The sequence below is a fragment of the Actinotignum timonense genome (genome assembly GCF_900155575.1).
GTDB classification, from domain to species: domain Bacteria; phylum Actinomycetota; class Actinomycetes; order Actinomycetales; family Actinomycetaceae; genus Actinotignum; species Actinotignum timonense.
This window is the reverse complement of the sequence record NZ_LT706966.1, coordinates 1,764,483-1,822,153: the sequence shown is the minus strand read 5'-3', so window position 1 is coordinate 1,822,153 and position 57,671 is coordinate 1,764,483. Positions and strand designations below refer to the sequence as shown.

General features: G+C 61.7%; 44 protein-coding genes, 1 pseudogene and 1 riboswitch (1 of these 46 only partly in view). Of the genes and pseudogenes, 33 read left to right on the top strand and 12 right to left on the bottom strand.

What is annotated here, in order from left to right; genetic code table 11:
- Positions 1 to 3: 3 nt before the first annotated feature.
- Positions 4 to 1,458 (bottom strand): MFS transporter, encoded by a 1,455-nt coding sequence (locus tag CZ322_RS07725; protein ID WP_087070831.1) that lies wholly within the window; start codon positions 1,456 to 1,458, stop codon positions 4 to 6.
- 273 nt (positions 1,459 to 1,731) lie between these two features.
- Between CZ322_RS07725 and aspS the strand changes: the two genes are divergently transcribed.
- On the top strand, positions 1,732 to 3,588 hold the full coding sequence (gene aspS / locus CZ322_RS07720) for an aspartate--tRNA ligase (RefSeq protein WP_087070830.1): 1,857 nt from the start codon (positions 1,732 to 1,734) through the stop codon (positions 3,586 to 3,588).
- A 137-nt stretch (positions 3,589 to 3,725) separates the two neighbouring features.
- On the opposite strand, the gene CZ322_RS07715 is transcribed toward aspS, so the two are convergent.
- Both CZ322_RS07715 and CZ322_RS07710 read right to left on the bottom strand, forming a co-directional pair.
- Positions 3,726 to 4,274 (bottom strand): DUF421 domain-containing protein, encoded by a 549-nt coding sequence (locus CZ322_RS07715; RefSeq protein ID WP_159455016.1) that lies wholly within the window; start codon positions 4,272 to 4,274, stop codon positions 3,726 to 3,728.
- Positions 4,275 to 4,281: 7 nt separating this feature from the next.
- The gene (locus CZ322_RS07710; RefSeq protein WP_234984505.1) at positions 4,282 to 6,912 is read right to left on the bottom strand and encodes an MMPL family transporter; all 2,631 of its coding nucleotides are present in this window, start codon (positions 6,910 to 6,912) and stop codon (positions 4,282 to 4,284) included.
- 191 nt (positions 6,913 to 7,103) lie between these two features.
- Between CZ322_RS07710 and CZ322_RS07705 the strand changes: the two genes are divergently transcribed.
- The 10 genes from CZ322_RS07705 (at position 7,104) to CZ322_RS07660 (ending at position 17,820) form a co-directional block, all read left to right on the top strand.
- Entirely contained in the window at positions 7,104 to 8,447 is a 1,344-nt protein-coding gene (locus tag CZ322_RS07705; protein WP_087070827.1) for a replication-associated recombination protein A, read from the top strand.
- Between the two features lie 111 nt (positions 8,448 to 8,558).
- Positions 8,559 to 9,179, top strand: a complete 621-nt coding sequence (gene rpsD / locus CZ322_RS07700) for a 30S ribosomal protein S4 (protein ID WP_016442833.1) — start codon at positions 8,559 to 8,561, stop codon at positions 9,177 to 9,179.
- 237 nt (positions 9,180 to 9,416) lie between these two features.
- Positions 9,417 to 12,098, top strand: a complete 2,682-nt coding sequence (gene alaS, locus CZ322_RS07695; RefSeq protein ID WP_087070826.1) for an alanine--tRNA ligase — start codon at positions 9,417 to 9,419, stop codon at positions 12,096 to 12,098.
- A complete protein-coding gene (gene ruvX, locus CZ322_RS07690; protein ID WP_087070825.1) occupies positions 12,098 to 12,589 on the top strand; it encodes a Holliday junction resolvase RuvX in 492 nt (163 codons plus the stop codon). Before alaS ends, ruvX begins: the two co-directional genes overlap by 1 nt.
- On the top strand, positions 12,582 to 13,973 hold the full coding sequence (gene mltG / locus CZ322_RS07685) for an endolytic transglycosylase MltG (RefSeq protein ID WP_087070824.1): 1,392 nt from the start codon (positions 12,582 to 12,584) through the stop codon (positions 13,971 to 13,973). Before ruvX ends, mltG begins: the two co-directional genes overlap by 8 nt.
- A 154-nt stretch (positions 13,974 to 14,127) precedes the next feature.
- Positions 14,128 to 14,757 (top strand): prepilin peptidase, encoded by a 630-nt coding sequence (locus CZ322_RS07680; protein WP_087070823.1) that lies wholly within the window; start codon positions 14,128 to 14,130, stop codon positions 14,755 to 14,757.
- A 117-nt stretch (positions 14,758 to 14,874) separates the two neighbouring features.
- Entirely contained in the window at positions 14,875 to 16,086 is a 1,212-nt protein-coding gene (gene aroC / locus CZ322_RS07675) for a chorismate synthase (RefSeq protein ID WP_087070822.1), read from the top strand.
- On the top strand, positions 16,083 to 16,604 hold the full coding sequence (locus CZ322_RS07670; protein WP_087070821.1) for a shikimate kinase: 522 nt from the start codon (positions 16,083 to 16,085) through the stop codon (positions 16,602 to 16,604). Before aroC ends, CZ322_RS07670 begins: the two co-directional genes overlap by 4 nt.
- A gap of 47 nt (positions 16,605 to 16,651) precedes the next feature.
- A complete protein-coding gene (efp, locus tag CZ322_RS07665; RefSeq protein WP_016442826.1) occupies positions 16,652 to 17,215 on the top strand; it encodes an elongation factor P in 564 nt (187 codons plus the stop codon).
- Complete coding sequence (locus tag CZ322_RS07660; protein ID WP_026429390.1) at positions 17,215 to 17,820, top strand: transcription antitermination protein NusB; 606 nt, start codon at positions 17,215 to 17,217, stop codon at positions 17,818 to 17,820. Before efp ends, CZ322_RS07660 begins: the two co-directional genes overlap by 1 nt.
- 144 nt (positions 17,821 to 17,964) lie before the next feature.
- Here the strand turns inward: CZ322_RS07660 and CZ322_RS07655 are convergent, their stop codons facing one another.
- Entirely contained in the window at positions 17,965 to 18,342 is a 378-nt protein-coding gene (locus CZ322_RS07655; RefSeq protein WP_087070820.1) for an RNA-binding S4 domain-containing protein, read from the bottom strand.
- Between the two features lie 239 nt (positions 18,343 to 18,581).
- On the opposite strand from CZ322_RS07655, the gene mihF reads away from it, so the two are divergent.
- The 15 genes and pseudogenes from mihF to CZ322_RS07580 all read left to right on the top strand — a co-directional run bounded on the left by mihF (position 18,582) and on the right by CZ322_RS07580 (position 34,874).
- Positions 18,582 to 18,890, top strand: a complete 309-nt coding sequence (gene mihF, locus CZ322_RS07650; protein WP_026429388.1) for an integration host factor, actinobacterial type — start codon at positions 18,582 to 18,584, stop codon at positions 18,888 to 18,890.
- Between the two features lie 95 nt (positions 18,891 to 18,985).
- On the top strand, positions 18,986 to 19,555 hold the full coding sequence (gene gmk / locus CZ322_RS07645; RefSeq protein ID WP_087070819.1) for a guanylate kinase: 570 nt from the start codon (positions 18,986 to 18,988) through the stop codon (positions 19,553 to 19,555).
- Positions 19,556 to 19,621: 66 nt separating this feature from the next.
- Positions 19,622 to 19,870: pseudogene (gene rpoZ / locus CZ322_RS07640) on the top strand (DNA-directed RNA polymerase subunit omega); the annotation flags it as partial.
- Positions 19,870 to 21,153: a bifunctional phosphopantothenoylcysteine decarboxylase/phosphopantothenate--cysteine ligase CoaBC gene (coaBC, locus tag CZ322_RS07635; RefSeq protein WP_087070818.1), complete on the top strand. Its 1,284-nt coding sequence runs from the start codon at positions 19,870 to 19,872 to the stop codon at positions 21,151 to 21,153. The pseudogene rpoZ and the gene coaBC, both read left to right, overlap by 1 nt.
- 74 nt (positions 21,154 to 21,227) lie before the next feature.
- Positions 21,228 to 22,427: a methionine adenosyltransferase gene (metK, locus tag CZ322_RS07630; RefSeq protein WP_087070817.1), complete on the top strand. Its 1,200-nt coding sequence runs from the start codon at positions 21,228 to 21,230 to the stop codon at positions 22,425 to 22,427.
- A gap of 108 nt (positions 22,428 to 22,535) precedes the next feature.
- Positions 22,536 to 24,773, top strand: coding sequence for a primosomal protein N' family DNA-binding protein (locus CZ322_RS07625; protein ID WP_087070816.1), 2,238 nt, complete (start codon positions 22,536 to 22,538; stop codon positions 24,771 to 24,773).
- 48 nt (positions 24,774 to 24,821) lie between these two features.
- On the top strand, positions 24,822 to 25,805 hold the full coding sequence (gene fmt / locus CZ322_RS07620; protein ID WP_087070815.1) for a methionyl-tRNA formyltransferase: 984 nt from the start codon (positions 24,822 to 24,824) through the stop codon (positions 25,803 to 25,805).
- Entirely contained in the window at positions 25,798 to 27,240 is a 1,443-nt protein-coding gene (locus tag CZ322_RS07615; protein WP_087070814.1) for an RsmB/NOP family class I SAM-dependent RNA methyltransferase, read from the top strand. Before fmt ends, CZ322_RS07615 begins: the two co-directional genes overlap by 8 nt.
- A gap of 10 nt (positions 27,241 to 27,250) precedes the next feature.
- Positions 27,251 to 27,925: a ribulose-phosphate 3-epimerase gene (gene rpe, locus CZ322_RS07610; RefSeq protein WP_087070813.1), complete on the top strand. Its 675-nt coding sequence runs from the start codon at positions 27,251 to 27,253 to the stop codon at positions 27,923 to 27,925.
- A 100-nt stretch (positions 27,926 to 28,025) separates the two neighbouring features.
- A riboswitch (FMN riboswitch) is annotated at positions 28,026 to 28,144 on the top strand.
- Positions 28,145 to 28,247: 103 nt separating this feature from the next.
- The gene (locus CZ322_RS07605) at positions 28,248 to 29,051 is read left to right on the top strand and encodes an ABC transporter permease (RefSeq protein WP_087070812.1); all 804 of its coding nucleotides are present in this window, start codon (positions 28,248 to 28,250) and stop codon (positions 29,049 to 29,051) included.
- Between the two features lie 122 nt (positions 29,052 to 29,173).
- On the top strand, positions 29,174 to 30,208 hold the full coding sequence (locus tag CZ322_RS07600; RefSeq protein ID WP_087070811.1) for an ABC transporter substrate-binding protein: 1,035 nt from the start codon (positions 29,174 to 29,176) through the stop codon (positions 30,206 to 30,208).
- A gap of 194 nt (positions 30,209 to 30,402) precedes the next feature.
- Positions 30,403 to 31,239 carry a hypothetical protein gene (locus CZ322_RS07595; RefSeq protein WP_087070810.1) on the top strand — a complete coding sequence of 279 codons (837 nt, stop codon included), beginning with the start codon at positions 30,403 to 30,405 and terminating at the stop codon, positions 31,237 to 31,239.
- A 158-nt stretch (positions 31,240 to 31,397) separates the two neighbouring features.
- The gene (locus tag CZ322_RS07590) at positions 31,398 to 32,561 is read left to right on the top strand and encodes a hypothetical protein (protein WP_087070809.1); all 1,164 of its coding nucleotides are present in this window, start codon (positions 31,398 to 31,400) and stop codon (positions 32,559 to 32,561) included.
- 83 nt (positions 32,562 to 32,644) lie between these two features.
- On the top strand, positions 32,645 to 33,493 hold the full coding sequence (locus CZ322_RS07585) for a hypothetical protein (RefSeq protein WP_087070808.1): 849 nt from the start codon (positions 32,645 to 32,647) through the stop codon (positions 33,491 to 33,493).
- 139 nt (positions 33,494 to 33,632) lie between these two features.
- Positions 33,633 to 34,874 (top strand): hypothetical protein, encoded by a 1,242-nt coding sequence (locus CZ322_RS07580; protein WP_087070807.1) that lies wholly within the window; start codon positions 33,633 to 33,635, stop codon positions 34,872 to 34,874.
- Between the two features lie 113 nt (positions 34,875 to 34,987).
- On the opposite strand, the gene CZ322_RS07575 is transcribed toward CZ322_RS07580, so the two are convergent.
- Together CZ322_RS07575 and CZ322_RS07570 are read right to left on the bottom strand one after the other, a co-directional pair.
- Positions 34,988 to 35,425 (bottom strand): hypothetical protein, encoded by a 438-nt coding sequence (locus CZ322_RS07575; protein WP_087070806.1) that lies wholly within the window; start codon positions 35,423 to 35,425, stop codon positions 34,988 to 34,990.
- A 275-nt stretch (positions 35,426 to 35,700) separates the two neighbouring features.
- Positions 35,701 to 36,822 (bottom strand): DUF3866 family protein, encoded by a 1,122-nt coding sequence (locus CZ322_RS07570; RefSeq protein ID WP_087070805.1) that lies wholly within the window; start codon positions 36,820 to 36,822, stop codon positions 35,701 to 35,703.
- 36 nt (positions 36,823 to 36,858) lie between these two features.
- On the opposite strand from CZ322_RS07570, the gene CZ322_RS07565 reads away from it, so the two are divergent.
- From CZ322_RS07565 to CZ322_RS07545, 5 genes are read left to right on the top strand one after another with little or no spacing between them, the layout of a single operon-like run.
- The gene (locus tag CZ322_RS07565; protein ID WP_087070804.1) at positions 36,859 to 37,911 is read left to right on the top strand and encodes a helix-turn-helix transcriptional regulator; all 1,053 of its coding nucleotides are present in this window, start codon (positions 36,859 to 36,861) and stop codon (positions 37,909 to 37,911) included.
- On the top strand, positions 37,908 to 39,164 hold the full coding sequence (locus CZ322_RS07560) for a WYL domain-containing protein (RefSeq protein WP_087070803.1): 1,257 nt from the start codon (positions 37,908 to 37,910) through the stop codon (positions 39,162 to 39,164). Before CZ322_RS07565 ends, CZ322_RS07560 begins: the two co-directional genes overlap by 4 nt.
- The gene (locus CZ322_RS07555; protein ID WP_087070802.1) at positions 39,161 to 41,758 is read left to right on the top strand and encodes a DEAD/DEAH box helicase; all 2,598 of its coding nucleotides are present in this window, start codon (positions 39,161 to 39,163) and stop codon (positions 41,756 to 41,758) included. The genes CZ322_RS07560 and CZ322_RS07555 overlap by 4 nt, the downstream gene beginning before the upstream one ends.
- Positions 41,755 to 43,362 (top strand): apolipoprotein N-acyltransferase, encoded by a 1,608-nt coding sequence (gene lnt, locus CZ322_RS07550; protein WP_087070801.1) that lies wholly within the window; start codon positions 41,755 to 41,757, stop codon positions 43,360 to 43,362. Before CZ322_RS07555 ends, lnt begins: the two co-directional genes overlap by 4 nt.
- A gap of 2 nt (positions 43,363 to 43,364) precedes the next feature.
- Positions 43,365 to 44,135, top strand: a complete 771-nt coding sequence (locus tag CZ322_RS07545; protein WP_234984504.1) for a polyprenol monophosphomannose synthase — start codon at positions 43,365 to 43,367, stop codon at positions 44,133 to 44,135.
- Between the two features lie 101 nt (positions 44,136 to 44,236).
- On the opposite strand, the gene CZ322_RS07540 is transcribed toward CZ322_RS07545, so the two are convergent.
- Positions 44,237 to 44,590, bottom strand: coding sequence for an RNA polymerase-binding protein RbpA (locus CZ322_RS07540; protein WP_016442806.1), 354 nt, complete (start codon positions 44,588 to 44,590; stop codon positions 44,237 to 44,239).
- Positions 44,591 to 44,986: 396 nt separating this feature from the next.
- Here CZ322_RS07540 and CZ322_RS07535 point away from each other — a divergent pair, with 396 nt between their 5' ends.
- Both CZ322_RS07535 and CZ322_RS07530 read left to right on the top strand, forming a co-directional pair.
- Positions 44,987 to 48,895 (top strand): S8 family serine peptidase, encoded by a 3,909-nt coding sequence (locus CZ322_RS07535; RefSeq protein ID WP_087070799.1) that lies wholly within the window; start codon positions 44,987 to 44,989, stop codon positions 48,893 to 48,895.
- Between the two features lie 376 nt (positions 48,896 to 49,271).
- Entirely contained in the window at positions 49,272 to 51,590 is a 2,319-nt protein-coding gene (locus tag CZ322_RS07530) for an InlB B-repeat-containing protein (RefSeq protein ID WP_087070798.1), read from the top strand.
- Between the two features lie 230 nt (positions 51,591 to 51,820).
- Here the strand turns inward: CZ322_RS07530 and CZ322_RS07525 are convergent, their stop codons facing one another.
- The 5 genes from CZ322_RS07525 to ftsR form a co-directional block, all read right to left on the bottom strand.
- Complete coding sequence (locus CZ322_RS07525) at positions 51,821 to 52,384, bottom strand: MerR family transcriptional regulator (protein ID WP_016442803.1); 564 nt, start codon at positions 52,382 to 52,384, stop codon at positions 51,821 to 51,823.
- 363 nt (positions 52,385 to 52,747) lie between these two features.
- On the bottom strand, positions 52,748 to 53,755 hold the full coding sequence (gene add / locus CZ322_RS07520; RefSeq protein WP_016442802.1) for an adenosine deaminase: 1,008 nt from the start codon (positions 53,753 to 53,755) through the stop codon (positions 52,748 to 52,750).
- 43 nt (positions 53,756 to 53,798) lie between these two features.
- The gene (locus tag CZ322_RS07515) at positions 53,799 to 55,565 is read right to left on the bottom strand and encodes an adenine deaminase C-terminal domain-containing protein (RefSeq protein ID WP_016442801.1); all 1,767 of its coding nucleotides are present in this window, start codon (positions 55,563 to 55,565) and stop codon (positions 53,799 to 53,801) included.
- Between the two features lie 51 nt (positions 55,566 to 55,616).
- Positions 55,617 to 57,035 carry a purine-cytosine permease family protein gene (locus CZ322_RS07510; protein ID WP_016442800.1) on the bottom strand — a complete coding sequence of 473 codons (1,419 nt, stop codon included), beginning with the start codon at positions 57,033 to 57,035 and terminating at the stop codon, positions 55,617 to 55,619.
- A gap of 226 nt (positions 57,036 to 57,261) precedes the next feature.
- Positions 57,262 to 57,671: the 3' portion of a transcriptional regulator FtsR gene (gene ftsR / locus CZ322_RS07505; protein ID WP_234984503.1), read on the bottom strand. It continues 403 nt past the right edge of the window; only the last 410 of its 813 coding nucleotides appear in the window; the start codon falls outside the window, past its right edge — the gene reads right to left on this strand; the stop codon is at positions 57,262 to 57,264.

The following is a 57,671-nucleotide window of genomic DNA, read 5'->3' as shown; positions in this document are numbered from 1 at the left end:
TGTTCACGCGGCGCTGGAATCTTCGCTGAGCATATCCGAGCCGCTCAGCTGTTCCCCGCCCGGACCCACGCCGCTCAGGCGCTGCGATTCGGCAAGATTTTCCGCGGCCTCGCTGCCCGCCGGTGGCACAATGCGGCTGGCTACCACCGCGCCGGCAATGGTCAGCGCAATGGACACCGCGATGCCGGCCATCAGTGCAATATCCTGCGGCGGGGTGAGCACCGAATAAATAATCCCAATAATTGCGGCTACCAGCGAGGTTCCCATGGAATCGGCAACCTGGAGCGCGGAAGAAGTGCGCCCCTGGCCCTCTTGGGAGGTGCAGGCGAGGGCGTGTACGCTCAGCGCCGGGAACGCGAAGCCGCATCCGATACCCGCGATGGCCCACCCGATAATAACGAGGCTTCCGGGAAGAGCGTGATGCGAGCCGGCCAGCACCAGGCCAAGGCCGATAGCATCGCCAATCGAGCCCCACAGCGGCAGGCGCAGGCGCAGCGCGGCATTGGTGATCCGCCCGGAGAAATACGATCCCACCGCCCAGGTGATCGAACCGACCGACAAAATAAGACCGGCTTCCACCGGGCTCCACCCGTGCACATCCTGGAGCAGGAGCGGCAAAAACATCTCAATTGCCGTGAAGGTACCGAGGAGAACGCGGGTGGCAATAGTTGCGGGCAGCCCGCGCACCCCGCGGAAAGTCCCGCGCGGGAAAAGCGGACGAGCGCAGAAAAGCAAGGCGAATCCACACACCCCGATAATGGCGAAGGTGTGCGCACTATGCTCCGTCGCCCCGCTCATAATTTGCAGGCAAGCGACCAATGCGCCGGTCCCGAAGGCCGGAATGACCATGGTGCGAATATTCATCGGCTTCTTGACGCGATCAATATCCGGGATTTTATTCATCCCAATAAAGAAGAAGGGCCCGATGAGCAGGATGGTGGCCGGCACGAAACCGAAAATCCACCGCCAGGACATTGCCTCAACAATAATTCCGGCGAGCAGGGGGCCGAAAAGCGAGGGGAGGACCCAGGCCGCGGCGAAAGCGGTGAAGAATCCGGGGCGACGACGCGGCTGCACGCTATTGCCCACGATGGTGTAGAAGGGCACAATAATGAGGCCCCCGCCCAGGCCTTGGATGGCGCGGCCGGCCACGAAAATTTCCATGCTGGGGGAGACGGTACAGATCGTGAGCCCCACGGTGAGAAGCACGACGCCGGTGTACAGGCAAGAATGCGGGCCTTTGGAATCGGACCATTCTCCGGCTAGCGCCGTCGTCATTAACTGGGCCGCAAGTACCACGCCGAGCGCGAGGGCATAAAGGTTCTGGCCGTCAAAAGCGCGCGCGACGGTAGGCATGGCCGTGGTGACCGCCATGCTCTCAAAAGCAACGAGCGAAATAAAGCCAACGGAAAAAATACGGAAAAGGCGTTCGCGCTCCGGAGATAGATACCTGCTCATTAGATCCATTAGACCAGCGAAAGGGGGCAGAAAGGAAGAGGCGCAGCCGGGTACATGCGGTGGTGTGTGCCACCGTGGGCCACGGGTGGGGCCGCGTGGGGCCGCCTGGTGCGGTGGCAGAGCGTAATGAGATGTGTTCGGCGGGCGGCCGGAGCGTAACTTTTGCCCGGAGCGTGCCGCGGGTTCTACCATGGAGCCGGTGCTTGCTCGTCTCGCAAGCACCTTAGGACGGCCCGTCTAGCCGTTTCCCACGATAGAAAGAGTGACAAAAGCGTGTTACGTACTCGTTATGCCGGCTCGCTGCGAGCAAGTGATATTGACAGCGAAGTGACGCTGACCGGGTGGGTGGATCGCCGCCGTGACCACGGGGGTATCGCCTTCATTGATCTGCGTGATGCCTCGGGTATCGCCCAGGTGACCGTCCGTGAAGAAATTGCGCACGAGTTGCGTAACGAATTCTGCATTAAGGTGACCGGGATCGTGCGCGAACGCCCGGAAGGCAATGCGAATGCTGCCCTGGCCACCGGCGAGATCGAGGTGGAGGCCACGGACGTTGAGGTCCTCAGCCCCGCCGAAGCTCTGCCTTTCCAGGTCTCCGATCACGCCGAAGGGGCCGGCAAGGTCTCCGAAGATATTCGCCTCAAGTACCGCTACCTGGATTTGCGCCGCTCCTACGAACAGAAGGCCCTGCGGTTGCGCGCCAAGGTGAATCAGGCGGCCCGGCGGGTACTCGACGGCCACGATTTCGTGGAGATTGAAACCCCGACCCTCACCCGTTCCACCCCGGAAGGCGCCCGCGATTTTATTGTTCCGGCGCGCCTCAACCCGGGAACCTGGTACGCCCTGCCGCAGTCCCCGCAGCTCTTTAAGCAGCTGCTCATGGTGGGCGGGATGGAACGCTACTACCAGATCGCTCGCTGCTACCGCGATGAGGATTTCCGCGCGGATCGCCAGCCGGAGTTCACCCAGCTGGACGTGGAAATGAGCTTCGTTGATCAAGATGACGTTATCGCGGTGGCCGAAGAAGTGCTGCGCGAAATCTGGAAGCTTATCGGCTACGACCTGTCCACCCCGATTCCGCGGATGACCTTTAAGGACGCCATGGAAAAGTACGGTTCGGATAAACCGGACCTGCGTTTCGGGCTGGAACTTATCGACCTGACCGAGTACTTCAAGGACACCACCTTCCGGGTCTTCCAGAATCCCTATGTTGGTGCGGTGGTGATGCCCGGTGGGGCTTCCCAGCCGCGGCGCACTTTCGATAAGTGGCAGGAATGGGCGAAGGCGCGCGGTGCGCACGGCCTGGCTTACGTCACCATCGCGGAGGATGGCACCCTGGGTGGCCCGGTGGCCAAGAATATTACCGACGCGGAACGTGCTGGCCTGGCCGAAGCCACCGGCGCGAAGCCCGGGGATTGCATCTTCTTCGCCGCGGGTGAGCCGACCTTCTCCCGCGAACTGCTGGGTGCGGCCCGCTTGGAAATTGGCCAGCGGGTCGGCCTTATTGACGAGGATGCCTGGGCTTTTGTGTGGGTGGTGGATGCCCCCATGTTCAAGCCGGCTTCCCAGGCCGCCGCGGAAGGCGATGTGGCCCTCGGTTCGCGCTGGACCGCCGTCCATCACGCTTTCACCGCTCCCAAGCCCGAACACCTCGATACTTTCGATACCGATCCGGCCGGTGCGCTGACGAACGCTTATGACATCGTCTGCAACGGCAACGAGATCGGAGGCGGTTCCATACGTATCCATCGCCGCGATATCCAGGAACGCGTCTTCAAGGTCATGGGTATCGATAAGGAAGCCGCCGAGGAGAAATTCGGTTTCCTCCTCGAAGCTTTCAAATTCGGTGCGCCCCCGCACGGCGGGATTGCTTTCGGCTGGGATCGCATTGTGTCCCTGCTGGTCAAGGCGCCCTCGATCCGCGACGTTATCGCCTTCCCGAAGATCGGCAACGGCTGGGATCCCCTCACCGATGCTCCCGCGGAAATTACCGCGCAGCAGCGTAAGGAAGCCGGTGTGGATGCCACCCCGAAGGCTCGCTCCGGCGCGGTGGATGCCGCAACCGGGGCACCCCTCGCGGAGGAAGCGCCGGCGGTCGGTGATACTGCCGGGGCAGCTGCCGGAAAGTAGCGGCCCGCGGTTGCCGGGAAGTAGCTGGCAAGTTGCTGGAAAGTAGCCTCTCAGCGGCCTAGCTGCCGCGTAGGCGGTGGCCTGTAGTCGGCAGCCGCGAAGAAGCTAGCGATATGCAGGGAAGACGCCGAGCGTGCTCAGATGCGCTCGGCGTCTTTCACACCCGCGAGCAGGCGCGGATCAAGCGCGGTGGCCGGCCCGGTGAGTACCGATAGCTGCCCGTTGGGTTCGAGGATGACAGCTGCGACGTCGTCCACACACGCAACGCCGCGCAAACGCACGGCCATCATGATTTCTTCCGTGGTGGTCGAGTGCCGCCGTGCCGCGGGCGTGAGTTCCCCGCGCGCCCAAATAACGACGGGCCGCGCGTGCACCCAGGCCTCCCCGCGGTGGGAGAGCGCGATAAAGCGCAGCAGTGCTTGCATGCAGAACAGGGTGAGAAGGGCGACGACGCCGCCGGCCAGGGTGGGAGTATGCCCGAGGGTGACGCGCCCCGCGATCGCCCCAATAACGACGACGGCCGCCATATCCGAGGTGGAGAGCCGGCTCACCACGTTTTGCCCCAGGGCCCGCAAAATCACCACGAGGAAAAGGTAGATGAGGCAGGTGGCCACGGCTATGGCGCCCGCCTGCAACCAGGTGATACCCAGGAGTTCAGGTAGTTTCAGGTGATCGATCTCAGACATGCCTCCATTATGGCGCGGCGTGCCGGCCGCGTGGCGCCGATGCCGCGGTGCTCGCGCTTGCGGTGGCATCGGTGGTGCTGGCGTTTTGCGTTGTAGCGCCCGCGGGAAGCGTTACCGGCGCACTGTCCTTGGTGGCGGTTGCCGGCTCGTGGTGTTCGAGGGTGCGGTGCCCGCCTTCGGACACCCCGAAACGCTGGTAGATACGCGAAAGCCAGCGCGGCGCCCACCAATTCCACTTGCCTAGCACCGTCATGGTGGCCGGAACCAGGAGGATACGGCTGAGGCTGGTATCCGCAATCACGGTGATGGCCAGCAGCACGCCCACTTCCTTGATCGCCAGCATCTGCCCGAAGCAGAAGCCCACGAAAACCGCCACGATAATCGCGGCTGCGGAGGTAATAATCCGCCCGGAACGCTGCAAGCCCAGGGAAACCGCCCGGTCATTCGATTCCCCGGCATCCCAATATTCCTTCATGCGGGCCACCAGGAATACCTCGTAATCCATGGAAAGCCCAAAGCCGAAGGCCAGGCCGCAGGCCACCACCACCGCCGTGAGCCCGTCGGTTTCCGGCAAGCCCAACAGGCCGTTATCGAAGAGGAAAGCGGTGAGCCCAAGGGAGGCCACCAGGGAGAGCGAATTAATAATGATGGCCTTGAGGGGGATCAGCACCGAGCCGGTCATGAGGAAGAGCAAGATGAGCACGGCGAGTAGCACCACCGCGAAAGCAATGGGCGCGCCCTCGCGTAGCACCCGATTGAAATCAATCTGGATGGCCGCGCTGCCGCCCACCAGGATCTCCGTATTCGCGGCGCTTTCCGCGTGGGCGCGAATATCGCGAACGGTGTTACTGGCCTGGGCGGAGGTGGGATCCCCACCGCTGACAAATACCCCGAGGTTATGCCAGCCGTTATCCATCTTCGTGGATTCCCCGACCTTGGATACCGCCGGAAGCCCGGCAATCCACTCCGATTGCTCGCGCAGCGCGGCGGCATCGCCCTTCACCAGGACGGTAATGGCCGGCTGGCTCAAATCTGGGTAATCGCGTTTGAGAATCTCCTGGGTGGTGCCCGGCGAGGAGCTCACCGGAATATATTCGCTGGTATCCGTGCGTAAAGTGGTGTCCTTAATAGGAATAATCATGACCACGAGGATTGCCGTTACCACGGTCATAATCACCCACGGGCGGCGCTGCACCCATCCGGCAATCCGTGAGAACACCCCGTGATCGGTATGGGTATCACCCACCGCGCGCATGAGATGCCCCAGCCCGGGAATTTTCGCGAGCACAGAAGGCTGGGCCAGCCGCGGCCCGGCAATGCGCAAAAGGGCAGGTACCAAACTTACCGCGGAAATAACCGCGAGCAGCACGACGACGAAACCGCCCATGGCGATCACCCGAATAATGCGGGAATTGAAGGCCAGCAGCCCGGCAATGGCAAAAGCAATGGTGACGGCGGAGAAGATCACGGTGCGCCCGGCGGTGCGGACCGTGGTGGCCAGCGCCCCTTCCATAATGACGGCCAGGTCTTTCTTCTCCGGGCGGGCGCCCGGCCCGTAGCGTTTCTCAATACCGCGGGTGATTTCTTCCCGGTAGCGGGAAACTACCAGCAGGCCGTAATCGATGGAGAGCGCCAAGCCGATAATGGAGACCACATTGAGCACGAAGGAATCCACATCCGCCACGAAGGTGAGGAGCCAAATACCGCCTAGGGTAATAATGATGGCAACAATAGCTCCGGCCAGCGGCATGAGAGCGGTGAGGACCCCGCCGAAGACCAGCACCATGAGGATGAGGGCCACGGGCAGGCCAATGGCTTCCCCGCGCACCAGATCGTGGCGGGCCACATCGTTAATAGCGGTCATCGCGGCGTTCGCGGAGGTGGCATCCACCTGGACAGAGTGAGCGGTCGCAAAAGAATCAAGCGCCTGCTGGACTTCGGCCTCGGTGGCTTCGCTCTTCGCATCCGAGGTGAAGGTAATGACGAGGGCGAAACCGTCCGCGGCGCGCAAACCGGCCGTTTCCTCGCTCGCCTGGGTACGGGCTTGCGCTATACCTTCTTCACGCGCGGAAGCGATGACTTCTTCCTCACTGGGTTGGCCCGCCTGGGCCGCGGCCGCCGCGGCGCTTACTTCCTGGGTGGCGCGGGCCTGGGCTGCCTCGCGCGGCATACCGGCGCGCATGAGCTGCGCGGTAGCCGCCTCAATCTGGGCGGTGAGTTGCTGTTGGGCCGCGGCGGCGGCTTTCTGGTATTCCGCGCGCGCTTTCTCCTCCGCCTGGGCTGCGCCTTCCACTTCGGCTTCCCGCACGAGGGAGGGCGAGCTCACCGCGCTGGCAACACCCGGGATTTTCGCGATGTTTTCACTGAGATCAGCAATATCAGCGGTGAGTTGCTGCGGTTCGGTGGCGCCGTGGATCACGGCCACCATGCGGTAATCGCCCTGGGAATCGGTGAGTTCCAGGACGCGAGCGGATTCCGTTCCGGTGGTGAGGCCCTGGGTGGAGGACATGCGGGAGAACAGGCCTCCCTGACCGAAACCTGACAGTGCGGCGATACCGGCAACAACGGCGCACAATATCCAGGTGATGATGACTCTCCACGGGTGGCGAATAGAGGCACGCGCTAACAACTCTGTCATGCCTCTATTATCGCTCATTTTCCCGAAAAATAGCGGTTTTTAAGCCATCTTTGAACGCTTGACCTGGAGCTTTCGCGCGCGCTGCCCGTAGTGCCACCCGTACCCGCCACCAGTATCCGGTGCTCGGCCCGCACGTGAGCCGGCGCCCACCCCGCGCGTGCGCCCAAGCGCCGAGCTCGTAGACTGGGAGGGTGGATCTCTTCGAAAGTAGCCAAGTTGATGCCCGCGGGGTGCCCGATTCCGATACCGGCCCGCTGGCGGTCCGGATGCGCCCGCGCACGGCCGCCGAGGTAGTAGGTCAGGATGAGGTGCTCGCCCGCGGTGCGCCCTTGCGCCGCCTCATTGACGCGGAGGCCGGGTCTGCGCCGTCGTCAGTATTTTTGTGGGGACCACCCGGGGTGGGGAAAACAACTCTCGCGTACCTCATTGCCCGGTCCGGGCAGCGCGATTTTATTGAGCTCTCCGCGGTGAGCGCCGGGGTGAAGGACGTGCGGGCCGCGGTGGAGAGCGCCCGGCGCAAACTGGTGAGCAGCGGCACCGAAACCGTGCTTTTTATTGACGAAGTGCACCGGTTCTCGAAAACGCAGCAGGACGCGCTGCTGCCGGCCGTGGAAAACGGGTGGGTGATCCTGGTGGCCGCGACCACCGAAAATCCGGCCTTTTCCGTGGTGGCGCCGCTACTCTCGCGCTCGCTTCTCGTCACGCTACGCGGTTTGAACGACGACGATATCCGCGCCATCATCAATCGGGCCCTCACCAGTGAGCGCGGGCTGGGCGGGGCATATACCCTGGACGAGGATGCGGAATATAACCTGGTGCGCCTGGCCGGGGCGGACGGGCGGCGCAGCCTGACCCTCCTGGAAGCCGCGGTGGACGGGGCGCGCGCCCGCGGGGAACACCGGGTGAGCGTGGAGGATGTGGCGCGGGCCGCCGATGGTGCCACCGTGCGCTACGACCGCGATGGCGATGAGCACTACCAGGTGATTTCCGCCTTTATCAAGTCGATCCGCGGCTCGGATGTGGATGCAGCAATGCATTATCTGGCGCGCATGCTGGAAGCGGGGGAGGACCCGCGATTTATCGCGCGCCGCCTCATGATTTCCGCGGCCGAAGATGTGGGGATGGCCGATCCTTCCGCATTGCAAACCGCCACCGCGGCGGCCCAGGCCGTGGCGCTGGTGGGGATGCCCGAAGCGCGGATCATCCTGGCGGAAGCCGTGGTTCACCTGGCCACCGCCCCGAAATCCAACCGGGCCTACCGCGCGATTAATGCCGCGATTGCCGATGTGCGGGCCGGGAAAAGCGCCCCGGTGCCCCTGGCGCTACGCAATGCTTCCTTCAAGGGAGCTGCCGAACGCGGCTACGGGGAGGGCTACCGCTACGCCCATGATTACGAGGAAGGTATCGCCCCCATGCAATTTATGCCGGAGGGCCTGGAAGGCACCCGGTATTACGAACCGACCACCCGCGGCTACGAGGCGAATATCACCCCGCGCCTGGCCCGTAACCGCGAGGTGCTGGGCCGGGAGAACTGATACACTAGTTCGGTTGCTTTGCGAGAAGTAACACCTGGGGTCTTAGCCGATTGTGTTGGCCCCGAACCGGCGCCGCTCGGCGCTGGAACGTACATCTACAGGAGATTATTCATGGCAGGAAATCGTTCTCGTAAGGCCGTGCGTCAGTCGCGCGCCCTGGGCATCGCCCTCACCCCGAAGGCTGAGCGCTATATGCAGCGCCGCCCCTACCGTCCCGGTGAGCACGGCCGCGGCCGCACCAAGGATTCCGACTACTCGGTCCGCCTCAAGGAAAAGCAGCGCCTGCGCGCCCAGTACGGCATCCGCGAAGCGCAGATGCGCCGCGTGTGGGAAGAAGCGCGCCGCCAGGATGGTCTGGCCGGTGAAAACCTCGTGGAGCTGCTGGAAATGCGCCTCGATGCCCTGGTGCTGCGCGCCGGCTTCGCGCGTACCATCGCCCAGGCTCGCCAGGTTGTGGGCCACTCCCACGTGATGGTGGACGGCAAGATCGTCAACCTCCCCTCCTACCGCGTAACCCCGGGTCAGGTTGTGCAGGTCAAGCCGAAGTCGCAGGCCTCCCCGCAGTTCCTCGTGGCCGCGCAGGGCGCGCACCGCGATGTGCTCCCCGCGGTTCCCGAATATCTTGATGTTGACCTGGAGAAGCTGAAGTTCACGCTGGTGCGCCGCCCGCGCCGCGTGGAAGTTCCGGTCCAGGCTGATGTCCAGATGATCGTCGAATACTACTCCCGCTAAATCAGTGGGACGTCAGGAAGGGTGCACCCGGAAAGGTGTGCCCTTTCTTTATTTCGTAGCTTGGTAGCTATGTGACAGCGATGCCCGCCGCTGCTTGCAGTGCCCACGCAGGCAGCCGCGGCGTCGTCGTAAAAAATATGCCACTCCCGCCCGTGCCTCGAAAATAGCGGGCGGGAGAGCCTGTACCATAGGTGCGTGGCCGGCTCGGCCACATAAGTCATAAGGAGACAAATACGTATGCGCACCGCTGAGATTCGCCGGCGCTGGCTGGATTACTTCGCGAAGCACGACCATCATATTGAGCCGTCCGTGCCCCTCGTGTCGCCCGATCCGTCCATTTTGTTCACGATTGCCGGCATGGTTCCCTTCATTCCTTATATCGTGGGAACCCAGCGAGCTCCGTGGCCGAGGGTAGCCTCGGTGCAGAAGTGCATTCGTACGAATGATATCGATAACGTGGGCAAAACCACGCGGCACGGTACCTTCTTCCAAATGTGCGGCAATTTCTCCTTCGGGGACTACTTCAAGGAAGGCGCTATCGACCTGGCCTTCGGGCTGCTGTGCGCGCCGCTGGACGAAGGCGGTTACGGCCTGGAAATCGAGCGGATGTGGGTGACCATCTGGGAAGAAGATGAGGTCTCCTTCAACAAGCTCGTTGAGGTGGGCGTCAATCCGGCCCATATCGTCAAACTGACCCGGGAAGAAATTTTCTGGTCCACGGGCCAGCCCGGACCGGCCGGCCCCTGCGCGGAAATCCATTACGACCGCGGCCCCGAATACGGGCCGGACGCCGTGGGCGGAACCGTAGACCCGGGCGGGGACCGCTACCTGGAAGTGTGGAACCTCGTTTTCGACCAGTACCGGCGCGGGGAAGGCTCCGGAAAGGACTACCCGTTGCTCGGGGAGCTGGACCAAACCGCTATCGATACCGGCGCGGGCCTGGAACGTATCGCCTTCCTGCTCCAGGGCAAAAATAATATGTACGAAACCGATGAGGTCTGGCCGGTTATTGCCCGCACCCAGGAACTCACCGGGCGTACCTACGGCGCGAACGAAGAAGACGACGTCCGCATGCGCGTGATCGCCGACCACGTACGTTCGGCCATGATGCTTATTAACGACGGCGTGCGCCCGGGCAATGACGGACGCGGTTACGTGCTGCGCCGGCTCATGCGGCGGGCCATCCGCTCGATCCGCCTGCTCGGGGTGGATGCCGCGGTCCTCGGCGACCTGGTGGAAACCTCGAAGAACGCCATGAAGGAGTCCTACCCCGATCTGGAGGAAAACTTCGGGCAGATTCGCCAGGTGGCGGTGGAAGAAGAAGCCGCCTTCCGGCGCACCCTGGCCACCGGCGAACAGATTTTCGCGGCGGCCGTGGATAGCGCAAAGAGCGCGCCGCATACCGGCAAGGTGATTATTCCCGGCTCGGCGGCTTTCACCCTGCATGACACCTACGGATTCCCCATTGATCTCACCTTGGAAATGGCGGCCGAAAAGGGTGTGGACGTGGACGAAAAGGGCTTCCGGGCCCTCATGACCGAGCAGCGCGAACGCGCGCGGGCCGATGCGCAGGCGAAGAAAACCGGGCACGTGGATGCCCACGTGTACCATGAGATTCTCGATGCGCAGGGCGGGCCCACCTCCTTCCTCGGCTACTTCGAGAAAGCCGCGGAAGCGCGCGTGGTGGCCATCCTCGAAAACGGGGTGCCGGTGCCGGCGGTGAGCGCACCCTCCGACGCCGATGTTATTTTGGACAAGACCCCCTTCTACGCTGAAATGGGCGGGCAGCTGGCCGATCACGGCACCATTAGCGTGGCCGGGGGCGGGATGTTCGACGTCGTTGACGTGCAGGCGCCCGTCAAGGGACTGCATGTGCACCGCGGCTCGCTGACCGAAGGGACCATCGCGGTGGGCGATATTGTGCACGCGCAGATCGATACTCTGCGCCGCCATCGGATTGCCCAGGCGCATACCGCGACCCATATGATCCACAAGGTGCTCCACGAGTTCATCGGTGAGCAGGCCACCCAGGCCGGCTCCGAGGATGCTCCCTCGCGGTTGCGTTTCGACTTCCGGCACGGTTCGCAAATCCCGGTGGATGTGATGACGCAGATCGAAGCACGCGCCAATGAACGCCTCCAGGACAACCTGGAAGTCACGTGGGCCGAATACCCGATTGAAGAAGCCAAGAAACTCGGGGCGCAGATGCTCTTCGGGGAGAAATACGGCGATATCGTGCGGGTGGTCTCCATTGATGATGCCTGGTCGCGGGAATTCTGCGCCGGCACCCATGTGGCGAATACCGGGGAAATCGGGATGATTACCGTGCTGGGTGAATCCTCCATCGGTTCCGGGGTGCGCCGTATTGACGCGCTGGTGGGTGAAAGCGCCTACGCGCAGGGGGCGCGCGAACGCGCCCTGGTTTCCCAGCTCACCGCGATGATGGGGGTGCGCCCGGAGGAACTCCCCGAGCGTATCGACACCATGCTCGGCAAGCTCAAGGCGGCCGAAAAGCAAATCGCGGCGCTGCGCCAGAAGGATATTGTGGGGCAGGTGGACACGGTTATTTCCCAGGGCGTGCACCTGGGCAATCGCACCCTCTACCGCGCTCACCTGGGCGTGGTAGAAAGCGCGGATGACCTGCGGGTGCTCGCCACGGAAGTGCGCGGGCGGCTGGCCCCTTCCGATGATTTCATCGTGATTATTACCGGGATTAGCAATGAGCGGCCCCTCATCGTGGTGGCGGCGTCCGAAGCGGCGCGCAGTGCCGGGATGAAGGCCGGGGCGCTGGTCTCGCGCGCGGCGAAGATCCTGGGCGGGGGCGGCGGCGGTAAGCCGGACCTCGCGCAGGGCGGCGGCTCGGACGTGACGAAGCTGGATGAAGCCCTCGCGGTTCTGGAAGCGGAGCTGCGCGGCTAATGCGGCGAGGCGTACGGATCGGAGTGGATGTAGGGCGGGCACGCACCGGCGTGGCCAGTTGCGATAGCGACGGTATCCTCGCCACTCCGGTCGCCACGCTCCCGGCGAACGGCACGGACGTGAGTGAAGTTGCTCGCGAGGTGCGCGAGCGTGGCGCCATTGAGGTGATCGTGGGCTTGCCGCGCAATATGGATGGGAGCGAAGGGGCCTCCGCGCGGTATTCGCGCAGGTGGGCGCGGCGTTTAGCCCGGCGTATCGCTCCGGTGCCGGTGCGGCTATTCGACGAGCGCCTCTCCACCGTGGCCGCCCACGCACAGCTGCATGAGGCGGGGCGCAGCTCGCGGCGCCACCGCGCCGTTGTTGACCAGGTTGCCGCGACCGTTATTCTTAATAATGCGTTGGAAGCAGAGCGGCTCACCGGCGCACCTGCCGGCGAACTCGTGGCGGCGACAACCGAAGCGCAAAGCGAAGCGAAAGGCGATAATGAGTGACGTTTTTGACCGCTTGAGTGCGGACGACGCCGATACCCCGCGCCGTCGCCAATCGGGTGCGCGGGGGAGGTCTCACGGGGCTGGCTCGCAGCGAGGCGGCAAGTTGCGCGGCGCGGCGTCGCGAAGCGGCGAGTTACGGGGCGGCTCCCAGCGGGGCACGGCGCGCGGAAACCATCCGCACGGGCGCGGCTCGCAGGGGCGGGGAAGCTCCGGGCGGGTACCGGCCGGGCGCAGCTCATCGGGGCGAAATTCAGAAGGCCGCAATGCCGCGGAGGCGAGGCGCCGAGCCGCGGCGCGGCGCAATGAGCGGGCCCGCTTGCGTAGGCGCCGTCGTATCACCACCGGAATTATTACTGTTCTTCTTGTCACCGCGCTCACCGCGGCGGCTGTTATTTTCTTCCCGCGCCTGCTCCACAGCTCCGATACCGTGCGCGATTACAGCGGAGAAGGAACCGGCCAGGTCGTGGTGCGGATTCCGGAAGGAGCCACCGGGCGGCAGATCGCCGCGGTGCTCGCCGAAAAAAATATTGTTGCCACCGAAGGCGCATTTATTGATGTCTTTTCCCGCGACCCGCGCTCCACGGGTATCCAGGCCGGGGCCTATACCTTGCGCGAGCAGATGTCCGCATCGGCCGCGCTATCCGCGCTACTGGACCCGGCCAATGCCGCCACAATTAAGGTGACGATTCCCGAAGGCTTCACAAAATGGCAGGTGCGGGACCGGCTCGGCAACCTCATGGATATCGATGTTGGCGTGGTCGAAGATGCGATGAACGACGCCGCAGCTCTCGGGCTGCCCGCGGAAGCCGGCGGGAATGTGGAAGGCTGGCTGGCGCCCGCCACCTATGATTTCGACCCGAATACCACGGTGACCGAGGCACTCCAGCAGATGGTGGAGGTCCAGGTGGGGCGCCTGGAAGCTAGCGGTGCGGAGCGGAGCCGGTGGCAGGCGGTGCTCACCACGGCCTCTATCGTGGAACGTGAAGGGCACCCGGCTGATTATCCGAAAGTTGCCCGGGTTATCGAGAACCGGCTCGGGGATAACGCCCCGGAGGTCGCCGGGCGGCTCCAGATGGATTCCACCGTGCTTTACGGGGTGGGTAAATCCGGCGGGGTACCCACCCGGGCCGAACTGGACGCGGATAATCCCTATAACACCTACCGGGTGAAGGGCCTACCGCCCACCGCTATCGGGGCACCCGGGGTGGAGGCCATTGAAGCGGCCGTCAATCCGGCCGAGGGCAATTGGCTCTACTTCACCACCGTGAATCTGGAAACCGGGGAAACGAAGTTCACGGCCGATTACGAGGAACAGATGCGTTTCCAGGCCGAATTCCGCGAGTGGTACGCCGCGCATCCGGACGGAGAGAAAAAGGACCATTAGCGCAGCCGCGTATAGGTACGACGGCGCAAGCTGCTTTGGCACGTGCCGATTCGGCGGTGCCGGTACTTATCCCCAGGTTGCCCAAATGGCGGTGCTATCCACAGGGGGCAAGCTGGGGCTGGTTGAGGCGCTGGGTCATCCGTAATCTGAGCGCATGACCTTCTTTTCTCGCGAGCGCATCCTGCGCGGTACCCTCAGCCCACCGGTAGCGGTCGTGCTCCTGCTGGGCCTGAGCCTGTGCTGGGCAGGGCTGGGATGGTCGCGCGCGGTAGGTGCGCTTGCCAGTGGGCGCCCGGTTAGTGATGCTGGTGCTGCTGGCGCTGCTGGCGCGCTCCTGGCGGCCGGAACACTTTTAGGCGCCGGTGCGCTTGCGCTTCTTTGTGAGGGCGTGTGCGGGGCATTCCTGGCGCTTGCCGCGGTGGTGGATGCGCGGGTGCAGCTCCTTCCCGATCCGCTGCTGGCCGCGGCCGGGGGAGCTGCCCTCACGGGGATAGCGCTGCGCGGGCAGTGGGAGGATCTCGCTATCGGAGCCGTGGCCGGCCTGGGCGGCTACGTGGCGCATCGCTTCGCCCAGCTCGGCTGGGGTGATGTCAAAATGCTTATCGTGCTGGGATGGTGGACGGGCCCGCAGCTCGGGCTCACCCTACTCCTCAGTGTGCTGGGCGCGGGTATCTTTGCCGCGGTACGGGTGCTGAGCGCTCGGCTCACCCTGGCTGATGCGGTGCCGCTCGGGCCGTGGCTCATGGGCGGTGGCGCCCTCGCCTGGCTTGCCGGGCTAGGATAGGTAGGCGCCTGCATCCCGGTAGCACTGGGCTACAGCGGGCGGAACGGAACCGCTTACTCATCTGGTATCAGAACGGGTAGCGGGACCTATGAACATAGGAACGGGGAAGGACGGCGCATGATTCGGTGGTCAACAGCGGGGGAATCCCACGGAGCAGCCCTCGTGGCACTCATCGAGGGGATCCCGGCGGGCCTGAGCCTGAGTTCGGATACCATTCGCGATCAATTGGCCCGCCGCCGGCTCGGCTACGGTCGCGGTGCCCGCCAGAAATTCGAACAGGATAAGCTGCACGTTCTTACCGGATTGCGGCACGGAGCCACCCTCGGTTCACCCATTGCCCTCGTTATTGAGAATTCCGAATGGCCCAAATGGGAAGCGGTCATGTCCGTTGATCCGGTCCCACCCGAAGCCCTGCTGCGTAATGCCGGGCGGGGAGATAGCCAAGAACTTGCCCGTAATAAGCGCCTCACCGCGCCCCGGCCCGGGCACGCCGATCTCACCGGCATGAATAAATACGATCACAGCGATGCTCGGAATGTCCTCGAACGCGCCTCGGCCCGGGAAACCGCGGCCCGGGTGGCTCTGGGTGCCATCGCCCGCGAGTACGCGAACCAAAGCGCCGGAATCACCATTCTTTCCCGGGTGGTAGCCATCGGCTCCGTGAGTGACACTTCGGATACCGTTCCGGGGCCGGGCGATGCCGCGGCTCTCGATGCTTCGCCGGTGCGCTGCCTGGATGAGGCCACGGCGCAGGCCATGATGGATGAAGTTGATCGGGCGAAAAGCGCGGGGGATACCCTGGGCGGCGTCGTCGAAATTCTTGCCTACGGCGTGCCGCAAGGCTTGGGCAGTTACGCAACCCCCTACGGGCGTCTTGATGCGGAACTGGCCCGCGCCATGATGTCGATCCAAGCCGTCAAAGGCGTGGAAATCGGGGACGGATTCGCCACCGCCAGCAGGCCCGGCAGCCAGGCCCATGATGAGATTGTCCGCACGGAAGATGGCGTGCACCGCCTGACCAATCGGGCGGGTGGCATCGAAGGCGGCATGTCCAACGGCGAAACGATCCGGGTACGGGTTGCTTTCAAGCCGATTTCTACCGTCCCGCGGGCCCTGCGTACTATCGATACCGAAACCGGGGAAGCCACCACCGCGCTCCACCAGCGCAGCGATGCCACCGCCGTGGTTCCCGGAGCGGTTATCTGCGAAGCGATGATGGCCTTGGTACTCGCGGAAGCACTCCAGGATAAATTCGGAGGGGATACCCTCGGTGATACCCAAGCGGCGGTGCACGCCTACCTGAACCGCATCCCGGAGGAACGCCGATGAGCGTGCGGGCAGTGCTGGTCGGGATGCCCGGAGTGGGCAAATCGACCGTGGGAAAGCTGCTGGCCAAGGATCTAGAGCTTCCTTTCGCCGATTCGGACGCTCTTATCGTCAGCGAAACCGGGCAGAGCATCCCGGAGATTTTCCAGACGGTAGGGGAAGAGGGATTCCGGCGGCTGGAAGCCGATATTATCGCGCGCACTCTCGCGGATTTTGACGGCGTGCTCTCCCTGGGGGGAGGCGCTATTTTGAGTGAGGCCACCCGCCGGGCACTGCGCGGCTATCCCGTGGTTCTTATCGAAGCGCGGATGGATATTTTGGTGCGGCGTATTACCGGATCACGCACCCGCCGCCCGCTCCTCGAGGATAATCCGGCGGCGCGGCTGCGCGAACTGGACCGGGAACGCACTCCGCTCTACCGCGATATCGCCAGCGTGACGGTGACCTCCGACGGGGGCTCCCCGCACCGGGTGGTACGCCGGATCCGCGCGGCTTTGGAGGCGTGTGCGTCGCAAAGATGAAACTCCCCGTGTAAACTTGGGGAGGACTATTTCTGAAAGGATACCTTGTGGCAACAACCAATGATTTGAAGAATGGCATGGTCCTGGTATTCGACAACCAGCTGTGGCAGGTTGTTGAGTTCCAGCACGTCAAGCCGGGCAAGGGCCCCGCTTTCGTGCGGACCAAGCTGAAGAATGTCCTCTCCGGCAAAACTGTGGATCGCACCCTCAACGCGGGCATTAAGGTCGAAACCGCCACCGTGGACCGCCGCGATATGCAGTACCTCTACCATGACGGCACCGATTTCATCTTCATGGATGAGGATACCTACGAACAGGTTCCCGTCACCGCTGAAGTTATGGGCAATCTCGCGAACTTCCTGCTGGAAAACCAGAAGGCCATCGTCGCTTTCCACGAAGGTAATGTGCTGTTCGTGGAACTGCCGGCTTCGGTGATCCTCGAAGTGACGGAAACCGAACCGGGTCTTCAGGGCGACCGCTCGAATGCGGGCACCAAGCCGGCCACGGTGCAGACGGGTTACGAACTCCAGGTGCCGCTCTTCCTCAATATTGGGGACAAGATTAAGGTTGATACGCGCACCGGTGAATACATTTCCCGGGCGAACGACTAATGGCTAAACAGAAGAAACGCCGGTCCACGGGCCGTTCCACCCAGCGCCATCGCGCCTTGGATGTGCTTTTCGAAGCTGATGAAAAGAACATCACCTCGGAAGCGGGTATTCTCGAGCTCCTTGCCGAACGCCAGCGTGTCTCCACGGCCCAGGTTCCCATCGGGGAATTCGGCTCGCAGATCGTGACCGCTTACGCGCAGCAAATCTCGCAGGTGGATACCCTCATTGAGGCCTCCTCGGAAGATTGGTCGCTCGAGCGCATGAACGCGGTGGATCGCAGCGCTTTGCGCGGTGCGGTTGCCGAACTCATGTACCTGGGGACTTTCCGCGGTGCCGTGATCGTGGAGTGGACCAACCTAGTGCGCGAATTCTCCACGGACCGCTCGGTCGGTTTCGTGATGGGCGTGCTCAACAAGGCTGCCGATATCCGCGAACGTGAGGAAAGCGGCAGCACACCCATTCTTCAGAACGACGACGCCGCTAGCGCGGTGGAATCTGGCGAAGAAAGCGAGCCTTCGGAATCCGATGAGGCGGGCCTCATCGCCGCTATCCGCACCGGCCAGTTGGATACTCCCGAAGCCGGCGAAGTTGGCGTAGAAGAATAAGAGTTTCTCTGACAACCAGTACCTCATGGCGAGTTTCCGTGAAAATCTCACGGAAACTCGCCATTTTGTGCATGTGAAATTTCGTTACGCAGCCCCTGGTGTCCTATAGGCCACGATAGTTGTGCATCCCCGGGATCCGCGGGGTTACCGGCGGCCGTAATTGGAATTGCGGCCGAAAAGGCGGTCGAGTTCGCGCCGTTCTTTCTTCGTGGGGCGGCCGCTACCAGGATCGCGGCGCATCACCGGCAGATAAACTTTCTCCCGCACCGGGGTGAGATCCTCGTAATTTTCCCGGGCCAGCGGAGCGCTCGTCCGCTTGGTAATAATTCCGGTAACTTTGAGGATCCGATCAAAACCTTCCACCCGGTAGCGCACCACATCACCGACACGGACTTTCGCGGCGGGCTTGACCGGTTCATCGTTGATGCGCACGTGGCCAGCCTTGCATTCGGAGGTGGCGAGCGAGCGGGTTTTGCACTGGCGCACACTCCATAGCCACACGTCAATCCGGGTCGTTTCCATGGCTGTAGCCTACCCGGACGCCGCTACTGGTCGCGAACTTCGTCACAAGCCGCGGCGCTGACCTGCCGCGATGGTTTTATAAAAAAACAAGGGCGTGGCTTCTTATATTATTTAGCGCTATTTCGCTCTACGCTACTAACAAGACGAAGAAGTTTCGTAGCGTCAGCGTCGCCGTGACTGATGTTGACGGAATTGTTATGAGCACCAGGGTATATCTGATGCGCTAGAAAGGGGACACTGTGGAGGTACCACCACTTACTCCGGAGCAGCGTCTCGCCGCTTTGGATAAGGCCGCCGAAACACGGCGGCGCCGCGCGGAACTTTTGCAGCAACTGAAATCCGGACAGCTGCACCTTTCGGAGGTTTTGGCTCAGCGTGATGACCCGGTCGTTGCGCGCACCCGCGCCAGTGTGCTGCTGCGGGCACTTCCCGGTATCGGTGAAGCCAAGGCCGCGCGGGCCATGGCCGATATTGGGATCGCTCCTTCCCGGCGCGTGCGCGGGTTGGGTGTACATCAAACCGCGGCCCTCATCGCGCTTTTCGGTTAAAGGCTGAGCCCGGGCAGGACTCAACTACTCCCGGCGGCCGGCACAGAAAAACGCGAGCGAAAATTGTGTCGTAGGGCTGTGGCAGAATAAATGTCATGACACCTGAGGATCATCGCCGTATCTGCGTGCTTGCCGGCCCTTCCGGGGTAGGGAAAGGAACCGTGGTTGCGCAGCTCCTTGAGCGGGAGCCGCGCATCTGGCTCTCCATTTCTGCCACCACGCGCGCCCCTCGCCCGGGGGAACGCGAAGGGGAATCCTACTTCTTCGTGGATGATGAACACTTCGATCACCTCGTGGAAAGCGGGGAGATGCTCGAATGGGCCGTTGTCCACGGGAAGCACCGTTACGGAACCCCGCGCCAACCCGTGCTGGAAGCATACGCAGCGGGAAAAATTCCGCTTCTCGAAATCGATCTGGCAGGGGCGCGCCAGGTTCGCCAGTCGCTGCCCGAAGCTTTCCAGATTTTTCTAGCCCCGCCGTCGTTCCAAGAACTTGAGGCGCGGCTTCGGGGGCGCGGTACCGAAACCGAGGAGGCCATCGACCGCCGCCTGGAAACCGCCCGTGGCGAATTAGCTGCGCAGGAGGAGTTTGACGCCGTCGTCGTAAATGACACCGTGGCACGTGCCACCGGCGAAATCCTCGACCTCATCGCCCCAAAGCGTTAGAATAAAAGGCCGAAGCTTCACGGTGGTACCCGCACGCGGTGCCACGTTTATCCAGAAGGGAACTACATGTTCGGAACTGTTCCGGAACCCGAAGGTATTACCAACCCGCCCATTGATGATCTTCTCGCAAAGATTGACTCGAAGTACGCGCTGTGCGTGCTTTCAGCGGATCGTGCGCGTCAGATCAACTCCTACAAGCAGGAAATGGCGCGCGGGGACGGCAATATCGAGCATTACGGTGCGCTTGTCTCGGCGGAACCGGAAGAAAAGCCCCTGTCCATCGCGCTGCGTGAAATCGCCGAGGACAAGCTCGAATGGCAGCTGGACGAAAAGTAGAGCACACGCCGCGCGTCGTTATCGGCGTGACCGGAGGTATCGCCGCCTATAAAGCGGCCTACCTCGTCCGGCTTTTTGTGAAAGCCGGTGCGGATGTGCATGTTATTCCCACCCCGGCCGCCCTGGAGATGGTCGGGGCCACCACGTGGGAAGCTCTCACCCACCATCCCGTTCTGGTGCGCACCAGCGAACACGCTGATGAAGTCGCGCATGTTCGGCTCGGAAAAGAAGCCGATCTCATTGTGATTGCCCCGGCAACTGCGAATACCGTCGCGAAAGCCCGGGCAGGCATAGCCGATAACCTCCTCCTCAACACCTTGCTGGGGGCGCAATGCCCGGTCGTCATGGCACCGGCGATGCATACCCAAATGTGGGAACATCCGGCCACTCAAGAAAATATTGCGGTGCTCCAGGCACGCGGGGTGCATATTATTCCACCCGCCACCGGGCGCCTCACCGGGGCGGATTCAGGGCCCGGGCGGCTGCCCGAACCGGAAGAGATCTTCGCGCACGCCTGGGCTATCCTCACCGGCGACAACCCGGAAACGCGCGCCATGCAGGATACTGCTGAGCACGTGTCGCTGCGCGGGCGGCATATTCTCGTTACCGCGGGCGGTACTCACGAGGCTCTCGACCCGGTTCGTTTTATCGGCAACCGCTCCTCGGGGCGCTTCGGCTTGGAAATTGCGCGCGCCTTGTTAGAGCGCGGCGCGCAGGTCACCGTGCTAGCGGCCCATGTAAGCCGCGATATTACCGCACTTGCTCCGGGAGCTGAGATTGTTCCGGTCAGTTCGGCACGCGATCTTCACGAAGCGGTTCTGGCGCGGGTGAAGGATGTGGATGGCGTGGTCATGAGCGCGGCGGTGGCAGATTTCCGCCCGGCCGAAACCGCCGCGAGCAAACAGAAAAAAGACGGCAGCGGCACGCGCGTTGTCGAACTGGTGGAAAACCCCGATATTTTGGCTGATATTTCACATAAACGGCGCCGGACTGGCCAGCTCATCGTGGGTTTCGCGGCGGAAACCGGGGACGCGGGCGGAACCGTCTTGGATTACGGACGGGAAAAAGCGCGGCGCAAAGGCGCTGATTTACTTGTCATCAACCGGGTGGGGGAGAAAGCAGGATTCGGCGAGGTACCTACCGAGATCACCGTGGTCACGCCAGCGGGTGAGATCATCGCGAGCGGAGCGGGCACCAAAGCCCAGATGGCTGTTATCATTGCGGGCCTTATAGCCGATCACTTCACCACCGAGCGCGTATAGAATAAGGCTTGCCTTACCTGCCAGCCGCTGGTGACTAATACTGACGAAATAGTTTGAAATAGCGAGGGGATACGATGCATTACCGGCAACCGTTCACGTCCGAATCGGTCACGGAAGGACACCCCGATAAGGTGTGTGACCTCATCTCCGATTCCATTCTTGACGCGCTGCTCGCGTCGGATGAGAATTCGCGCGTCGCCGTGGAGACCATGGTGACCACGGGATTGGTGCACGTGGCCGGTGAAGTGACCACGGATGCCTACGCGGATATCGCTCATATTATCCGCAATGTGGTGACCGGGATCGGGTACAACTCCTCGCAGGTCGGCTTTGACGGAAATTCTTGCGGCGTGACGATTTCCATCGATGAGCAAAGCCCGGATATTGCCGCTGGCGTGAATACCTCCCTGGAACGGCGGGAAAGCCAGGAATCCGAATACGATCATTTCGACCTGCAGGGCGCCGGAGACCAGGGCCTCATGTTCGGGTACGCCTGCAATGAAACCAAAACGCTTATGCCCGCGCCCATTCTGCTCGCCCATCGCTTTGCCGAACGCCTGGCACTCGTGCGGCGCGAAGGCGTGGTCCCCGGGCTGCGCCCCGACGGGAAAACGCAGGTCACCATTGACTACGAAGGCGCGCGGCCCGTGGCCCTCAATACCGTGGTCATCTCCAGCCAGCACGATGAAAATGTGCAGCGTGACTGGCTCACGGAAACCCTGCGCGACCACGTGGTCACACCCGTCCTCGAAGAAGAAAATATCGATATTGATACCGATAAATTCTCGCTTCTCGTTAACCCCTCGGGGCGTTTCGTGGTGGGAGGACCGATGGGCGACGCCGGAGTGACCGGCCGCAAGATCATCGTGGACACCTACGGCGGGATGGCCCGGCACGGCGGTGGGGCTTTTTCCGGTAAAGACGCCTCCAAGGTGGATCGCAGCGCGGCCTACGCGGCGCGCTGGGCGGCCAAGAATGTGGTTGCCGCCGGGCTCGCTTCCCGGTGCGAACTCCAGCTGGCCTACGCGATCGGGCGCGCCCACCCGGTATCCGTGCGCCTGGATACTTTCGGCACGGAAACAGAAGAACTGGGCCGCATCGAAAACGCGGTTCAGAAGGTCTTCGATTTCCGCCCCGCGGCGATTATCGACGCCCTGGAACTCAAGCGCCCCATTTTCGCGAAGACGGCTTCCTACGGTCATTTCGGGCGGGAACTTCCCGAATTCACCTGGGAGAAAACGGATCGGGTTGAAGAACTTCTCCGCTCTATCTAGGGATGACTGAGGTAGGGCGACCTGAGGTATCTCAGATATCTGAGGTCTCTAGGCCCTGAAGTTTCGCGGCGGATTTTTCTGTCGTAGGGCCGGGATATCCTAGGTTGCATGGAGAGCACACTCTTTGATTTCGATGCCCTCCCCCTCATGGGGGAGCAGGGCGCCCTGCTTGAGGCGCGCCCTGCACGCACCCGCGTGCGCTCCAAGGTGCCCAATCCCGTGGCGCATGTTCATGTGCTTCATTCCCAACCCCATATGGACCGGGTATTTGACTACCTTATTCCCGAAAAATTCGCGGATAGTGCCCGGGTGGGAACCCGGGTGGTGGTAGATCTCGGTGCGCAACGGGTGGGCGGATTCATCGTTGCCCGGGATGCCACCACGGAAGGCAGCGGGCGGCTGCGCCCCCTGTACCGAGTAGTCTCGGAACACCCCGTTCTCACCGCATCGGTGTACTCGGTTGCCCGCACTCTTGCCGATAAATACGCCGGAACGGTTGCTGATATTTTGCGGGCCGCTATCCCGGAACGGCACGCGCGCGCCGCGAAAGAATTCTTGGCCGATGCCCAGGAGGCTATTCCTTTGGCCAGCCCGCGCCCGGCTCCTGAACCGGGGCCCTGGGAAGCCTATCGGGGTGGGCCGGAATTCCTTGCGGCGCTCGGGGCCGGGAAAGCCGTGCGGGCCTGCATGGCTGCGCTACCCGGGCCCGCCGGGGGAGTAGAGCTCCTGGTTCGGGCCGTGCAAGCAGTGCGGCGCGCCGGGCGTAGCGTCCTCCTGGTTGTTCCCACCACCCGCGCGGCACGAACGCTGCTAGCTACCCTCGCTACCCGGGTGGGGGAAAAGCCCACCCTCATGGTCTCCGAAGAATCGCATGAAAAACGCTACCGTGCTTTTTTGAGCGTGCTTTCGGGGCAATCACGTATCGTAGTGGGCACCCGCGGGGCCGCCTGGGCACCGCTCACTGACCTGGGGCTTGCCATCATCATGGATGATGCCGCCTCCACCCTGCGGGATATCCGCGCGCCCTATCTGGCCGCGCGTGACGTGGTACTGGAACGGGCACGGCGGGAAAACGCTGCGTTCCTCGCTTTCTCACCCTATGTGAGTGAAGAATGCGCGCAATTGCTATCCGAACACCGCATCACCTTGCTGGATGGTACCGCGGCAGCGCGCCGCGCCGCGCTTCCGAATATTTCCGGCCCGCACCAGTGGCCCGGGGGAGAAGCGGATCATTTACGCCTTCCCCAACCAGCGTTCCCTATTCTGCGGCGGGCCCTGGAAGATGGCCCGGTTCTTATTGTGGTGCCGCGCAGCGGGTACATCCCGGCACTGTGCTGCGCCTATTGTGGGGAGCGTGCCCTATGCGCGATCTGCGGAGGGAACTTGGCCCAGGGCAGGCCGCATGATCCTCTGCAATGCCAACGGTGCGGGGTGCGGGTCCACCCGTGGCGCTGCCAGCACTGCCACAACGGGAAACTGCGAGCTATCCGGATTGGTTCAGCGCGCACCGCAGAAGAAATCGGGCGGGCTTTCCCCGGGGTGGGCATTATTCTCTCCGGAGCCCACTCCCCGGAGGGCATTATTGGGAAGGTCTCCCAGCGCCCGCGGATCGTGGTAGCAACCCCGGGTGCGGAACCGGAAGCCGAAGGTGGATTCGCCGCTGCATTGGTGCTGGATGCACGCTACCTTCTCGGGGAAGGCCTGGGTGCTGAAACGCGTTTTATTCGGGTGCTCGCGCGGGTCGCGGCCCGGGTGCGCTGCGCGGGAGAAGGCGGCCATATGTTGGTAGCCGGGGGAGCGCCACCTGAACTCCTCAACCGGATCGCCCGATGGGAATTGGGCGAATATGCCGCTGAGCTGCTCGAACAACGGGCCGAACTGGATTTGCCTCCCACCGCAACCTGGGTGGGAATCACCGGGGCCAGTGGGGATGTGCGTACCTACCTTGCCATGCTGCGCGCCGCGCTCAATCGCGGGGAAGTCGCGGCGGCTGTGAGAAGCGCGGCCGGGGCGCGCGGTACGCAGGGAACGCAAAGTGCCCAGGATGCGTATGGTGAGCATCTCTTCACCCAGTTTTCCCCCGGTACCGGTACCAAAGAATGGCAGCCGGAGAGCGGGAAAGAAACAGAAGCTGATCTGCTTACCGGAGGAGCCTTCGAGCTAGCCTCCGGAATCGTCCTGCTTGGCCCGGTGCCGGGGGCGCGCCCGGCAGAAATCACTGTGTATGCCCGGGCAGAACTCTCCCGCGGAATCACCCTGACCCGGCAGGCACGAAAAACCTACGGCGCCTACTCCGCCCAACGCTTGGGCGGCTCACTGCGTTTACAGGTCAATCCGCCCCTGTAACGAGCCCGGATGAGATAGGCACAGAAAAGAACTAGGTAGGATTGACACGTGAGAATATTATTCGCAGGAACACCGGAGACCGCAGTCCCGGCCTTGCAACTACTGCATGATGAAGGCTTCGATATCGCTGGGGTGCTCACTCGCGCCCCGGCACCCCAGGGTCGCAAACGGGTGCTCACACCTTCGCCGGTACACCGCGCGGCAACAGAACTAGGTATTCCCGTGCTCACTCCCCGCACCTTGAAAGACGGCGCGATTCAGGAACAGATCGCTGAACTTGCTCCCGAAGCCGTCGCGGTGGTTGCCTACGGGCTCATTATTCCGCCCGCGCTACTCAACGTGCCGCGCCACGGCTGGCTCAACCTGCACTTCTCCCTCCTGCCGCGCTGGCGCGGGGCAGCGCCAGTCAATTACGCGATTGCCGCGGGGGATACCACCACCGGAACCAGCGTCTTCCAGATAGAACAAGGCCTGGATACCGGCCCCGTTTTCGCGAGTGAAGCCACTCAGATCGGGGCTGAGGAAACCGCTGGAGAGCTGCTCGCCCGCCTGGCACAATCCGGGGCGCGCCAGTTGAGCGATACCCTCCACGCCATTGCCGCCGGCAGCGCCCACGCGCAGCCTCAAAGCGGGGAGGTGACCCTCGCCCCGCAATTCGATTCTTCCTGGGCGCGGGTGAACTGGGAGTGGCCCGCCCAGCGCATCGCGGATCGCGTCCGCGCCGCCAATCCGGCCCCCGGTGCCTGGACCACTCTCAACGGGCAGCGCTTCAAAATCGAATCGGTGCGCGTCATTGCGCCCGAAACGTCTGAAACACCCGAAACACCCGAAGCCCCCGCCACACGCGTGACCCTGGCACCGGGCGAAATCGGTCCGGGCGGCGTGGTCGGCTGCGGGGAAGGAACAATCCAGTTACTGCGGGTTGCCCCGCCTGGCAAAGCACATATGGAGGCCTCTGCCTGGCTCAACGGCGCCCGGCTGGCCGAGCACACCCGTTTCGATGCCGAGGTGAAGGAGGGCCAGCATGAATGAGCGCCCCGCCGGCTGGGTACCACGCCGCCAGTCATCGAACCACGCCCGCCTCGTTGCCTATGACGCACTGCGGGCAGTCCATACCGAAGATGCCTACGCTAATCTCATCCTCCCGGGCATGGTCAGCCGGGCGCGCCTCAATCGGAGCGACGCCGCCTTCGCCACCAACCTCGCCTACGGGACCTTGCGGCTTCAAGGCCGCTGGGATGCCATGATCGCCCGCTGCTCCCAAGGCCGTACCCTCGCAGAAATTGACCCGGGTGCCCTCGATCTGCTCCGCCTGGGCTGCTACCAGCTCATCGAACTGAAAACACCACCCCACGCGGCCATTAACGAAACAGTTGCGCTAGCCCGCAATGAACTCGGGCAGGGAATCGCCGGTTTCGTCAATGCCGTGCTGCGCCGAGTCTCCGAGCGCCGGGATGCCTGGCGCGGAATTATCGAAAACAGCACCGCATCCCGGGAAGAATTCCTGGCGGTCTGGCATTCCCACCCACGCTGGATTGTGCGCCAGCTGGAAGCCTCTCTCGCGGCCGCTGGGCGCTCAACCGAAGTAGAAGCCGTTCTCGAAGCTAATAACACGCCAGCGAAAGTGGCGCTGGCCTGCCGCAATATCTCACCCGAGCACCTCAAAGCCCGGATTGAACGTGCCAAAATGACGTGGGAAGATCCCTACCTGGTGCCCAGCGCAGTGCTGCTAGCCTCCGGTGACCCGCATCGGCTCTGGCCCGTGCGCGACGGGGTCGCCGGCGTCCAAGATGAGGGCTCACAGTTGATCTCCGCTGTTGTTACCGAGTCCTCCATTTCCGGGAAGGATGAATCCTGGCTGGATATGTGCGCCGGCCCGGGCGGGAAAACCGCAACTATCGCCGCTACGGCGGCCCGGCGCGGGGCCCGGGTATTCGCGAATGAACCCCAGGCTCACCGCCTCGATCTCGTGGAAGAAAACGTTGCACCCTGGGCGGCTACCGTGGCGTTGCGGGAAGGCGATGGGCGGGATATTGGCGCTCAGGAACCGGATAGCTATGACAGGATCCTCGTGGATGCCCCATGTTCTGGCTTGGGAGCGCTGCGTCGTCGCCCTGAAGCGCGGTGGCGCAAAAAAGAAAGCGACCTGGGCGCACTCACGCAACTCCAAGGCGAACTCCTCGACTCCGCCTACCGGGCCCTGCGCCCCGGCGGACTGCTGCTCTACACCACCTGCTCTCCGGTACTCGCGGAAACCCGCGACGTCATCTCCGCCTTCCTGGAACGCACCGAAGGAGCGGAACTCGGAGACGTGACCGTCACCGCGAACCGGCGGGCCCTGCGCCCGGTCGCCTCCCGCGGAATGACCGTGCAACTCTGGCCTGATATCCATCACACGGACGCCATGTACATGGCACGCATCCTCAAACCCGCAACCGCCCCCGCGCCCGCAGCGCGGCGCTCTTGAAAGGACCATCATGGACGTGAAGATTTCCCCCTCAATCCTCAACTGCGATTTCGGGCATCTCGCTGATGAACTGGAGAAAATCTCCAACGCCGATTTCGTGCACGTGGATATTATGGACAATCATTTTGTCCCCAACCTCGCGCTCGGCCTGCCCATTTTTGAGGCGGCGGCGCAGGCAACCAGTGTTCCACTGGACGCGCACCTCATGATTGAGAACCCGGATCGGTGGGCCCCCGCCTACGCTGAGGCAGGAGCCGCCTCCGTCACCTTCCATGCCGAAGCCTGCCAAGCCCCGCTGCGCCTCGCCCGCGAACTGCGCGCGCAGGGCGCCCGCGCCGGACTCGCCCTCAAACCAGCCAGCCCAATCGAGCCGTATCTCGATATCCTCAACGAATTCGACATGATCCTCATCATGACCGTGGAACCGGGATTCGGCGGGCAGAGCTTCATCGAAACGATGATGCCGAAAGTCACCCGCACCCGGCGCGCAATTGAAGCAGCCGGCTTGGACGTGTGGATCCAGGTAGACGGCGGCATTTCCCGCTCCACCATCGAACAGGCTGCGGCTGCCGGAGCCAATAACTTCGTGGCGGGATCGGCGGTATTCCGCGCGGAGGACGCCTACACCGAAGTGGAGAAGCTCCGCGAACTCGCCGCGGGCGCGTGCCAGCACGCCTCAATCTAGGGACGCGCGCCTGCACGCAGAAAACTAAGCACACGCACGTTGCAGCACGCCGCAAATTAACCACGGGTGCGCGCCAGCACCCGAAGGGCTAATATAGAACACGATGCACCGGGGTCAGTGAAAGTCTGAACCGGCGGTAACAGTCCGCGAACCACGCACGTGGCCGATGGGGTGGAATTCCCCAACCGACGGTAACAGTCCGGATGGGAGGCGCATCGAAGGGCTCCAAGCCCTGCTTCGGCTACTCTATTTCGGTGTGCCGCGGCGTCAGCGTCTCCCGGTTTCATCATTCCCGGCCATCGGGAAGGTCAGGAACCAGGACGTGAACACTGTGCGCCGCAACTCTCACCCACGCCCGCGCTCGCCTCGCACCGCGTGGGTACCCGCCACCCTTTCTCTCCTCGCGGTTTTTCTCCTCTGGGTGGTGGTCACGCGTGCCCACCTGGTGCCCGAACATCTCCTTCCCACACCCGGCGCGGTCGGGCAGCGCCTGGCCACCGCACTCCTCGGAATCGGCGACCACCCGCCCTACCTTCTCAGCGCACTGGCCAACACCCTCACCGCGGCCCTCACCGGTTGTGCCTGGGCGGCCCTCCTCGGAATTCCCCTCGGCATCGCCCTCGCCCGCTGGCACCTCCTCAACAGCGCACTCCAACCCTTCCTCGCCGCCTCACAAGCCGTCCCCGCAGTGGCCCTTGCGCCGCTCCTCGTGGTGTGGATTGGCTACGGGATGCCCTCCATCGTCGTGCTCTGCACCATCATGGTGATTTTCCCGATTATCGTCTCGACCTCGGTGGGCGTGCACGCTATCGACCGCGACGTCATCGCCGCAGCTCGGCTCGACGGCGCCGCTGGGCTCACCCTCCTGTTCCCCATCATCGTGCCCCTGGCCGCGCCTTCCATCCTGGCCGGCCTGCGCACCGGATTCACCCTTTCCATCACCGGCGCCGTCGTCGGCGAAATGATCATCGGGGGAGCGGGCCTGGGCACCGAACTTTCGCGCGCCCAACCCACCGGAGATATCACCGGGATGTTCGCTGTCATCGTCGTCATGGCCGCCGCCGCCATCAGCATCTACCTGCTTATCTTTACCATCGAAAAACACGTGACCGCGGCGGTGCGGTAACGATGCCGTGCGGTAACGATCCGGTGCGATAACGCTCGCCGCCAAAACCCAACCCAAAGCCCCAGCTCACGCCCCAACAAGACCCCAGCGCATAGAAGCGCACCACACAAGAAAGGACACCCATGAAACGACTCATTGCCACACTCGCGGCAGCTACCCTCGGCTTGGCCGGATGTGCGGGAGGTGGCGCGGATAAAAACGGTGAAAGCACCTCGCCCGCCGCCGTGCAGCCAACTACCGCGAGCGCCTCCGCTTCCCTCACCGTTGGCCTCACCTATGTTCCCGATATCCAATTCGCGCCCTTCTACGTGGCCGAAGACCAGGGTTATTTCCGCGAGGCCGGGCTTGATATCACGCTGCGTCACCACGGCGCCCAAGAATCCCTCCTCGGCGCGCTTTCCAGCGGCAGCGAGGATGTGGTCTTCGCGGGCGGCGATGAAATGATGGAAGGCCGCTCCAACGGCATCAACGTGGTCAATTGGGCCACGATGTACCAGGATTACCCCGTCACGCTCATCGTGCCGGCTGATTCCCCGATCAAGAGCGCCGCTGACCTGGCCGGCCGCCGCGTCGGGCTGCCCGGCCCGTATGGGGAAAACTACTATGCCCTCCAGGCGCTCATGGCCGCCCACAACTGGAGCGAATCCGATATCAGCGTGAACTACATCGGTTACACCCAGGCCGCGGCCCTGGCCAGCGGGGAAGTGGACGCGATTATCGGCTTCCGTAACTCCGATGTTCCCAGCGTGGAACGCCAGGGGGTGCCGGTGCGTACCATCGAGATGCTCCCGGGCGGGCTGCCGCTCGTGGGCGTCGGGCTCGGTTCGCTGCGCCCCACCGTGGATGCGCATCGCGATGATTTCACCCGCATGCTTGCAGCTCTTGACCGCGCCGTGAATTTTGCGCGCAGCAACCCGAAGGAGACCGTGAAGATCACCGCGAAGCATGTGCCGGCTCTGCGCGAAACGGATAACGCTGCTGCGGCCGAGAAAGTCCTCGCGAATACCATTGAGCTTTACGCCGGGCGCACTCCGCTCGGGGTGCAGGATGCGCAGCGCTGGGAGGCGATGGCCGCATTCATGTCCGAGAAGCTCCTGCGCGAACCGGTTGCTGCGGCCGATGCGTTCGTGGATCTGACCGGTGGTAGCGCGCATTAAGAACGACGGCGCAGCTGCGAGCCACCGGCCCATCAGGCGCGCAGCTCACCTCGGCCGCGCCCGCGTCACCAGCTCCCTGGCCGCGTAACCAGCCGAGTTTGCTGAACCAGGTTGGTGTCAGCCGCCTATACCCGGCCACGCTTCGCTATTCTGGTAGCTAAAGCACGGTGCATAAATATAGAGGAAAATCGAAGATGTCTCGGAAGAAGATTGCGGTGATTATTGCCGGCGTTATGGCAGTAGTTTTGCTTGGGGCTGGCCTGTGGGCGGTTGTTGCCCATAACAACCGCGCAAAGGCTCTCGAAGAAGCAACGGACGCTTACACCAAGGCCGGTACCGCCCTGGAAAAGGTGGTTTCTACCGTGGATACCACTGGCTGCACCGAGAATGGCGGTACGGACGAAACCTGTAAGGCCCTGGAAAAGGCTATCGCGGATGCCAAGGCCGGGCTTGCCGAAAAGCCGGGTAAGAACTCGGATAAGGTGAAGGAAGCTACCGCCAAGCGTGAAAAGCTTGCGGGGGAACTCACCGAGCTTTCCAAGAAGGTGACTACCGAGCAGGCTAATGCTGTAGCAGCTTACCTGGATAAGGAATGCCCACTGCACCTGGATGTCGAATGTGACAGCCTGCGCAAGGGGGACTTGAAGCTGCCTGAGGCTAAGCTCAAGACCGAGGCTATCAAGGCACGGGTAGCCGCGCCGGCCCCGGTTGGGGATAGTGGGGCCGCGCCGGCCCAGGCTGATAACGGGGGCGCTGGCGCGGCGGCCCCGGCCACCAGTGGTTCCTCCTATAACGGTGGCAGTGGAAACGCTGATTCTGAGTATTCCGAGCCTGCACATGAGGCAGCACCTGCACCTGCGCCGGTAGAGGAAGCTGAGGCTCCTGCACCTGCGGCACCGGAGCGGACGATTGTTGGAGGATACTGGGAGTGCACGGCTCCCGGTGGAACATCTGATGCAGATTGCTACCTTATTGTCCAGTATTCCGACGGTACGACCGAAAAGACTAACCACTACCGCCCCAACGACTAAGGCGAAATCTTTTTCCTTACGTCTCTGCGCAGCCAAGAAGCGCCCCATTCGTATGAGTGGGGCGCTCCCTCATGAATCCGCAACGTTTGCGCACACTACATATGTGGAGTTACCCATCCGGGTGCTTGACACGACGATGAGGAAGGGATTTATTCGCCATGAGGCATAAGTTCTCTCAGCTAGGGCGCATGTTCGGCGTTTTCCTAGCAGTACTCACCTTGGGACTCGGAAGCCTGTTTGTTTCCGGTGCCGCCAGGGCTGACGGAGGTATCCCCATCAAGGGCGACGACGTTTTCTTTGATGGGGCTGGTGTTGATTTCAGGGCACCCAGTGGCTGGCGCTACCGCCTGGCCGCGCTTAAGGCACCACAAGGCGGGGACCCGAATATCCCGGCTTGGTGTATCGATCTTAACGAGATGGCACCTGGCCCCGATAAGGTAGTCCAGGTCTCCCACCTGGTCGAGACCAGGGATATTGGGCAAGATGATGAGCTTAGCTTGACTACCGCTCAGCTTGCCTGGATTATCGACCAGAACCAGATGACTAGGGACCATAATGTTTTGGCCGCTGTCGCTTATTTGGTGCATGTGAATCTGGAGTCTGGGCCTGACGCTGCTAGTAACGTGGCTCAGCTTATCCGTGACGTGAGTTCTGGTATCCCGGTTATCGACCGCCATGCCCGCAACATGGCCAATCTTGCTCGTAAGTCCGGGGTGCACTCCTACGAATCCGCTCAGGGACACGGCGAGGGCCAGATGGAGGCAATCATCGACAATATTGGTCTTCGCAACGAGGATGGCAGCTGGATTGCTGGACGTAACCTCACGGTAACGCTTTCCGGTCCCGCTATTTTCAAGGAGACCGGCACTCAGGAATGGTCGGGTGTTAGCCAGTCTGGCCCGATCTCCCTTGGGTGGAAGTCCACTGGCAACGGCGAGGTGACTGTAAGCACCAAGTACGAGATGCCGCGCGATGAGATTATCGCGATGCTGGTTCCCGGCAGCCAGACAACTACCCAGGTTCCCTCGTACCAGGACCCCAAGTTCTATATCGCTCCCGGTAACACGTGGCGTGTTCTTTTCGATTTCCAACCGACCGGCGTTTCCCAGGTAGATACCCGCCCAGTGAATCTGGATGGGAAGATTTCCGATACCCTCACGACTTCTGTTGATAAGTCGTATGGTGATGGGAAGTGGTTGGATCAGACTCCGGTGGTGTATACGGCGCGTGCCTATTATGTTGGCCGTAACGCTCCCGCGACCACGGATACCGTGCCTCAAGGGGCGGAGCTTCTTGGCGAGGTAGATACGCGTTCGCGGTAGTTGTGTAAGAACACGTGAAAAAGTGTTGGGTGGTTATGCTATAGCCAAAAGTCCGTTGAATGGGCATAGAGGAAAGATCGAAGATGTCTGGGAAAAGGGTCACGGCTATCATCGCTGCCGTAGTTATTGTGGCACTCTTGGCGGGTGGACTATGGGCGGTAGTTGCTCATAACAACCGTGCTAAGACCCTCGAAGAAGTAACTTCCGCCTACGCCAGGGCCGGTGCTGCCCTGGAAAAGGTGGTTGGTGACGTGGATACCGCTGGCTGTATTGAGGATGGTGGAAGCAAGGAGACCTGCGCAGCTCTGGAAAAGGCTATTGCAGATGCTAAGGCGGGACTGGGTGAAAAACCAAGCAAAAACGCCGATAAGGTGAAAGAAGACATCAAGGCTCGCGAAAAACTTACCGAGAGCCTTCAGGCTCTCAGTATAACACTTGCCATCCAGCAAGCGAAAGCCGCCCAGGCTTACCTGGATAAAGAGTGCCCACTTTACCTAGATCCCGAGTGCGAGAGCCTGCGTAAGGGTGACTTGAAGCTGCCCGAAATCAAGGTCAAGACCGAGGCTATCAAGGCACGGGTAGCGGGCGCTGCCCAGGCCGCTCCGGCCCCGGTTGGGGATAGTGGGGCTGCGCCGGCGCAGGCTGATAACGGGGGTGCTGGCGTGCCGGCTCCGGCTACTGGTGGTTCCTCCTATAGCGGTGGCAGTGGGGATTCTGATTATTCCTATAGCTCGGGGTCTAATTACTCCGAGCCTGCATATGAGGCACCGGCTGCGCCTGCGCCGGTCTATGAAGCACCGGAACTGGCGGCGCCGGCTCCCGCTTCTGAGTCGGATAACGGTGGATGGGTTGAGACTTGGGAACCCAACGGAACCAATGACTGCTGGCGAGGAGACACCAGCGGTAATACCTGGGCCGTTCCTTGCCCGTAACCCCTTATCGCCACACCTACATGCCCGCCCCGCACCCCTATATGCGAGGCGGGTAATCTTTTGCGCGTTCCCCCGCACACTATACGAGTGGAGCACTCGTCCGAGTGTTTGTCGCAAGTTATAGGAAGGTGTGGGGTAGATGTATCGATCCCATTCTGGGCGCAAGAAGCGCGTTTTCCGGGTCCTTACGGTGCTTTTCGTGGTACTGACTTTGGGGCTTGGTTCTTTCTTTGTTTCCGGGTTGGCTCGTGCTGACTGGGATTCTAGCGTGGGTAAAGGTATCGAGATCCAGGGTGTTGCTACCTCTGGTGTTTTGCGCCTTGGGCCTCATTATCCCGAAACCGCGAGTATTGGTGGGGTTGCGGTTGAGGATTATCCGGTTTGGTGTATTCAGGCCAAGCTTGGTGATCCGGGGCCGAACGAGATGACGAGTATTTCTACTCTTACGGAGTCGCGTCAGCTGGGGCCTTCTGAGTTGAATTTGACGACGCCGCAGTTGGCTTGGTTGCTCAATAAGTATCAGAATGAGACGCGGGATAATACGAATCTTGCGGCTTTGGCTTATTTGTTGCATATCAATTTTGAGCAGGAGTATCGCCGTCCTGGTACTGCTCAGGCGACGGTGAATGAGCTTATTGCTGCTGTGCGAGACCAGGCACCGGGTATTGAGACTCGTGCTTTGCAGTATGCCGATGAGGCCCGCAATAGCGCGGCTGTTGGTTACGAGAGTGGCACTGTTGAGGGTGATGGCCAACGTAAGGGCGTCATCAATGGGATCGGCGTGCACCCGGAGGATCGGGACACTTGGATTCCTGGGGTACAAATGAATCTCACCCTTAGCGGTCCTGCCATTTTTGACGCAACGGGAACCAATGTATGGAGTGGTGAGTCCCAGTCCGGTCCGATTTCCTTGAGTTGGAGTTCCACGGGAACAGGAAAAGTCACCTTTGATCACGAGGTAATCAATCCACCTCGTCGCACCCTTACGAAGTTTGGTGCGGATGGTTCTATCCAGGACATGCTTTCTTACGGTAATCGCCCGGCATCTGACCCAGAAACCATTACCCAGCCTGGCCCGACGTGGAGGGTTATCTTCGATTTCCAACCGACCGGCGTTTCCCAGGTAGATACCCGGCCGGTGAACCTTGATGGGAAAATTTCCGATACCCTCACGACTTCTGTTGATAAGTCGTATGGTGATGGGAAGTGGTTGGATCAGACTCCGGTGGTGTATACGGCGCGTGCCTATTATGTTGGGCGTAACGCACCTGCTACCACGGATACCGTGCCTCAAGGGGCGGAGCTTCTTGGCGAGGTAGACGTGCGGGCGACCGGCGAAGGCCAGAAGCTCCGGGCCGAGTTCACTACCCCCCAGATCTAACTTGCGGTTGACAACGCATTATTTTAAGGAAAACTAGCGCTTAGGCAGTTGTCGTTAGGCAATTGACAAAAGAGAGGGCTGCGAAATTCCACCCTCTCTTTTGTCGCCTTGGTTTAATGTGTAGTGCGCGTTGCGTATACCAACCCGCAGCCACCCGTAAGAGACTGTGCTAGCGGCTTACCCGACTCTGCGACAAATTGCCCGAGATCAGCTTCATCAAGAAGATCCAACTCAAACCATGTCGGCATATCGTCCGGCTCCCACTCTTGTGGCTGCGTATATCGCGGGTCAGAGCCCGCAGTCCACCCCGAGGGCGTATTATCGGGCTTTTTGCCAAGGTTGTGAACCATTCCAATGAGACAAGCTGTCTTGCTGTGATTGACAAACACGGCGTACTTGATTTTGTCCCAGTTTTCTTTATCTGGAGCTTGAGAATCAATAGTGATGAGCGTTCGGCCATGATTCGCTTCTGCGTTGCGGATGTGCGCTTTGATAACGTCTTCGGCGCTCAAGTCGTCAAGTTTTGCCAGTACGTATCCGACTGTGTCCATGTCTTTCTCCGGTCTAGTGTCCTGCGTCTCAACAATCGTATATGACGTACCGATTCTCAGACGTGTTCAATACCACAATGTCCACTCCCGCGATCCGTAGGGTGTTCTTAGCTATCTTCTCAAGTGTCAAGAGGAACTCAGGTGCCATACCCCAAGCACGGCTATTCTTCGCTATTCGATACCAGGCTTATCGTCGGATCGACCAGTAAGCAGGCTGGTTGTACAGTCCAGTGAATCCAGCGGGAAATTTCACGGTGGTATTTAGGGTATGAGAATCAGAAGGCACCTGCCCGCGCCCGCGTCACCAGCTCCCCAGCCGCGTAGCCGGCCGCGCCGGCCGCTAAGAAGTTCAGGGGATCTTCGGTGAGCGAGCGCCCCATCGTGGACAGCCGTACCGGGAAGTCCGCGAGGGCGCGCGCCACCGCATCCGCCTCCACGTCTACCCGCTCCAGGTGCGGGGCCTGGAAAAGTTCCCCCAGCTGCCCGGCCAGCCGCGCGCCTACCTCGGCGGGTACCGCGCGGGAGAGCGCATCCTCACCCAGCACCGGCACCGGGCAGCTCACCCGGCAGCGCGCCACCCGCCTCAAAGCAGTCACGCTGTGATGGGAAAGCCCCAGGTGGCGCTCCCGCCGATCCGCACTCGACATACGTAAGGCAGCAATCGGGATTCCCCCCAGGGGATCAGCGGCATTGAGATGTTCACCGACGCGCGTGCCAGAAAAACCCCACCGGGTATCCGTGCCTAAATTCCCCGGACCTTGCGCCATCACAGCCACATCCGCCCGCCACACCAGGCGCGCCGCCAGCAAGGCAGTGTAGATCGTGACAGCTTCGAGCTTCCCCCCGAAAGCCTGCCCGCACGAAATCGTGCCCAGGATAAGGCCAAGCTCCTCCAATTGCGCAGCGGTGCGGGAGAACCACGCGGGCAGAGCTCCGCCGTCGTCCATCACATACGCAATACGCGCCCCCGGCACGCGCGCACGCACCCCGGCAACAATGGCGGGAAGCGCCGAATGCAAATCCGCAGCCACCACCGGCATCCCGGCAATGGTATCGGCCTCGCGCAGCAGCTCGTGGTACGGGGAATTCTGTTCATCAACCCCCAGGGTGAGGTACTGGAGCGGCGTGTAGCGGGCCTTGACGATATGGCCGGGCGTGGGGGAGTCAGCGGGGAGCCGCTCCGGAATCGCGCACACAAAGAAATACCCGCCGGTGCCCAGCCCGCGCGCGGCGGCACTCGCCTGGAGCAGCACGGTATCACCGGCGGCCGGTTCGCCCACCAGATCGGGATAGGCAAGTGCCCGAGCGCGACTGCCGTCCTCAAGCTCGACCTCGGCTTCGCGCGCCCCGCGCCATGTTTTCCCCAGGGAAATAATTTTCCCTCTGCGCCACATCATCACGGCTTTAACTCTACCGTCGGCTAGGCTGGGTACGTGAAGCAGAAAGAGACACGCCGGCACCGCGAACGCCAGCTCGCGCTCCTCCACACGATTCGCCGCGGCAGTTTCCTCACCGCGGCGGAACTCATGGAGCGCATCCCGGCCTACGCCGAAGCGGGAATCGATCTGCGCACCTTCCAACGCGATATTGACGCGCTGCGCGAAGCCGGATATCCCATTATTTTTGACGACCGGTGGCGTTATTCATACGATTCCGCGGCGCCGGTGCTCGCGCGGGTCACCGGCATCGGGGCCGGGGTGCTCCACGCCCTGCGCTCCAGTGTCGAGGCGGGTGATCCCCAAGGCGAGTCGGCGCGCCTGGGGGTGGCGAAACTTCTTGCGGGCGCACCTCCGGAAAGCGGCGACGCCGCAGTCCCCACCCACCTGCGCGTCCGGATTCCGGGCGGCGCGGCAGCACGGGTGGTTGCGCGTGCCTTGCAGTACCGGCGCCGCGTCAGCTTCGATTACCGCCGGGGTGCTGACCTGGTCAAACATTATGAAGTGGAGCCGTGGAATTTCGCCGAACACTACGGCATGTTCTATGTTTCCGGGCTGGCACGCTCGCGGGAGAGCGGCGGTAAGGATTTCGGCCCCTGGGCCGAGCGAACTTTCCGCCTCAGCCGCGTGATTTCCGGGACCCTCAGCGTGGGTGAGCGCTGCGAATTCCCACGCGGGGAGGTCAGCGGGGAGCATTTCGACGTCGATATTATTCTGCATATTCGCGACGGCGCCGCGGCCGCCCTTGCCGCCCGCGGGGAGAAACTCAGCCGTGGGGATGCTCCGGCTGCAGTGGATGATTCGGCTCTCGCGGATGTGCCAGCTCTAGCAGATACGCCAGCTCCCGCACACGCACCGGCCCCCGCGGGCTGGACGGCCTACCGATTCTCCACCGTGGGCCTTAATCGTATTTTCGAATATCTGGCTTTTTACGGGGTCGATGTGCGCCTGGCTGCACCCAGCGAACTGCGTGAAGAATGGGAGCGCCGGGTGGACAACCTCATTAACCTGGGCGAATCCGCCGGACCGGAGGCGGGAGGAGCGCGATGAGTACCGATATCGTCACCACCCTCGGCATGCTGATCTACCTGCATGAACGCCCCCAGGGCGCCACTTTGGCCGAGCTCACCGCTCATTTCCAGTTCCCCTCCTGGAAGCGCACCCTCGACTACCTTTGGGATGCCAATCTGGCCGAAACCGCTGATTTTGATGTCCCCTTCGAATTGGAGCTGCCCGAACGCGGTGCTTGTGCGGGGAGTACGGCGCAGGCCGATAGCGCGGCAGATGCCTGCGCCCCGGAGCTGCCGGAAAACATGGCGGAGGCGAATACTGTGGCCGGGCCGGAGAGTCGCGTCTACCTGCGCTCCATGACCGACGACCCGGTTATTCCCTTCACTTTGGATGATGCGATGGTGGTGGCCGCGCTGCTCGATGCCGCCCGGGATGTCACCGCCCCCGGGCCGGCCGCCGCGACCCTCACTGCCACCCGCGCCGCGCTGGGGGAGGCGGTGCGCGAAGCCGGATATGACGGCGCGCTCTGGCCGCCCACCCGCCCGGCCGCCGACGCGGCCACCATGGAAGCTGTGCACGCCGCACTTGAGAGCGGTCTCTACCTTGATTTCAGCTACGAACGCGCGCTCAGCGATCCGCGTCCGCACGCGCGGGCCGGGCACGAACGCGTTATTCCCCTCGTCATTCTGGCCGGTGACGCCCCGCTACTGCGCGCCCTCACCGACCAGGGCCTGCGCCATTTCCGCCTGGATCGCATCACCGCGGCCCGCCCCGGCACGAAACTCAGCAGATCGAAACGCGCGGCCGCTCGCCGGGCGCTCGCCGAGGTGGAGAAAAACGAGGAAGCACAGCGTGCCCGCGGGGAGAATACCTGGGAGCCGAGCGGCACGGACGTGCGGATCACCGTCACCGGGGCCTCACGCTGGGTGGCTGAAACGCTGCCCGGCGCACGGCTGCGCGAAGCGAACGAGGAGCTCAGCACCGCGAACGCGCTCAGCGCCGCGAAGACGCGCGGCGATGCGAATGAAGAGCATGGCACCACGAATGAGTGCGGCCCCGCGAATGCGCGCGCTGGCGAGGAGCTGCTCACTATTGAGGTCCGGGCCCGCTCCCTTCCCTGGCTCGTCTCACTCCTCGTGCAAATTGACGACGTGATCGCCCTAGAACCACCGGAAGTTGCGCGCGCGGTGGCGGATTATTGCGCGCGTTTGCGCGCGAACGAGGGCGACGACGCCGCTATGCTAGCCAGCCGCGAAAATACACCGGAAAGTACACCGGAGGGGGAGCGATGACGGATCTGCTACTCGAGGACTATCGGGAAAGCTACGCTAGCCGCGGGATCCACCTCGATGATTTCCAGCTGGAGGCCTGCGCGGCTCTGGGGCGCGGCCATGATGTGCTGGTATGCGCACCTACCGGTTCGGGGAAAACAGTGGTGGCCCACTACGCGGTGTATCTTGCGCTAGCGTCGTCGAAAAAATGTATCTATACCGCACCGATAAAAGCGCTCTCCAACCAAAAATACGCCGAACTGGCGCGCGAGATCGGCGAGGAACAGGTGGGGCTGCTCACCGGGGACCAGAGTATTAATCGCGAGGCGCAGATTCTGGTGGTGACCACCGAAGTGCTGCGCAATATGCTGCTGCACGAATCCCCGGATATCCTTGACGTGGGGTACGCGGTCCTGGACGAAGTGCATTTTTTGGCGGATCCTGATCGCGGGCCGGTATGGGAAGAAACGATTTTGTCGCTTCCCGATCATGTGCGTTTGGCGGCGCTTTCCGCCACGGTGGCCAATACTGAGGAACTCGCGGCGTGGATGCGCTCCGTGCGCGGGCCAACAGACGTCGTCGTATCAACGAAACGGCCCGTTCCCCTCGCGCAATACGTGAATGTGGGGCGCAAACTCTTCCCGCTCTACCGCGCGAATACCCTCGAGCCCGATCCGGCCCTCGTCAATGCGCTGGATCGGCGCAGCGCGGAACGCAAGAAACGGGTCTCGGATCGCGAGCGCCGTGCCATTATCGACAAGCTCGGCGAACGGGGCATGCTACCGGCTATCGAATTTATTTTTTCCCGCAAAGGCTGCGATAAAGCGGTTGAGGCTCTGCTGCGCCATAACGAGGTCCTCACAACCCAGGTCCAGCGCGCGGAAATTAAACAAGAAATCGCGGCGCTGCGCGAAACGCTCACGGAATCGGATCGGCGGGCCGTGCATTTTGAGCGGGCAGCCGCGGCGTTGGAGCGCGGCTACGGGGCCCACCACGCCGGGGTTTTCCCCGCGATCAAAGAGCTAACCGAGCGCCTCATGGAACGCGGGCTCCTCAGCATTGTTTACGCCACTGGCACCCTGGCCCTCGGCATCGATATGCCGGTGCGCACCGTGGTGCTGGAGGAGCTTCAGCGCTGGGACGGGCACGGTTTTGTGGACCTGAGCGCCACCGAATACACCCAGCTCATCGGGAGGGCCGGGCGGCGCGGGCGCGATACCGTGGGCTACGGGGTGGTCCTGGCTGATGCGGAAACCGATCCGGAACATCTGGCCGATCTGGCTTCGGGGCGGGTGGAGCCCCTCATCTCTGCTTTCCAGCCCTCCTATAACACCGTGACGAATCTGCTGGCTCGCATGAGTTATGCGGCGGCGCGCGATCTGATGGGCCGCTCCTTCGCGCAATTCCAACGCAATGCGGAACTGGGCGGCCTGGTGGCGCGGCGCGCCCGGATTGAACGCCGGGTGGAGACCGAAGAAACCCGCTTGAGTTGCTCGCGCGGTGATCTGCTTGACTACCTGCGCCTGCGCGGGAATGCTGGGCGGGCCGCGAAAGCCGAACGTAAGGCCGCGAAACGGCGCTATCGGGAGCGCATCGCGAAGAGCTTCGCGGCTGTGCGCCAGGGCTATGTGTACGCCTACGCGATTGGCACCGATCTCGTTTACGCCCTGGTGCTTTCTGCCTCACCGGAGCGCGTGCGCGTGATCGATTGGTTCGGCGATCTGGCCTGGCTGTATGAAGATTCCCTTGCCTCGGAAATGCGGGAAATTGGCCCGGTCACGGTGCCTTTCGGGATGTCCACCAAAAAGCCGGCGGTGCGCGAGCAGATCGCCGAAGATATCCTCGACCTGGTGGGTGGGCGTGCCGATCTGGGAATCGACCGGGACCTGCTGGCATCCTGGGCGCGTTTCGCGACCCCGCGCGATCCCAAAGTCGCCGCGCATCCGGTGGCATCCTGCCCGCATCTGTACGCTCACCTCGATGAGGCCCAAACGTGGATCTCGCTGCACCACCGCATTGAAGAACTCGATCAGCGCATCGCGGCCTTCACCGATTCGGCCGGGCGGGAATTTGATGCCACGGCTGCCGTCCTACGCGAAGTGGGGGTGCTCCAAGGCGATAACGACGTGATCCGCATGGGCCCGGGCGCCGCGCAATTACGCGAGCTACATACCGAAGCTGATCTGCTCATGTACCAGTGTTTGGCGCAACTACCCGAGGGCAGCCTGGATGCACCGGCCCTAGCCGGATGGGTCTCCATGTTTTTGGTCGATGATCGGCTAGGCAGCGCGCTGCCGCACGATGCCCGACTTATTGATACCGCCCGCGTGGCGCGCGCGGAAGTCCAGTACCTGCAATCCCTGGAGCTTCAATACGGGATTACCCGCACCCCGGATCTCAGCGCGGGCTGCGCGGACGTGTTCGCGGCCTGGGCCGGGGGAGTGGGCCTGGAAGCCTGCCTGGAATCAGCCCATATGACCGCCGGGGATTTCATTTCCGCCGCGCGCCGTATTATCGACGTCCTCGGGCAGGTCACGGTAGCAACCGAAGGAACCTGGCTGAGCGATATCGCACGCCAAGCCCGTGACCTCATGCGGCGATCGGAGCTCATGTGAGCGGTGTTCTCTTGCGGCTGTGCGGCGCAATGCTGGCCGGCCTCGGGCTCTTCGCCGCTTTCCCGCCCCTGAGCTACGGGATCCTCGCACCGGTGAGTATCGCGGTCCTTCTTCTCGTTGCGGCGCACTGCCGCCCCAGCGCCGGCTTCGGATACGGGCTCCTTTCCGGATGTATATTTTTCTCCCTGCATTTTTCCTGGGCCGGGGAAGCCTCCGGGGATCTCATTCCCCAACTCGCTCTCGCTTTTTCGCAAGCACTGTTTACCGGGCTGGTGGTAGCCACCTGGAGCGCTATGTGCCGGGCCCGCTGGACCCGCTGCCCGCTCCTCTTCCTCCCCGCGGCAGCCCTGGTGTGGGCAGGCGCGGAACTGGCCCGCTCCCTGTGGCCCTTCGGTGGTATCGCCTGGGGAACTCTTGCCTTTTCCCAGGTAGATAGCCCGCTGGTGCGGCTGGCGCCCTGGGGTTCCACCATGCTGGTTTCCGCCGCGGTGGTCATCTGCGGAGCCGCCCTCAGCCTGGCCCTTATGCGAGTGCGCAGCGGGCGGCTCTTCGCGGGTGCGAGTCTGGCCCTCAGCGCCGCACTGATCTTCGCCCTACCCTGGGCCCTTCCGCTTCCCGCCACCGCGCCCACCGGCTCCCTGCGCATCGGCTACGCGCAGGGGAGCGTCCCGCGGGCGGGCACCCTCCCGGAGGGCCGGGATCAAGCCCTGACCGTCACCGAGAACCTCAGCACCGCCACCCGCGCGATTAACCCGGAGGATGTGGACCTGGTGGTATGGCCAGAATCCGCCTCTGACCACGATATTCGCGAACATCCGCGCGCCCGGGCTCTGGTGAGTGAAACCTCCACTTACCTGGGCGTCCCGCTGCTCCTGGGCACCCAAGCCTATGAGCGCGATGCCACCGGGCAGGCAGTGAGCCGCACCAATGACCTTGTTGTCTACCTGCCCACCGAGACCGGGGGAGAGGTAAGCGCTGTTTACAGCAAACAGCACCCGGTTCCCTTCGGGGAATATATGCCCTACCGGGATTTCTTCCGGAAGTTCAGCTCCGCCGTTGATTTGGTCTCCGTTGATATGCGGGCCGGCACCACACCGGCGGTTCTCGATATTCCGGTGGGGGAGCGCGCCCCGGCGGAGAGCCGCACCGGTGGCGAAACCGGCGCCACGGGCGCGCAGAACGCCACCGTCCGCCTGGCCACCCCGATTTGTTTCGAAGTGGCACTGGGCGATGTGGGATCCGAGGCAATCCGCCAGGGCGCCCAACTCTATGTGGTGGCCACTAATAATGCGTCATTCGGTGATAGCGCCGAATCCGCCCAGCAATTCGATATGGTCCGTTTCCGGGCAGTCGAATACCAGCGCATTGCGCTCCAGGTTTCCACCGTGGGAATTTCCGGCGTCGTCGAAACAAATGGTGCGGTACGTGAACGCACCGAACCGTGGACGCAAGCAGCGCATACCACCACCGTCGCCCTGCACGAAGGTCTCACCCCGGCGGCGCGTTTCTACCCGTACTACCGGGAAGGACTTCTGGCTGCGGCTGGCGCGGCTGGCGGTATAGCATGGGTGTGGTACGCAAGGCTGCGCTGGAAGAAAGGTTAGTCGTGCACGTTCTCATCACAATTCCCACGTACAACGAGGCGGAAAATCTTCCGCGGATTATCGAGCGGGCCCGGCGGGCCGTACCCGAGGCGGATATCCTCGTGGTTGATGATAATTCACCGGATGGTACCGGGAAGATCGCAGATGAGGCGGCCGAACGTGATGAGCAGATCCACGTGTTACACCGCACCGAAAAAGACGGGCTCGGGCGTGCCTATATTGCGGCTTTCGGCTGGGCCATGGAGCGCGGCTACACTCACGTGGTGGAGATGGACGCAGACGGTTCGCATCATCCCGAACAGCTGCCCTTGCTGCTCGAACGCGCCGCGATGTCCGATGCGCCGGATTTGGTCATCGGTTCGCGCTACGTGCGGGGCGGGAAAATTGACGGCTGGTCCAAGCCCCGCGAGGCGCTCTCGCGCCTGGGCAACCTCTATATTCAAGGGATGCTCGGGCTGCCGGTGCGCGACGCCACCGCGGGCTACCGCGTCTACCGCACGGATATCCTCGAGCGTCTCAACCTGGACACCGTGGAAGCGCGCGGCTACTTCTTCCAGACCGATATGACCGACCACGTGGCGCGCTGCGGGGGCCATATCGTTGAAATGCCCATCACTTTTTCGGAGCGCGAGGCGGGGGAGTCGAAGCTCTCCGGCTCGGTCTTCACCGAATCCCTCAAGCGCACCACAGTGATGGGCGTCACGCGGCGGGGGAGGCAGCTGGGCAATCTCGCGAAACGCGTGGTCACTCAGCTGCGCCGGCCGCGGGACTGAGCGCCGCGGGACTGAGCCCCACGGAATTTAGCGCCGCGGTAGTGGAGTACGGCGCCGCAAAACTGAGGCGCGCGGCCGGCACGCCGCAAAACTGAGCGCGATTAGCGATTGCGCCGTAGCCGCAACTTTCCTTCACGCAGCAGCTCAAGGCGTTCCTCCAGCAGCACCTTGAGCTCATCTTCGTTGCGGCGTTCCAGGAGCATATCCCAGTGGGTACGCACCGGCTTGGGTGGCTTGCGGTCATCCACGCCTTCGCCTTCGATGAGCTCGGCTTCCACGCCGCAGCGGCAGGTCCACGCGGTGGGAACTTCGGCGTCCACCGCCATGGCCACCCCAAATTCGTGGCCGTTCTTGCAGCGGTATTTAACCTGCTGGCGGTCCACAAAAACCACATTGTCATCAGTTTCGAGCGAATTCGCTCCGATGCGCATACCGCGCAACGAACGTTCAGCCATCGTGCCGTCCTTCCTCGCGAGCAGGCCTGCTCGCGTTACGTTTCTCCGTTTCCATATTAACGACGCCGCCGCGGGCCCCGGTGCTTACGTCCCGGAAACGGGCGCTTTGACGCGTTAAAGAGGGGCTGGACAGAATTCTGGCCACCTCACGCTACTTGCCGATAATGTACATTATGTCAAAACACGGCCGGGCGATGCCGCGCGAGGGTGCCGGTGAGCCCCACTCGTCCCCCGCTGCCCCCGCTCTCCACTCTCACATACTGTTCCACCGGTCGTTCACACTCTGGACTATCAATTTTGATTATTTAAGATATTCGGCAAAATTGCTGGCATGCCGTTGAGCTGGGCTCATATTTCCACGCCCGGGCCAGCGGCCAGCTATCAGGAAGGATATGTATGGCTGAGCAACCACGCTGGCGCCGATTCGGCGTCACCTGTGCGTGTGCCGCCCTCGTTGGCGGCGCCCTCGCTCCCGCAACCGCGGCGGCCACGGAATCAGATGGGCACGAACCCCTCGATATCCGCGCCACCGTTGCCGCGGCGGAAAGCGATCCGAATTTCACCGGAAAATGGTTTATTGAACTCAAGAGCGAACCTCTTATTCGAGGTGGCTCCTCCGCCCGCATCGCGGGCGAACAGCGGGAATTCACCCAGACGGTCGAAAATGACGGTGGTGAGGTGGACACCTCCTACCAGCACGTGTGGAACGGCGTGACCGTCGAAGCCGATTCGGTGGAACTCGCGCGCTACGTTAACGACGCTAATGTCATCGGTGTTTACCCGGTCCTCACGGTGGAACGGCCCGCCGAGGTGGACTCGAATGCGGAAATAAACCGCCCCGGCGAAACTCCCGATATGTATTCTGCGCGGGAGATGACTGGCGCGAGCGTGGCCAATGAAGAATTTGGAGTCACCGGCAAAGGCGTGCGCGTGGGAATTATCGATTCCGGCGTGGCCATTGATCACCCGGCCTTTGGTGGGAATGGTGTCAAGGGCGAGCGTGCTTTCCCCAATGACAAGATCGTGACCGGCTACGATTTCGTGGGCGATTCCTTTAATACCGATCGCAGTGACCCGAATTTCCAGCCGGTCCCCCACCCGGATGCTCTTCCCGATGATTGCGGAGCCGGCGGCGGGCACGGTTCGCATGTTGCCGGTATCGCCGCAGGTAATGACCCGGAAAGCAAGTTCAAGGGCGTGGCTCCCGATGCTGTGATCGGTGCTTACCGAGTGTTCGGGTGCACGGGTTCCACCAGCTCCGAAGTCATTCTTTCCGCTCTCGAACGCGCTCAGCGCGACAAGATGGACGTTGTCAATATGTCTATCGGCGCGGCTTTCGCCACCTGGCCCAACTACCCCACCGCGGTGGCATCGGAAAATCTCGTTGCCGCCGGCGTGGTCGTGACGGCTTCGCAGGGTAATTCCGGTGCGAAGGGCATTTTCTCCGGTAGTGCTCCGGCGGTGGGCCCCTCGGTTATCGCGGTGGGTTCGGTGGACAATACCCACGTACTACGCCCGGTTGTTATGTTCAACGGCGCGGCCGAGGGATTCGATAATGTAACGGAATCACCGGCGGTACCCACTGCGGGTAGGCTCGACGTCGTCGCCTATCCCGAAGGGCAAAAAACCGGTGCCGTTGATCTGCCTGGAACACCGTTTACCGGGAAAGCAGTGCTGGTCTCGCGCGGAACCTCGACCTTCTACCAGAAGGCGCGTGCCGCGCAGGACGACGGCGCCGCAGCGGTTATCATCTACAACAACCAGCCCGGTACCATCAACGCAACCATTGCCGGTAGTCCGGCCGTGACCATTCCGGTCATCGCGGTTACCCAAGAACAGGGCGAGCGCTTCGAAGAAGCCGCAGCTGCTGGAAACGCGAGCCTTGAATGGACGGACGCGAAGCGAGTGGCCGCCTCCCCCACCGGTGGGAAGATTTCCGATTTCTCCTCGTGGGGCCTGGCAGCGAATCTCCAGCTCAAGCCGGATGTAGTCGCCCCGGGTGGCAATATCTATTCCGCGTGGCCGGTCGATGATGAGGTGACGCCCTCGTGGAAGACGATTTCAGGTACCTCGATGGCTGCCCCGCACGTGGCCGGGAGTGTCGCTTTGCTCCTCCAAGCCAATCCGAAGCTCACGCCGGCGCAGGTGCGCACGGCTTTGCAGAATACCGCTGATCTGGTGACCGTGGATGGCAGCGCGGATGCCCTGAAGCTTGCCACGCACCGCCAGGGCGCCGGCCTCATCAACCTTCCTGCGGCCTTGACCGCCGTCACGGAGCCGGGCGCGAATGCCGGCGGAGTTCCCACCGCTATCACTCCCGCGAAGATTTCTCTGGGCGATTCTGACGTGCAGGAAACGACGACGCTCACCGTGCACAACGCCTCCGCAGCGCCTGTCACCTATACCTTCACGGCGGATACCCACGTGCGTGCCACCAGCGGGCCGCATGATCGTTTCACCAGCTACAACGGGACCGATGCCCAGGTGGCGATTAGCCCAGCGCAGGTAACGGTGCAGCCCGGGGCAGAAGCCCAGGTACAGGTTTCCGTGACCGATCCGACGAACGTGCCCGAGGGTGCGATCTACGGCGGCTATGTGGTGGTGCACGGCGATGATAATTCCACCTACCAGGTCCCCTTTGCGGGTCTCAAGGGCGATTACGAAAACGCCTTACAATTCCTGCACACCACGTGGAAGGTCAAGGACATCCGCCCAGATATCGCCCAAAAGCGCCCGGATCTGGCGAATCTGCTCGCCTACGATCCGCCTTCGCTGACGAAGCTCATTGCGTGCCCCAACCCCGCCACCATCTACAAGGGTGAGTGCCTGGATAAGGGTGCGCAGTACTCCAATGCTCCCAATTCCGAACTGTTCGCCTACGCCATGGACTACGCCAACGGCGCGGTTCCGGTAGTGGAATACCATATTGATTCCCCGGTGCAGAAGCTGGAGATCCGGGTCTTCCACGCGAACGAGGATGGCTCGAAGGGCGCCCCGGTTTCGGATAATAACGTGGTGCATAGTGAGGACGGTGTGGGCCGTACCGATCTGGGGCGCTTTGCCTGGGATGGCACCTACCTCGAATCTGCTTCGGCGACGACGCGCACCGCGGCCGCCCCGGGGCGCTATGTCTTCGAGTTGCGGGTCGTCAAAGGTACCGGCGGCGGAACGACTGAGCCGACCGGTGACACCCTTCCCGGCTTCACCCGCAGTGCCAGCGAAGAAACCTTCGTGACGGCGCCCTTCTGCGTCAAGGAATGCACGACGCCGCAGCCGACTCCCACGCCGGACCCGACTCCGAGCGAGAAGCCGGAACCTACCGCGCCCGCGCCGAGCCCGAGCGTCGAGCCGACAACTCCGGCTCCTGCACCGACTCCGAGCGTGGAACCTACGGTCGATCCGACCACGCCAGGCCCGGTGCCGACACCCTCGGAGGAGCCGACTGCGCCGGCACCGAGCCCGAGCGACAAGCCGGAACCCACGCCTGTTCCAGAACCGACCCCGGTTCCTACTCCGAGCACGGAGCCGACGGACGAACCCCCGGCACCCGAGCCGAGCGAAGATCCGGAACCAAGCGTGGAGCCGAGCGAACAGCCGAGCAAACCGGCCACTCCCCCGGCCTCGCACGGCAATACCTTCTTCGTCTCCAATAACTGGACGGCGACCGTTGCTTCCGTAGTGTTCTCTTACGGACGGGCTGGCGACGAAGTCTACGTGGGTGATTTCGACGGGGATGGCAAGGATACTTTCGCGGTGCGCCGCGGAAACACCTTCTACGTCCAGAACTCGCTCGTCGGTGGGAATGCTGAGCAGGTATTCTCCTACGGACGGGCTGGCGACGAAGTCCTCGTGGGTGATTTCGACGGGGATGGCAAGGATACTTTCGCGGTGCGCCGCGGGAACACCTTCTACGTCCAGAACTCGCTCGTCGGTGGGAATGCTGAGCAGGTATTCTCCTACGGACGCGCTGGCGACGAAGTCCTCGTGGGTGATTTCGACGGGGATGGCAAGGATACTTTCGCGGTGCGCCGCGGAAACACCTTCTACGTCCAGAACTCGCTCGTCGGTGGGAATGCTGAGCAGGTATTCTCCTACGGACGCGCCGATGACCAGGTCCTTGCTGGGGACTTCGATGGGGATGGTAAGGATACTTTCGCGGTGCGCCGCGGAAATACCTTCCACATTAGCAACCAGCTCACCGGAGGAGATGCTGAAGCAACTCTTGCCTATGGGCGCCACGCTGATGCGGTCTTCCTCGGGGATTGGGACGGCAACGGAACGGATACCCCGGCTGTGCGCCGATAGAAAGAGTGAGATCCCCCTGTATTTTCACCTTTAAAGATTAAATGGACCCCGATGTGTCGCTACTTACGGTGACGACACATCGGGGTCCTTTGTTGCATCGCTTAAAGATAAAGCTGAGAAACATTTTCTTGGTTAGTAGCTCGAAGATCACTAAAATGAAACAACCTCGCATTTGCCAAGGTCAGAGGGATGTTTATTCCGCAAGGGCAGCGTTGAGTGCTCTCGTATTCCTCGAAATCAAATGACTCTAAACAAATACAGTAAGAACTTTGGTATTGTCATCTTGTCACTATAGCTGGTGCAAAATATCAAGTCACAGTGTCAAGAATGTGCGCGTCGAAGTGTGCCCTCGGTGGCGCTGTTGAAAGGATTGCAGATGAAACTACGGGAAGAAAAAATTGGACAGGGGGTGAATCGGCTTCGCACCATCGCCGCGGGCTTGGTTTCCGGAATTATGGTTACCGGCGCTACGCTCGGCACGGCTTGGGCTGCGCCGGATAACACCGCTCCGACCCTGGAAATACAAAACGTCACAATCGCGAGCACATATCCCTTCGATCTGAAACGCATGATCGTGAAAGCCGGGGACGCAGAAGATTCTCAGCTCGGAAGTGATGACGTTGTCGTTACGAATAAGAGTGGGTTCACGGAAGGTAAAGATAAACCTAAGTATTCCGTGTATAACGAGGTTCGGGATTACACCGTCGAATTCTCCCTCACTGATAGTGGAGGGAAGACCACCAAAGCTACAGGAACGGTAACAGTCGTTCCGAAGCGCCACCTGGAGCGCTCCCATTCGTCAGCGAATGTCCTCGGTCGGGATACTAAGTACGGGAATACCCCGACCGAATCAAATGTGGCATTCCCCGCTGATCAGCGTACGCCGTATGAATTCAAGCTGAAATACGTCGATGATGAGACGAAAGAACCCGTTTCCGGGTTGAATCTCTGGTTCGAACGCAATAGCGAGATTATCGACGGAAATAAAGGGAAATTCTTCACCACTGATGCTAATGGTGAAATCGGTTTCTCAATGACTCGTGAGGAACTTGCAGCCTATTCCGTAGCGGACCAGCCCAACAAGCATTATCTGACCGGTTATGATGCCGCGACGCATATGAGGTACCTCCAGATTTTCGAGAAGTTCAATTATTCTCCGCATCTGGTGGCCATTTATGATTCGACACCAGGCCTTCCCATCGAGAAAGCGCACTATATCTATCCGGATGGCTCCACGCAGAATTTCAATATTGGTCTGTGGGGAGAAAAGCAAAATCTGGTCAAGTTCAATGCTATCGATACCGTATACGAGATTGAGGAGGGTAGTGACTTCTATACGGGACCTCAACGGAAACAGGAAGAGGTCGATAAAGCCCAGACTAACCTAAAGAAACTCGTTGATTCGTATAGCTATTTGAAGAATTCGGGTACTAAAGAGAACCCTGATTATCAGTGGACCATCATTCTTAGCGGAAACGATGCGCCTATGTATCGCGTAGCTTCCGGTAGTGTGGATACGTCCACCCCAGGCGAGTACCAGCTCACGTTACAAGCAGGTCCTTTTGCTGATTGGATTTGGCAGGACAATGAGATGGGCCTTCGTTCCTATGCGGAAGATACCGTAAAGGTTCGGGTTGTTCCGAAGCCTGTTGTGAATTTCAAGCAGCTCCTTCCCGATGGTTCTACCAAGGCCGAATCTTCAGTTAAGGTAAGTCGTAATACTGTGGTTTCCCAGCCGGGTTTCCCGACCGTTAACACGGAAGAAAAGGGTCACGTTTTCAAGGGATGGTTCAAAGATGAAAGCTTCACACAGCCTTTCGATTTCACCACCCCGATTACGGCTGACACAACTGTGTATGGACAGTGGGCTGCCGTCGCTAAGTACACGGTTGCTTTCGATACTCGTGGCGGAAACGTCATTCCTTCCCAGCAGGTTAAAGCTGGATCTCCCGCACAAGAACCTGAGAATCCGATTAAGGAAGGTCATGCCTTCATCGCGTGGTATCTCAATGGTCATCAATATGATTTCGCTACCCCGGTTAAATCTGATATTACTTTGACTGCGGAGTGGGATCAGATTCTATACAACGTTACTTACCGTTATGACGATGGGGTAACACCGGATGGTAACCGGCAGGTACTTCATGGCAAACAGGCCGAAAATATCGCACCTCCTGTTCGGGATGGATACAAGTTCATTGGCTGGTTTAAGGACGGTCAGCCTTATGATTTCTCCACTTCAGTTACGGGTGACATTACTCTCACTGGTCAATGGGAGAAAATAACAACCAAGCCTGGTGGTGATCCGGGGGCCAAGCCTGGTGGTGATCCGGGGGCCAAGCCTGGTGGTGATCCGGGGGCCAAGCCTGGTGGTGATCCGGGGGCCAAGCCTGGTGGTGATCCGGGGGCCAAGCCTGGTGGGGATCCGGGGGCCAAGCCTGGTGGGGCTCCGGGGGCCAAGCCTGGTGGCGATCCGGGGGCCCCGCCTGGTGGTGATCCNCGAAACCGGGGACTCCCAGTCCTAATCCCACAAATTCGGGTACCGACAATGCAATCAGTTCCACTTCCGCCAAAAAGCTCGCGCATACAGGAACGGCAGCAGCTGGTGGTATTGCAGGAGTTGTACTGCTTCTTGCCACCGGCCTTGCCTTCGTTCGGTTGCGCCATTGGGATAGAAAATAACTACGGAAATTAGCCACTACGATTACGGGAAAACAGTAATGTAAACGAAGCCTCTGGAAACGAAGCTATAAAAGCTTCCTCCAGAGGTTTCGTTTACGTGGTAACGGTGCCGGGTTTCTATACTGCTGAGTGACGTTGCTCGCCAGGGTAGGAAATGAGCAAGAGCTACCTGGAGCCTTGATAATAAACGAAACAGGTCCGCTGCACTTCGGCAACGGACCTGGATGGTAAAAGAATTGTGAGTTATGCACCGCGGCGGCGCTTGGCGGCCCGCCGCTGCGCCAATTCATCCACCACTTCTTCTTCAGCGCGTTCGGTGGGAAGCTCGGAAAGCGAACCCTGGATTTCACGCCAAACCCGGCCAACCGCGATGCCGAAAACAGCCTGGCCGCCCTTGACCAGGTCGATCACTTCATCATCGGAGGTGCATTCGTAGACCGAAGCACCGTCAGACATGAGGGTGATACCGGCCAGATCTTCCACTCCGCGATCCTTGAGCTGTGCGATCGCAACCCGAATCTGCTGGAGTGATACCCCGGTATCCAAGAGGCGCTTAACCACCTTGAGGACCAGGATGTCTTTAAAAGAATAGAGACGCTGGCTGCCGGAACCCGACGCATTTTGCACGGTAGGTGAAACAAGACCGGTGCGATCCCAGTAATCGAGTTGACGGTAGGTGATGCCTGCTGCCTTGCAGGCAATCGGACCGCGGTAGCCGGTTTCGGCGTCAAGCTCGGGAAGAGGATCGCCGAAGAGCATCGGTTGGGTGCGCCGATACGTCGCGTCTTTGGCGGTCGCGTCGCTCATAGTCTCTCCGTTTCGCAGCGTGGATTCTGGCCGGTTGCCAGTGTTAGCTACCACGATATAGCAGGCCGGCCAGCGGGTCAGCGCCCGGCGCGGCGTGTCTAAAGCTCAACTTGAGCTTTAGGGTAAGGTGCCGCAAGAAAGCACTGTTTACTACTCCCCTAGCCTACCGCATCCACTCCACAAATTGGCTAGTTCCCGCCACTTAAAGCCCGCGGCGCCGGCACGCTCCCACGCGGGAAGCGGCCGGCGCCGTCGTTCCCATCGCGATGTGATAAACGATACATGCGATGTTATTGTGACAGTTGAGGTACCTGAGGCGAGCATGCGAGATGCCTCGCGCGCACGCCCCAGCGCCTACCTCACCTAGCCCTCGTAGGCAGCAATCTCCGCGGCGATGCGTTCCTTGAGCGAGGCCGGCGCCCAGGAAATATCCACCGCATTGCGCGCGAAACGCTTGAGGGTCTCCTCATCTGCCCCGGCTTCGTCCGCCACGCGTTGGTAATTCTCCGCGATATAGCCACCGAAATAGGCCGGGTCGTCCGAATTGACAGTAACCTTGACCCCCCGCTTATCCAGTTCGGTGAGCAGTCCCACCTTAGAGCCGTCGGAGACCCAGGTATTGGAGATCGGGCAGGAGGTCAGACCGATACCGTGCTCAGCCATGTATTCCACCAACTCGGGCTTTTCCACCACATTCGTACCGTGGTCCACGCGGTCCACCCGCACGTCCTCGAGAACCTGACGAATATGCTCCGCTGAATCTGCAATATCAACATCGCAGTGCATCGTCAGCTGATATCCCAGCTCGCGGGCCTTCGCGAAGACGGCCCCGAACTTGGCGGGCGGGTTGCCGGTTTCATCCGAATCAAGCCCCACGCCGATTATCCAGGGGCGGTACGGCAGGGATTCCAGCAGGGTTGCCATGGCGTATTCGGCCTGGAAATCCCGCAGGAAACACATAATCAGAGCGCTGTCCACACCCAGCTGTTCGCGCGCCTCAATCTGGGCACGGCGCAGCCCGGAGATCACGGTATGGAATTCCACCCCGCGCGAGGTATGCGCCTGCGGATCGAAGAACATCTCCACGTAACGAACGTTTTGGCGCGCTACCTTGCGGAAATACTCCATCGCGAGGTCATAGAAATCCTCCGCGGTGAGCAGCACGCTCATGCCTTCGTAATAAGCGTCCAGGAAAGAGGCGAGGTCATCGAATTGGTAGGAAGCCCGCACCTCCTCCTCGCTGGCGTAAGGCAGCTCTACGCCATTGCGCGCGGCGAGCTTGAATTTGAGATCGGGTTCCAGGGTGCCTTCAATATGCAGGTGGAGCTCAACTTTGGGCAGACCCTGCACGAAGGGCGATATCGCAGTCATATTTTTCCTTTCTGCGTGGTTACGTTCGCGGGTACCCGTTACGTTACCGTGTTGCAATAACGGGATCGACGACGTCAAATTTGACGCAGTCAATGAGGCCGAGATCGGTGATCGCCCAATCGGGAATCGCGGTGATGGACAGGAAGATGAGCTGGCCAAAGGGCGAATCGAGATCCGCACCCAGCACCTCCCGGGCAGCCCGGTCCATCTCCGCTTCGGCGGTGGCCATATCTTCGGCTACCAGGTCGGCAACAATGCCACCCACCGGGAGGGGCAGGGAGGCAACAACCTCGCCATCACACACCGCAACCTGTCCCCCGCCCAGGCGGGAAACTTGATTAATCGCCAGCGCGATATCCTCCGGGTTTACTCCCGCGCACACCACATTGTTATCGTCCGGGGCCGCCGAGGTGGCAATTGCCCCGCGCTTGAGGCCGAAGCCCTGAATAAAAGCAACGGGCAAATTCGTGGTTTTGCCGTAGCGTTCCGCTACGCATACATAAACGGCATCCTGGGCAGTATCGGGTTGCACCTTGCCGTTCACCACCGGGAGTTCCACCTCAGCTCCGGGGCGCTTGAAGGCAACATCCTTGGAGAGCACGATGGTGCGCACTCGCGCCGAGGTAGCCGAATCGGCAACCCGAACTGCGATGCGATCAGCGCTGACCGGGGCGAGCTTGAAGGTATCGAGCACCGCTGCGGTGCGCTGCGGTGCATGCGGGGCGTGCACGGCGGCACCGTTCTGCGCCACGATCCTCCCACCCTTGAGGACGGTGCGGGGCCGGAAATCATCGAGGGAATCAACGAAGAGAATATCCGCGAAACGCCCCGGAGCAATCGCACCGATGCGGTCATCGAGTTGGAACATCCGCGCGGTGTTAATCGTGGCCATCTGGATCGCGGTGACGGGATCAATTCCCTTCGCAATGGCCAGGCGCACCACGTAATCGAGGTGGCCGCGGCCCAAAATATCGGTGGCCGTCACATCGTCGGTACAGAAACCAACCCGGTGGGCCGGGGCGCCCATCTCGGTGATGAGCTTAATATTTTCCTCGAGCATCGGGGCGGCGGTGGATTCCCGGATAAGGATATTGATGCCGTTACGCATCTTCTCCAGTTCTTCTTCCGGAGAATAGGATTCGTGACACAGCGTCACGCCCGAAGCTGCGTAGCCGGCTACCCGGCGGGCATCCACGAGCGGTGCGCAGCCAAAGGCGTGCAGGCGGTTTTCCTCGGCCAGGTCCATGGCGGTGAGGACTTCTTCATCACCGTATTCCACCATTTCCTGCACGGTTTCCCACAAGCCCACGCATTCGGGCATGCGCTGCACTTTCCGATGGTCTTCCACCGCGAAACGGTGCCCCACGGTAGATTCAGGAACCGTGTAGGGAGCTTTAGCGGGCGCACCCCACCACACTCGCATGGAGGATTCTTCGGCTTCGGCCAGGAATTCCTTGACGCCTTCCAGGCCTGCGGATACCAGGATCTGGTCGAGGCCGGAAATAACGGAGGTTGTTCCGTAGCGGGATACCAGATCCGCGAACATCGTCACGGAAAGCTTGGAGCATTCGATGTGCTGATGCCCGTCAATGAGACCGGGAGTCAGATAGGCGCCGTCGGCATCAATAATGGTGGTGTTCGGGCCGCGCTGCGCGTCCACGTTCCCCACCGCGGCCACGCGCCCGTAAGCGATGGCGACGGAGGCGGGGTAGGTTTCCCCAGTGAGAACGTTTACCAGAATTCCGTTGTCAATAATGGTGTCGGCGTGGGCGCGCCCGTAGGCGACATCAAGAAGCTGACGATGAGGCATGAGTTTCTCCTAAAAATAATGACGTTGTTGCGGGGTGACGGTATGCGGCCTTTAGGCAGCGGTAATGAAGGCCCGGCGGGCAGCGCGTTCGCGTTCGCGCACCGGGCGCAGAGCCAGGTAGATTAGCGCGGAGGCGATCACTCCGGCGGGAATGGACAGATCCGGTGCCGCGGCGGGCACATCCACGAGGAGTCGGGTGAGCGGGCCCACCAGGTAGCCAGAGTTTGTGAAGAGCGCTGAGCAGAGCATGCCGCCCAGCAGCGCGGCCATTCCGGACCAGCGCACCCCACCGCTGCCCCAGTACGGGCCGTGGGATTCAATGGCCAGGCCGGAAAGATGGTAGGTGCCGTGCCGGGCCACCCAATCCAGCAAATATACGGTCACCCACGGCGCCAGCCAGATGCTTAGCGAGGCGGCGAAAGCATTGAGGAGGCTGTAGAACGCTTCCTGCTGGATCGCGAAAATGCAGATGGCCACGCAGATGAGGCTATCGATGCACACGATAACCATGCGCGGAACGTGGATACCGGCGGTCTGCAAATTCAGGCCGGAAGAATAGAGGTTGGTGCCGTTTTGGAGCAGCAAACCGACCATAACAAGAATGAGGAAAGGTACCGCAAACGCCGGGCTGAGGATCGCCGGGACGGCCAGCGGATTAGAAAGTTCCACCTCAGCGGGAACCGCTACAGTTGCCATCGCGGCCCCGAGGGTCTGGAGTAGCACGTAGGGAATAAACCCACCCAGCGCCGCCCAGGTTCCCACTGCGAGTGGCGAAGAATTAGCGGGTAGATAACGGGAGAAATTTGCTCCGCTTGGCGCCCAGGAAAGCCCGCCCGAAACAATAACGAGCGAGGTTGCAGAAATCATGGTGAAGAGCGAATCGGTACCCGCGGAGGCGCCCGGCGCGGCCTGCGGAATAATGAGGGCTGCTAACACAATAAAAGCCACCGTGAAAATCATGGTTGCGTATTTTTGTGCTGCCATGAGTATCCGGTGGCCAAGAAGGGGAAGAAGAAGCTGAATACCCGCAAGAAGAACGACGACGGTAATCTGCGCGCCGCCCTCCAGGGCGATACCCGCACGAGCGAGGAGTGCCTCACAGGCATAGTAAACGAGAATGAGTCCCCCGGCTTCGAAGCCGATGAGCATCAGCCAGGACAAAACTCCATTAATACGAGCTCCGCGAGTACCGAGTGATGCTCGCGAAATGGTCATCGTGGTGGTGCCGGTTAGCGGCCCTTGAATGGAGGTTAGCGCGAGAAGCGGGTATGCGATAACGTTGCCGATTACGATAACGGCGAGCGCTTGCGTGAATGAAAGTCCGTAAAGCAGCACCAGCATGGCGCCGTAGGACACGGTAAAAATATTAGTGGTTGTGCCCGCCCACAGGAAGAAAAGATCGCGGGGGCGACCGTACCTTTCGTGGGGCGATACAAGGTCGATACCTTGGGTTTCCACAGAACCTGACATTAATTGTCTCCTGCTAGTTGAGGTGCCCAGCATGACCTGGGTTCGGTTCAATCGATATGAAGTTGTACTGCCACCCTACTCCTGGGTGGGCGGTGCTGTCTGCCCGGCGTGGCTCACTTTTGCGCAAATAGCCCCGTGAGCTGCATTTTTAGGGCCGTGAAGCGCGAGTGTATGCCGGGGATGTCCGGCGGTGCGCAACGTGTTGTCCGGTGTTACGTGATGCGATTTAGCGCAGTTCCACTTCGACGTTTTCCGTGAGGAGAGCGCCGTAAAGCCGGGCAATGGTGGTGCCATCCTCAGCGGCCTGGTTGAGGGCGCGTTCGGAGGCAACCGGGGTTTTCTTCGCCAGCTCTGTGGCCAACTGGGTGGTAATCATCACCGCCTGGGCGTGCGCGGAATTCTTGACGCTGCGAATCTGGCGCAGGTCATAGCCGCCTTCCAGCAGCATCACGCAGTAGCGCACGATATCCGCCGATTGCGCGGATAGGCGCCCGCGCGCATCGGTGGCGAGGATTCCCGCGGTGACGAGCTCTTCAATCGTGCCCAGCGCAGCCCCGGTCATATCGGCCAATTCGGCTTGAGTGATACGTTCGCCCGGTTTCGGGCGGCGCACTTCCGGTGCGGCGACGGCGCGCA

Excerpts from the sequence above, each read along its gene's own strand:
- gmk (WP_087070819.1), top strand. The coding sequence starts at position 18,986 with ATGACACCTGAGGATCATCGCCGTATCTGCGTGCTTGCCGGCCCTTCC.
- CZ322_RS07575 (WP_087070806.1), bottom strand. The coding sequence starts at position 35,425 with ATGGACACAGTCGGATACGTACTGGCAAAACTTGACGACTTGAGCGCC.
- CZ322_RS07570 (WP_087070805.1), bottom strand. The coding sequence starts at position 36,822 with ATGATGTGGCGCAGAGGGAAAATTATTTCCCTGGGGAAAACATGGCGC.
- CZ322_RS07680 (WP_087070823.1), top strand. The coding sequence starts at position 14,128 with ATGACCTTCTTTTCTCGCGAGCGCATCCTGCGCGGTACCCTCAGCCCA.
- CZ322_RS07580 (WP_087070807.1), top strand. The coding sequence starts at position 33,633 with ATGTATCGATCCCATTCTGGGCGCAAGAAGCGCGTTTTCCGGGTCCTT.
- CZ322_RS07560 (WP_087070803.1), top strand. The coding sequence starts at position 37,908 with ATGAGTACCGATATCGTCACCACCCTCGGCATGCTGATCTACCTGCAT.
- CZ322_RS07710 (WP_234984505.1), bottom strand. The coding sequence starts at position 6,912 with ATGACAGAGTTGTTAGCGCGTGCCTCTATTCGCCACCCGTGGAGAGTC.
- CZ322_RS07515 (WP_016442801.1), bottom strand. The coding sequence starts at position 55,565 with ATGCCTCATCGTCAGCTTCTTGATGTCGCCTACGGGCGCGCCCACGCC.
- CZ322_RS07660 (WP_026429390.1), top strand. The coding sequence starts at position 17,215 with ATGGCTAAACAGAAGAAACGCCGGTCCACGGGCCGTTCCACCCAGCGC.
- CZ322_RS07535 (WP_087070799.1), top strand. The coding sequence starts at position 44,987 with ATGGCTGAGCAACCACGCTGGCGCCGATTCGGCGTCACCTGTGCGTGT.
- aroC (WP_087070822.1), top strand. The coding sequence starts at position 14,875 with ATGATTCGGTGGTCAACAGCGGGGGAATCCCACGGAGCAGCCCTCGTG.
- CZ322_RS07595 (WP_087070810.1), top strand. The coding sequence starts at position 30,403 with ATGTCTCGGAAGAAGATTGCGGTGATTATTGCCGGCGTTATGGCAGTA.
- mltG (WP_087070824.1), top strand. The coding sequence starts at position 12,582 with ATGAGTGACGTTTTTGACCGCTTGAGTGCGGACGACGCCGATACCCCG.
- rpsD (WP_016442833.1), top strand. The coding sequence starts at position 8,559 with ATGGCAGGAAATCGTTCTCGTAAGGCCGTGCGTCAGTCGCGCGCCCTG.
- CZ322_RS07555 (WP_087070802.1), top strand. The coding sequence starts at position 39,161 with ATGACGGATCTGCTACTCGAGGACTATCGGGAAAGCTACGCTAGCCGC.
- CZ322_RS07655 (WP_087070820.1), bottom strand. The coding sequence starts at position 18,342 with ATGGAAACGACCCGGATTGACGTGTGGCTATGGAGTGTGCGCCAGTGC.
- CZ322_RS07510 (WP_016442800.1), bottom strand. The coding sequence starts at position 57,035 with ATGTCAGGTTCTGTGGAAACCCAAGGTATCGACCTTGTATCGCCCCAC.
- coaBC (WP_087070818.1), top strand. The coding sequence starts at position 19,870 with ATGGCAGCTGGACGAAAAGTAGAGCACACGCCGCGCGTCGTTATCGGC.
- add (WP_016442802.1), bottom strand. The coding sequence starts at position 53,755 with ATGACTGCGATATCGCCCTTCGTGCAGGGTCTGCCCAAAGTTGAGCTC.
- CZ322_RS07625 (WP_087070816.1), top strand. The coding sequence starts at position 22,536 with ATGGAGAGCACACTCTTTGATTTCGATGCCCTCCCCCTCATGGGGGAG.
- alaS (WP_087070826.1), top strand. The coding sequence starts at position 9,417 with ATGCGCACCGCTGAGATTCGCCGGCGCTGGCTGGATTACTTCGCGAAG.
- CZ322_RS07585 (WP_087070808.1), top strand. The coding sequence starts at position 32,645 with ATGTCTGGGAAAAGGGTCACGGCTATCATCGCTGCCGTAGTTATTGTG.
- metK (WP_087070817.1), top strand. The coding sequence starts at position 21,228 with ATGCATTACCGGCAACCGTTCACGTCCGAATCGGTCACGGAAGGACAC.
- CZ322_RS07670 (WP_087070821.1), top strand. The coding sequence starts at position 16,083 with ATGAGCGTGCGGGCAGTGCTGGTCGGGATGCCCGGAGTGGGCAAATCG.
- ruvX (WP_087070825.1), top strand. The coding sequence starts at position 12,098 with ATGCGGCGAGGCGTACGGATCGGAGTGGATGTAGGGCGGGCACGCACC.
- CZ322_RS07715 (WP_159455016.1), bottom strand. The coding sequence starts at position 4,274 with ATGTCTGAGATCGATCACCTGAAACTACCTGAACTCCTGGGTATCACC.
- CZ322_RS07615 (WP_087070814.1), top strand. The coding sequence starts at position 25,798 with ATGAATGAGCGCCCCGCCGGCTGGGTACCACGCCGCCAGTCATCGAAC.
- rpe (WP_087070813.1), top strand. The coding sequence starts at position 27,251 with ATGGACGTGAAGATTTCCCCCTCAATCCTCAACTGCGATTTCGGGCAT.
- CZ322_RS07525 (WP_016442803.1), bottom strand. The coding sequence starts at position 52,384 with ATGAGCGACGCGACCGCCAAAGACGCGACGTATCGGCGCACCCAACCG.
- CZ322_RS07725 (WP_087070831.1), bottom strand. The coding sequence starts at position 1,458 with ATGAGCAGGTATCTATCTCCGGAGCGCGAACGCCTTTTCCGTATTTTT.
- CZ322_RS07590 (WP_087070809.1), top strand. The coding sequence starts at position 31,398 with ATGAGGCATAAGTTCTCTCAGCTAGGGCGCATGTTCGGCGTTTTCCTA.
- CZ322_RS07540 (WP_016442806.1), bottom strand. The coding sequence starts at position 44,590 with ATGGCTGAACGTTCGTTGCGCGGTATGCGCATCGGAGCGAATTCGCTC.
- CZ322_RS07600 (WP_087070811.1), top strand. The coding sequence starts at position 29,174 with ATGAAACGACTCATTGCCACACTCGCGGCAGCTACCCTCGGCTTGGCC.